General features: G+C 73.2%; 54 protein-coding genes, 1 tRNA gene and 4 pseudogenes (1 of these 59 cut by a window edge). 35 read left to right on the forward strand and 24 right to left on the reverse strand.

Annotated features, from left to right (window positions below; genetic code table 11):
• The 5 genes in view from IE217_RS29150 to IE217_RS29170 are tightly spaced (at most 6 nt apart) and all read left to right on the forward strand, a layout consistent with a single transcriptional unit that may run on beyond the window.
• Nucleotides 1–494 carry the final stretch of an SRPBCC family protein gene (locus tag IE217_RS29150; RefSeq protein ID WP_190180941.1) on the forward strand. It extends 694 nt beyond the left edge of the window, so only the last 494 of its 1188 coding nucleotides appear in the window; its start codon lies off the left edge, out of view; its stop codon occupies nucleotides 492–494.
• Complete coding sequence (locus IE217_RS29155) at nucleotides 491–850, forward strand: gas vesicle protein (RefSeq protein ID WP_190180942.1); 360 nt, start codon at nucleotides 491–493, stop codon at nucleotides 848–850. The genes IE217_RS29150 and IE217_RS29155 overlap by 4 nt, the downstream gene beginning before the upstream one ends.
• Nucleotides 847–1659, forward strand: a complete 813-nt coding sequence (locus tag IE217_RS29160) for a GvpL/GvpF family gas vesicle protein (protein ID WP_190180943.1) — start codon at nucleotides 847–849, stop codon at nucleotides 1657–1659. The genes IE217_RS29155 and IE217_RS29160 overlap by 4 nt, the downstream gene beginning before the upstream one ends.
• On the forward strand, nucleotides 1656–1859 hold the full coding sequence (locus IE217_RS29165) for a gas vesicle protein (RefSeq protein ID WP_190180944.1): 204 nt from the start codon (nucleotides 1656–1658) through the stop codon (nucleotides 1857–1859). Before IE217_RS29160 ends, IE217_RS29165 begins: the two co-directional genes overlap by 4 nt.
• A 6-nt stretch (nucleotides 1860–1865) precedes the next feature.
• Complete coding sequence (locus IE217_RS29170; protein ID WP_189706113.1) at nucleotides 1866–2147, forward strand: gas vesicle protein K; 282 nt, start codon at nucleotides 1866–1868, stop codon at nucleotides 2145–2147.
• Nucleotides 2148–2189: 42 nt separating this feature from the next.
• Here IE217_RS29170 and IE217_RS29175 read toward each other — a convergent pair whose 3' ends face one another.
• From IE217_RS29175 to IE217_RS29185, 3 genes are all read right to left on the reverse strand, one after another.
• Nucleotides 2190–2360, reverse strand: a complete 171-nt coding sequence (locus tag IE217_RS29175) for a hydrophobic protein (RefSeq protein WP_190180945.1) — start codon at nucleotides 2358–2360, stop codon at nucleotides 2190–2192.
• Nucleotides 2361–2401: 41 nt separating this feature from the next.
• A complete protein-coding gene (locus IE217_RS29180) occupies nucleotides 2402–3223 on the reverse strand; it encodes a class I SAM-dependent methyltransferase (RefSeq protein WP_190180946.1) in 822 nt (273 codons plus the stop codon).
• 179 nt (nucleotides 3224–3402) lie between these two features.
• Nucleotides 3403–4896 (reverse strand): bifunctional phosphatase PAP2/diacylglycerol kinase family protein, encoded by a 1494-nt coding sequence (locus IE217_RS29185; protein WP_190180947.1) that lies wholly within the window; start codon nucleotides 4894–4896, stop codon nucleotides 3403–3405.
• Nucleotides 4897–5007: 111 nt separating this feature from the next.
• Here IE217_RS29185 and IE217_RS29190 point away from each other — a divergent pair, with 111 nt between their 5' ends.
• Both IE217_RS29190 and IE217_RS29195 read left to right on the forward strand, forming a co-directional pair.
• On the forward strand, nucleotides 5008–5697 hold the full coding sequence (locus IE217_RS29190; protein WP_190180948.1) for a histidine phosphatase family protein: 690 nt from the start codon (nucleotides 5008–5010) through the stop codon (nucleotides 5695–5697).
• An 80-nt stretch (nucleotides 5698–5777) separates the two neighbouring features.
• Complete coding sequence (locus IE217_RS29195; RefSeq protein ID WP_190180949.1) at nucleotides 5778–7397, forward strand: ABC-F family ATP-binding cassette domain-containing protein; 1620 nt, start codon at nucleotides 5778–5780, stop codon at nucleotides 7395–7397.
• An 11-nt stretch (nucleotides 7398–7408) separates the two neighbouring features.
• Here the strand turns inward: IE217_RS29195 and IE217_RS29200 are convergent, their stop codons facing one another.
• Entirely contained in the window at nucleotides 7409–8578 is a 1170-nt protein-coding gene (locus IE217_RS29200) for a baeRF2 domain-containing protein (RefSeq protein WP_190180950.1), read from the reverse strand.
• 58 nt (nucleotides 8579–8636) lie between these two features.
• Between IE217_RS29200 and IE217_RS29205 the strand changes: the two genes are divergently transcribed.
• The gene (locus IE217_RS29205; RefSeq protein ID WP_190180951.1) at nucleotides 8637–8915 is read left to right on the forward strand and encodes a DUF6158 family protein; all 279 of its coding nucleotides are present in this window, start codon (nucleotides 8637–8639) and stop codon (nucleotides 8913–8915) included.
• A 205-nt stretch (nucleotides 8916–9120) separates the two neighbouring features.
• On the opposite strand, the gene IE217_RS29210 is transcribed toward IE217_RS29205, so the two are convergent.
• Complete coding sequence (locus IE217_RS29210) at nucleotides 9121–9663, reverse strand: type 1 glutamine amidotransferase domain-containing protein (RefSeq protein ID WP_190180952.1); 543 nt, start codon at nucleotides 9661–9663, stop codon at nucleotides 9121–9123.
• Between the two features lie 18 nt (nucleotides 9664–9681).
• Nucleotides 9682–10092 carry a DUF2795 domain-containing protein gene (locus tag IE217_RS29215; protein WP_190180953.1) on the reverse strand — a complete coding sequence of 137 codons (411 nt, stop codon included), beginning with the start codon at nucleotides 10090–10092 and terminating at the stop codon, nucleotides 9682–9684.
• Nucleotides 10093–10405: 313 nt separating this feature from the next.
• Here IE217_RS29215 and IE217_RS29220 point away from each other — a divergent pair, with 313 nt between their 5' ends.
• The 4 genes from IE217_RS29220 (at nucleotide 10406) to IE217_RS29235 (ending at nucleotide 14530) form a co-directional block, all read left to right on the forward strand.
• Complete coding sequence (locus IE217_RS29220; RefSeq protein WP_190180954.1) at nucleotides 10406–11200, forward strand: RNA polymerase sigma factor SigF; 795 nt, start codon at nucleotides 10406–10408, stop codon at nucleotides 11198–11200.
• A gap of 166 nt (nucleotides 11201–11366) precedes the next feature.
• Complete coding sequence (locus tag IE217_RS29225) at nucleotides 11367–12017, forward strand: hypothetical protein (protein WP_190180955.1); 651 nt, start codon at nucleotides 11367–11369, stop codon at nucleotides 12015–12017.
• Nucleotides 12018–12152: 135 nt separating this feature from the next.
• Nucleotides 12153–13436, forward strand: coding sequence for an aminotransferase class I/II-fold pyridoxal phosphate-dependent enzyme (locus IE217_RS29230; RefSeq protein WP_190180956.1), 1284 nt, complete (start codon nucleotides 12153–12155; stop codon nucleotides 13434–13436).
• Nucleotides 13433–14530 carry an MBL fold metallo-hydrolase gene (locus tag IE217_RS29235; RefSeq protein WP_190180957.1) on the forward strand — a complete coding sequence of 366 codons (1098 nt, stop codon included), beginning with the start codon at nucleotides 13433–13435 and terminating at the stop codon, nucleotides 14528–14530. The genes IE217_RS29230 and IE217_RS29235 overlap by 4 nt, the downstream gene beginning before the upstream one ends.
• 13 nt (nucleotides 14531–14543) lie before the next feature.
• Here IE217_RS29235 and IE217_RS29240 read toward each other — a convergent pair whose 3' ends face one another.
• Together IE217_RS29240 and IE217_RS29245 are read right to left on the reverse strand one after the other, a co-directional pair.
• Nucleotides 14544–15188 (reverse strand): DedA family protein, encoded by a 645-nt coding sequence (locus IE217_RS29240; RefSeq protein ID WP_190180958.1) that lies wholly within the window; start codon nucleotides 15186–15188, stop codon nucleotides 14544–14546.
• Nucleotides 15185–15958 (reverse strand): MBL fold metallo-hydrolase, encoded by a 774-nt coding sequence (locus IE217_RS29245; RefSeq protein ID WP_190180959.1) that lies wholly within the window; start codon nucleotides 15956–15958, stop codon nucleotides 15185–15187. The genes IE217_RS29240 and IE217_RS29245 overlap by 4 nt, the downstream gene beginning before the upstream one ends.
• Before the next feature lie 85 nt (nucleotides 15959–16043).
• Here IE217_RS29245 and IE217_RS29250 point away from each other — a divergent pair, with 85 nt between their 5' ends.
• Nucleotides 16044–16484 (forward strand): hypothetical protein, encoded by a 441-nt coding sequence (locus IE217_RS29250; RefSeq protein WP_190180960.1) that lies wholly within the window; start codon nucleotides 16044–16046, stop codon nucleotides 16482–16484.
• 187 nt (nucleotides 16485–16671) lie between these two features.
• Nucleotides 16672–18762 carry a phage holin family protein gene (locus IE217_RS29255; protein WP_229865685.1) on the forward strand — a complete coding sequence of 697 codons (2091 nt, stop codon included), beginning with the start codon at nucleotides 16672–16674 and terminating at the stop codon, nucleotides 18760–18762.
• An 8-nt stretch (nucleotides 18763–18770) separates the two neighbouring features.
• On the opposite strand, the gene IE217_RS29260 is transcribed toward IE217_RS29255, so the two are convergent.
• Both IE217_RS29260 and IE217_RS29265 read right to left on the reverse strand, forming a co-directional pair.
• Nucleotides 18771–21251, reverse strand: coding sequence for a VWA domain-containing protein (locus IE217_RS29260; protein WP_190180962.1), 2481 nt, complete (start codon nucleotides 21249–21251; stop codon nucleotides 18771–18773).
• Nucleotides 21252–21537: 286 nt separating this feature from the next.
• Entirely contained in the window at nucleotides 21538–22317 is a 780-nt protein-coding gene (locus IE217_RS29265; protein ID WP_229865680.1) for a hypothetical protein, read from the reverse strand.
• Nucleotides 22318–22479: 162 nt separating this feature from the next.
• Between IE217_RS29265 and IE217_RS29270 the strand changes: the two genes are divergently transcribed.
• Nucleotides 22480–22905, forward strand: a complete 426-nt coding sequence (locus IE217_RS29270; RefSeq protein ID WP_190180963.1) for an OsmC family protein — start codon at nucleotides 22480–22482, stop codon at nucleotides 22903–22905.
• Nucleotides 22906–23107: 202 nt separating this feature from the next.
• Nucleotides 23108–25006 (forward strand): molecular chaperone DnaK, encoded by a 1899-nt coding sequence (dnaK, locus tag IE217_RS29275; protein ID WP_190180964.1) that lies wholly within the window; start codon nucleotides 23108–23110, stop codon nucleotides 25004–25006.
• Nucleotides 25007–25075: 69 nt separating this feature from the next.
• Here the strand turns inward: dnaK and IE217_RS29280 are convergent, their stop codons facing one another.
• The 3 genes from IE217_RS29280 to IE217_RS29290 all read right to left on the reverse strand — a co-directional run bounded on the left by IE217_RS29280 (nucleotide 25076) and on the right by IE217_RS29290 (nucleotide 27764).
• Nucleotides 25076–25891 carry an SAM-dependent methyltransferase gene (locus IE217_RS29280; protein ID WP_190180965.1) on the reverse strand — a complete coding sequence of 272 codons (816 nt, stop codon included), beginning with the start codon at nucleotides 25889–25891 and terminating at the stop codon, nucleotides 25076–25078.
• Between the two features lie 89 nt (nucleotides 25892–25980).
• Nucleotides 25981–26844 carry a Sco1979 family transcriptional regulator gene (locus tag IE217_RS29285; protein ID WP_190180966.1) on the reverse strand — a complete coding sequence of 288 codons (864 nt, stop codon included), beginning with the start codon at nucleotides 26842–26844 and terminating at the stop codon, nucleotides 25981–25983.
• A 65-nt stretch (nucleotides 26845–26909) separates the two neighbouring features.
• The gene (locus tag IE217_RS29290) at nucleotides 26910–27764 is read right to left on the reverse strand and encodes a helix-turn-helix domain-containing protein (RefSeq protein ID WP_229865681.1); all 855 of its coding nucleotides are present in this window, start codon (nucleotides 27762–27764) and stop codon (nucleotides 26910–26912) included.
• A 177-nt stretch (nucleotides 27765–27941) separates the two neighbouring features.
• Here IE217_RS29290 and IE217_RS29295 point away from each other — a divergent pair, with 177 nt between their 5' ends.
• From IE217_RS29295 to IE217_RS29310, 4 genes are all read left to right on the forward strand, one after another.
• The gene (locus tag IE217_RS29295; RefSeq protein WP_190180967.1) at nucleotides 27942–28247 is read left to right on the forward strand and encodes a 4a-hydroxytetrahydrobiopterin dehydratase; all 306 of its coding nucleotides are present in this window, start codon (nucleotides 27942–27944) and stop codon (nucleotides 28245–28247) included.
• Between the two features lie 33 nt (nucleotides 28248–28280).
• A complete protein-coding gene (locus IE217_RS29300) occupies nucleotides 28281–29030 on the forward strand; it encodes a class I SAM-dependent methyltransferase (RefSeq protein WP_190180968.1) in 750 nt (249 codons plus the stop codon).
• A gap of 425 nt (nucleotides 29031–29455) precedes the next feature.
• Nucleotides 29456–30931 carry a cellulose binding domain-containing protein gene (locus IE217_RS29305; protein WP_190180969.1) on the forward strand — a complete coding sequence of 492 codons (1476 nt, stop codon included), beginning with the start codon at nucleotides 29456–29458 and terminating at the stop codon, nucleotides 30929–30931.
• Between the two features lie 46 nt (nucleotides 30932–30977).
• Nucleotides 30978–32705 (forward strand): glycoside hydrolase family 6 protein, encoded by a 1728-nt coding sequence (locus IE217_RS29310; protein ID WP_190180970.1) that lies wholly within the window; start codon nucleotides 30978–30980, stop codon nucleotides 32703–32705.
• Between the two features lie 25 nt (nucleotides 32706–32730).
• Here the strand turns inward: IE217_RS29310 and IE217_RS29315 are convergent, their stop codons facing one another.
• On the reverse strand, nucleotides 32731–33504 hold the full coding sequence (locus IE217_RS29315; RefSeq protein ID WP_190180971.1) for a phytanoyl-CoA dioxygenase family protein: 774 nt from the start codon (nucleotides 33502–33504) through the stop codon (nucleotides 32731–32733).
• A gap of 124 nt (nucleotides 33505–33628) precedes the next feature.
• Between IE217_RS29315 and IE217_RS29320 the strand changes: the two genes are divergently transcribed.
• On the forward strand, nucleotides 33629–34573 hold the full coding sequence (locus IE217_RS29320; protein WP_190180972.1) for a class I SAM-dependent methyltransferase: 945 nt from the start codon (nucleotides 33629–33631) through the stop codon (nucleotides 34571–34573).
• Nucleotides 34574–34680: 107 nt separating this feature from the next.
• On the forward strand, nucleotides 34681–35382 hold the full coding sequence (locus tag IE217_RS29325) for an SDR family oxidoreductase (RefSeq protein WP_190180973.1): 702 nt from the start codon (nucleotides 34681–34683) through the stop codon (nucleotides 35380–35382).
• 93 nt (nucleotides 35383–35475) lie between these two features.
• On the opposite strand, the gene IE217_RS29330 is transcribed toward IE217_RS29325, so the two are convergent.
• Complete coding sequence (locus IE217_RS29330) at nucleotides 35476–36312, reverse strand: aldo/keto reductase (RefSeq protein WP_308432783.1); 837 nt, start codon at nucleotides 36310–36312, stop codon at nucleotides 35476–35478.
• Nucleotides 36313–36395: 83 nt separating this feature from the next.
• Complete coding sequence (locus tag IE217_RS29335; RefSeq protein ID WP_190180974.1) at nucleotides 36396–38222, reverse strand: AMP-dependent synthetase/ligase; 1827 nt, start codon at nucleotides 38220–38222, stop codon at nucleotides 36396–36398.
• A 372-nt stretch (nucleotides 38223–38594) separates the two neighbouring features.
• Here IE217_RS29335 and IE217_RS29340 point away from each other — a divergent pair, with 372 nt between their 5' ends.
• The gene (locus IE217_RS29340) at nucleotides 38595–38951 is read left to right on the forward strand and encodes an Lrp/AsnC ligand binding domain-containing protein (protein WP_373298156.1); all 357 of its coding nucleotides are present in this window, start codon (nucleotides 38595–38597) and stop codon (nucleotides 38949–38951) included.
• Here the strand turns inward: IE217_RS29340 and IE217_RS29345 are convergent.
• A complete protein-coding gene (locus IE217_RS29345; protein ID WP_190180975.1) occupies nucleotides 38897–39808 on the reverse strand; it encodes a LysR substrate-binding domain-containing protein in 912 nt (303 codons plus the stop codon). The two genes, IE217_RS29340 and IE217_RS29345, sit on opposite strands and share 55 nt — an antisense overlap.
• 160 nt (nucleotides 39809–39968) lie before the next feature.
• On the opposite strand from IE217_RS29345, the gene IE217_RS29350 reads away from it, so the two are divergent.
• On the forward strand, nucleotides 39969–40988 hold the full coding sequence (locus IE217_RS29350) for a bile acid:sodium symporter family protein (protein WP_190180997.1): 1020 nt from the start codon (nucleotides 39969–39971) through the stop codon (nucleotides 40986–40988).
• On the opposite strand, the gene IE217_RS29355 is transcribed toward IE217_RS29350, so the two are convergent.
• Nucleotides 40924–42150, reverse strand: a complete 1227-nt coding sequence (locus tag IE217_RS29355; protein ID WP_190180976.1) for a DUF5005 domain-containing protein — start codon at nucleotides 42148–42150, stop codon at nucleotides 40924–40926. The two genes, IE217_RS29350 and IE217_RS29355, sit on opposite strands and share 65 nt — an antisense overlap.
• A 118-nt stretch (nucleotides 42151–42268) precedes the next feature.
• On the opposite strand from IE217_RS29355, the gene IE217_RS29360 reads away from it, so the two are divergent.
• Nucleotides 42269–42796: an isochorismatase family protein gene (locus tag IE217_RS29360; protein ID WP_190180977.1), complete on the forward strand. Its 528-nt coding sequence runs from the start codon at nucleotides 42269–42271 to the stop codon at nucleotides 42794–42796.
• A gap of 6 nt (nucleotides 42797–42802) precedes the next feature.
• On the opposite strand, the gene fdhD is transcribed toward IE217_RS29360, so the two are convergent.
• Nucleotides 42803–43696, reverse strand: a complete 894-nt coding sequence (fdhD, locus tag IE217_RS29365; protein WP_190180978.1) for a formate dehydrogenase accessory sulfurtransferase FdhD — start codon at nucleotides 43694–43696, stop codon at nucleotides 42803–42805.
• A gap of 7 nt (nucleotides 43697–43703) precedes the next feature.
• Nucleotides 43704–43923, reverse strand: a pseudogene (locus IE217_RS29370) (2Fe-2S iron-sulfur cluster-binding protein); the annotation flags it as partial.
• Nucleotides 43924–44081: 158 nt separating this feature from the next.
• Here IE217_RS29370 and IE217_RS29375 point away from each other — a divergent pair.
• From IE217_RS29375 to IE217_RS29390, 4 genes are all read left to right on the forward strand, one after another.
• Nucleotides 44082–45029 carry a beta-ketoacyl-ACP synthase III gene (locus IE217_RS29375; protein WP_190180998.1) on the forward strand — a complete coding sequence of 316 codons (948 nt, stop codon included), beginning with the start codon at nucleotides 44082–44084 and terminating at the stop codon, nucleotides 45027–45029.
• 148 nt (nucleotides 45030–45177) lie between these two features.
• Nucleotides 45178–45864 (forward strand): GntR family transcriptional regulator, encoded by a 687-nt coding sequence (locus tag IE217_RS29380; RefSeq protein WP_190180979.1) that lies wholly within the window; start codon nucleotides 45178–45180, stop codon nucleotides 45862–45864.
• 163 nt (nucleotides 45865–46027) lie between these two features.
• Nucleotides 46028–47587, forward strand: coding sequence for an aldehyde dehydrogenase family protein (locus IE217_RS29385; protein ID WP_190180980.1), 1560 nt, complete (start codon nucleotides 46028–46030; stop codon nucleotides 47585–47587).
• A 161-nt stretch (nucleotides 47588–47748) separates the two neighbouring features.
• Nucleotides 47749–47833 (forward strand) — tRNA-Leu (locus IE217_RS29390).
• 4 nt (nucleotides 47834–47837) lie between these two features.
• On the opposite strand, the gene IE217_RS29395 is transcribed toward IE217_RS29390, so the two are convergent.
• A complete protein-coding gene (locus IE217_RS29395; RefSeq protein WP_373298158.1) occupies nucleotides 47838–48539 on the reverse strand; it encodes a recombinase zinc ribbon domain-containing protein in 702 nt (233 codons plus the stop codon).
• 39 nt (nucleotides 48540–48578) lie between these two features.
• On the opposite strand from IE217_RS29395, the pseudogene IE217_RS34960 reads away from it, so the two are divergent.
• The 4 genes and pseudogenes from IE217_RS34960 to IE217_RS29410 all read left to right on the forward strand — a co-directional run.
• A pseudogene (locus IE217_RS34960) lies at nucleotides 48579–48739 on the forward strand (NF041680 family putative transposase); the annotation flags it as partial.
• Between the two features lie 447 nt (nucleotides 48740–49186).
• A complete protein-coding gene (locus tag IE217_RS34965; protein WP_229865682.1) occupies nucleotides 49187–49669 on the forward strand; it encodes a hypothetical protein in 483 nt (160 codons plus the stop codon).
• 42 nt (nucleotides 49670–49711) lie between these two features.
• The gene (locus IE217_RS29405; RefSeq protein ID WP_190180982.1) at nucleotides 49712–50053 is read left to right on the forward strand and encodes a hypothetical protein; all 342 of its coding nucleotides are present in this window, start codon (nucleotides 49712–49714) and stop codon (nucleotides 50051–50053) included.
• 64 nt (nucleotides 50054–50117) lie between these two features.
• Nucleotides 50118–50421 (forward strand): annotated as a pseudogene (locus tag IE217_RS29410) (transposase); the annotation flags it as partial.
• 138 nt (nucleotides 50422–50559) lie between these two features.
• Here IE217_RS29410 and IE217_RS29415 read toward each other — a convergent pair.
• From IE217_RS29415 to IE217_RS29425, 3 genes and pseudogenes are all read right to left on the reverse strand, one after another.
• A complete protein-coding gene (locus tag IE217_RS29415; RefSeq protein ID WP_190180983.1) occupies nucleotides 50560–51879 on the reverse strand; it encodes an aldehyde dehydrogenase family protein in 1320 nt (439 codons plus the stop codon).
• Between the two features lie 108 nt (nucleotides 51880–51987).
• Complete coding sequence (locus IE217_RS29420; protein WP_190180984.1) at nucleotides 51988–52692, reverse strand: type 1 glutamine amidotransferase domain-containing protein; 705 nt, start codon at nucleotides 52690–52692, stop codon at nucleotides 51988–51990.
• Between the two features lie 107 nt (nucleotides 52693–52799).
• Nucleotides 52800–53051, reverse strand: a pseudogene (locus IE217_RS29425) (MFS transporter); the annotation flags it as partial.
• Between the two features lie 148 nt (nucleotides 53052–53199).
• Between IE217_RS29425 and IE217_RS29430 the strand changes: the two are divergent.
• Both IE217_RS29430 and IE217_RS29435 read left to right on the forward strand, forming a co-directional pair.
• Entirely contained in the window at nucleotides 53200–53670 is a 471-nt protein-coding gene (locus IE217_RS29430) for a MarR family winged helix-turn-helix transcriptional regulator (protein ID WP_229865683.1), read from the forward strand.
• A gap of 334 nt (nucleotides 53671–54004) precedes the next feature.
• Nucleotides 54005–54634, forward strand: coding sequence for a DUF4232 domain-containing protein (locus IE217_RS29435; protein ID WP_190180985.1), 630 nt, complete (start codon nucleotides 54005–54007; stop codon nucleotides 54632–54634).
• Nucleotides 54635–54962 lie beyond the last annotated feature (328 nt).

Raw genomic sequence — 54962 nt, forward strand, 5'->3', positions numbered from 1 at the left:
TGCTGGTCATGGAGTACTACCCGAGCGGCTTCTTCGAGAAGACGGGCAACATCTGGCGCGCCCAGGGCCGCCGGGCCCGGCTCGACCTGAAGAACTACGCCCGCTTCATCACCCTCAAGGGGGAGGCGGAGGACGGCTGGCGCGGCGAGATCCGCGACGGCGAGGTCGTCCGCAGCCACGAGGACGCCCTCGCGGAGGAGGAAGAGGAGGGCTCCGAGGAGGGCGCCACCGCCGAGGACGAGAACGAGGACGAGAACGAGGAGGAGCCGGAGGAGGAAGAGGCCGCCTACGAGGACGAGGACCGGGGCGAGGAAGAGGAGCCGTACGAGGAGGACGAGGAGGAGGGCCCCTACGCCGAGGAGGAGAACGGCGAGGAGGGCAACGGCGAGTACGAGGACGAGCCCGAGGCGGAGGCCGCCGACGAGGGTGAGCCCGAGGCGGAGGCCGAGGACGTCGACGAGGACGAGTACGCCGAAGGCGGGAGCCGTCGATGACGACTCCGAGGCGGCTGCCCGATCCGTACGGCGGCCCGAGCAGCGGTGCCAACCTCGCGGACATCCTCGAGCGCGTCCTCGACAAGGGTGTGGTGATCGCGGGTGACATCCGCATCAACCTGCTGGACATCGAACTGCTCACCGTCAAACTCCGGCTCGTCGTCGCCTCGGTGGACAAGGCCAAGGAGATGGGCATCGACTGGTGGGAGAGCGACCCCGCGCTCTCCTCCCGCGCCCGGCGCGACGAACTCGCCCGGGAGAACGCGGAGTTGCGCGAGAGGCTGGCGCGACTCGAGGAACTGGAGGAGGGCGGTGGCCGGAGTGCCGGCCGCCGGCTTCCCAGGGAGGCACCATGACAGGACTGCGGTACGTGTACGCCGTCTGCCGTCCCCTCGAGGCGCCGCTCCAGGCGCAGTTGACCGGGGTGGCCGGGGCTCCGGCCAAACCGCTGGCCCACCACGGCCTGATCGCCGTGGTCAGCGAGGTACCCGAGCAGGACTTCGCCGAGGAACCCCTGCGCGCCCATCTGGAGGACCTGGACTGGCTCGCCGCCACCGCCCGCGCCCACCAGGGCGTGATCGACGCGCTCACCGTCGTCACCACCCCGCTGCCGTTGCGGCTCGCCACCGTCTTCCGGGACGACAGCGGGGTGCGCAGCATGATCGAGGCCCGCGAGGACCACATCCGCCGGACCCTCGACCGCCTGGAGGGGCGCGTGGAGTGGGGCGTCAAGGTCTACCTGGAGAACGCCGGGGCCGAACGAGCGGCGCAGGCCGCCGAGCCGGCGTCCAGGCCCGCCTCGGGCCGCGACTACCTGCGCCGGCGGCGGCAGGAGACCAGGGCGCACGAGGACCAGTGGCAGCGGGCGGAGGCCTTCGCCACCGCGCTGCACGGCAAGTTGTCGGCGTTCGCCGAGGACGCCCGGCTGCACGCGCCGCAGAACGCGGCGCTCACCGGCGAGGCCGGGCGCAACGTGCTCAACGCGGCCTACCTCGTGCCCCGCGCGCACTCCGAGGAGTTCGTGGAGCTGGTGGACCGCACGAAGGACGACTCCCCGGGCATGCGCGTGGAACTCACCGGCCCCTGGGCGGCGTACTCCTTCGCCGGCGACACCCCGCCGGACGAGGCGCCGGACGAGGCACCGGGTGGGGAGGGGCCGGCATGACGGTCGTCGAACGCCGTGAGATCGCGCTGGTCGACCTGCTGGACCGGCTGCTGGCCGGCGGGGTCGTCATCACCGGGGACGTCACCTTGCGCATCGCGGACGTCGACCTCGTCCGCATCGACCTCAACGCCCTGATCAGCTCGGTGAACGCCAATGTGCCGTCCCCCTTCGAGGCACTGGAACCCCAAGAGGAGCAGTGAGCCGCCGTGACCGCGCGCAAGCGTCTGGAACTCGAACCCGACACCGTCGAACGCGACCTGGTGAAACTGGTCCTGACGGTGGTGGAACTGCTGCGTCAGCTGATGGAACGGCAGGCGCTGCGCCGCTTCGACGTCGGTGACCTGACCGAGGAGCAGGAGGAGCGCATCGGCCTGACGCTGATGCTGCTCGAGGACCGCATGGCCGAACTGCGCGACCGCTACGGACTGCGGCCCGAGGACCTGAATCTGGACCTCGGGCCGCTGGGACCGCTGCTTCCCCGGGAGTGAGCGGCCCGGGTCTCCCGGGCGCCGTCCCCGCCTACCGGACGACTACCACCTGTACCAACGGCCCCTGCCGCCGGCGGTGGTCGTACCGCGGACCAGGAAGCCCAGCAGCCACACGACGAGCACCGCCAGCGCAATCCACCAGAGCACCTTCACCGCGAATCCGACCCCGAAGAGAATCAGCGCCAGAAGCAGTACGAGCAGGATGGGAACCATAATGAACCTCCTGCTGGTCCGGGTTTCCCGCAAAGCCGCGATCAGGCCCCCTTGCGGCACAGGATTTCCCCGTGCAGGACGGCGAACCAGCCGTCCTCGCGCCGCCCCCACTCCCGCCAGGCGTCCGACACCGCCCGCAGCCGGTCCGCGGTGGCGTGACCGCCCTCGGTGGCGCGGTCGGCGTACGCGGACGCCAGGGTCCGGTCGGCCCACAGCCCGCTCCACCACGCGCGCTCGTCCTCAGTGACGTAGGTCCAGGTGGAGGAGGTGGCCGTGACGTCCGCGCAGCCGGCCGCCAGCGCCCAGGAGCGCAGCCTGCGGCCCGCGTCGGGCTCGCCGCCGTTGGCGCGGGCCACCCGCCGGTACAGGTCCAGCCAGTCGTCCAGGCCCGGCACCTCGGGGTACCAGGTCATCGCCGCGTAGTCCGCGTCCCGGACGGCGACGTACCCGCCCGGCTTCGTCACCCGCAGCATCTCGCGCAGCGCCCGCACCGGGTCGCCCACGTGCTGGAGCACCTGGTGGGCGTGGACCACGCAGAACGTGTCGTCCGGGTAGTCCAGGGCGTGCACGTCCGCGACCGCGAAGTCCACGTTGCTCAGCCCCCGTCGAGTCGCCGTCGCGCGGGCCTGCTCCAGCACGCCGGGCGCCCGGTCGACGCCGGTGACGTGCCCGGCGGGCACCAGCTGGGCCAGGTCGGCGGTGATGGTGCCCGGACCGCAGCCGATGTCCAGGATCCGCATGTGGGGCTTGAGCGAACCGAGCAGGTACGCCGCGGAGTTGGCGGCGGTGCGCCAGGTGTGCGAACGCAGTACGGACTCGTGGTGGCCGTGCGTGTAGACGGCCGTCTCCCGCGGCTCGGGCATGGCTGGACCCCTTCCGTCGAACCGGTGCGTCCAGGGGTCCCGTGACACCCCGGCCGGTGTCCGTCACGGTACGCCCGCGTGCCGCATGATGAGATACGCGTTTCGTATACTGGACTGACGGACGGTCGGGGACGCCGAAAGGGCGGCCCACGGGAGAACACGTCGGCCGCCCCCCGGGTTCACTGGGGCGGCAGCGGCCGGTACACCGTCAGCGCCTGCGGCAGCTTCTCCAGCCACACGTCGCCCTCCACCTCCATCACCTCGCCGTCGTAGGCGAGCAGGGTGCCGGGGGCGACGCCGGCCAGATGCAGCCGGCCCACCTGGACGGCGGCGTGCGCGGGGGAACGGGTCAGCGGCCCCGCCAGAGCGGCTGACAGCAGCCTGAGAGCGGGCCGCCGGCCACCGTGCACCACGCGCACGTCGAGCCGGCCGTCCGCCAGGTCCTGCCTGCGGCCGGGCGCCAGGCCCATGCGGTGGTACATGCCGTTGCCCGCGAACAGCAGCCACAGCGGGTGCCGCCGCCCCGCGAACTCCGCCTCCAGCGGGTGGCGGTCGGCGCGCAGCACCCGTACGGCCGCCAGCACCCCGGCCGGCCACCCGCCGATCCGCTCCGACCAGCGCTCCCGCTCGCGCACCAGCTCCGGGTAGACGCCGAGGCTGAAGGTGTTGAGGAAGACGCCCCGCTTCCGCCCGGCGACGAAGCGGCCCACGTCCACCCGCACGCCCTCGCCCTGCTCGACGGCCCGGCTCAGATCGCGGGCGTCCTCCACGCCGAGGTCGTAGGCGAAGTGGTTGAGGGTGCCGCCGGGCAGCACCGCCAGCGGCAGGCCGCGGCGCAGCGCCACCCCGGCGGCCGTGTTCACCGTGCCGTCGCCGCCGCACACGCCGAGCACCCTCGCATGGCCGGCCGCCCGCTCCAACTCGGCCTCCACGTCCTCAGGTTCGCACTCCACGACCTCGGCCTTCGGCAGCGCGTCGCGCAGCGCGCGGGCGCGGTCGGCGCTGCCGGAGGCGCTGTTGGCGACCAGCACCAGTCCCTCGCCGCCCGGCAGCGCCGGCAGGTCGGCGCGCGGCCGGGCCGGCGGCGCGGCCTGGGCCCGGGTCGGCACCAGGGCCCGTACGGCGAACGCGGCGCCCACGCCGAGGGCCGCGCCCGCCAGCACGTCGCTCGGGAAGTGCACGCCGGTGTAGACGCGGGACAGCGCGACCGAGGCGGCGACCGGGGCCACCGCCGCGCCCCAGGCCGGGGACTCCAGGGCGACCCCGGTCGCGAAGGCGGCCGCGGAGGCCGCGTGGCCGGACGGGAAGGACGTGGTGATGGGCTGCCGCTTGAGCCGGCGCATCACCGGCACCGGGTCCAGGACCGGCCGCGGGCGCCGCACCGAGCGCTTGCCGAGCGTGTTGATCGTCAGGGAGGCCAGGCTCAGCGATGCCAGGCCCCGGACCGCGGCACGGCGGGCGCGCGGGGTGCGGCTGGCCGTGATGGCCGCGGCCGCCGCGAACCACAGCACCCCGTGGTTCGCGCTCCGGCTCAGCCGGGGCAGCACGGGCCCGGCGCCCGGCCAGTTCCGCTCGGCCGCGAACTCGAAGAGCCGGCAGTCCAGGGCGAGCATCCGCTTCAGGGCGCTGTGGGCGCCGGTCTTCGGCACGGTGAGGTCGACGTCTGGGGTCATACAGGCACCGCTACCCTGATGTGGCCGTTTCTTGTGCGCCCGGTCGCGCGCGGGCGGCGCCACTCCTCCGTCCGGCTCCACGAACCGGCTCCTACGCCCGGGAAAGCCCGCATGCGCCTGCTCCTCGTACGCCATGGTCAGACCCCGTCCAACCTGGACGGCCTGCTGGACACCGCGCCGCCGGGCGCGGGGCTCACCGCACTCGGTGAGCGGCAGGCGGCCGCACTGCCCGAGGCGCTCGCCGGCGAGGACGTCGAGGCCGTCTACGCCTCGTCCCTGCTGCGCACCCGGCTCACCGCCGCGCCGCTGGCCGCCGCCCGCGGCCTGGACGTGCTCGTCCGCGACGGCCTGCGCGAGGTGGCCGCGGGCGAGCTGGAGATGGAGCCCGGCGACTCGCCGCGCGGGCAGCGGTACATGCGCACGGTGCTGGCCTGGGCCGCCGGGGACACCGCCCTGCGCATGCCGGGCGGCGAGAGCGGGGCGGAGACGCTGGCACGCCTGGACGCGGTCGTCGCCGAGGCGGCGGACAGCGGGGCCCGGACCGTCGTCATGGTCGGCCACGGCGCGGCCGTCCGGCTGTGGACCGCCGCCCGCGCCCACAACCTCGACGCGGACTTCGCCGCCGTCCACTCCCTGCGCAACACCGGCGTGGTGATCCTGGAGGGCTCGCCCGCGGACGGCTGGAAGGCCCTGTCCTGGGCGGGCGCGCTGGTGCCGCCCGCCGGGGAGAGCGGCCCGACCGGGCGCCCCGTACCCGGGGAACGGCCCCCGCGGCGAGGGCCCGCCCGGCACGAGCGGTAGGCCCCTCCCGGCCCGCCAGCGCGCGCCGGCCGGGATAAGCGTTTGCCGTGCCGTTGGGGCCGCCCGCAGAATGCGTGCTCATGGGACATCTGGAGGCCGCGCACCTGGAGTACTACCTGCCCGACGGGAGGGCGCTGCTCGGCGACGTCTCCTTCCGGGTGGGGGAGGGCGCCGCGGTGGCCCTCGTCGGCCCGAACGGCGCGGGCAAGACCACCCTGCTGCGCCTGATCTCCGGTGAGCTCAAGCCGCACGGCGGCACCGTGACCGTCAGCGGCGGCCTGGGCGTGATGCGCCAGTTCGTCGGCTCCGTACGGGACGAGACCACCGTGCGCGACCTGCTGGTGTCGGTCGCCCCGCCGCGCATCCAGGAGGCCGCGCGCGCCGTCGACGCGGCCGAGCACGCCATCATGACGGTCGACGACGAGGCCGCCCAGCTCGCGTACGCGCAGGCGCTGGCCGACTGGGCGGAGGCCCGCGGCTACGAGGCCGAGACCCTGTGGGACATGTGCACCACCGCGGCCCTCGGCGTGCCCTACGACAAGGCGCAGTGGCGGCAGGTGCGCACCCTGTCCGGCGGCGAGCAGAAGCGGCTGGTACTGGAGGCGCTGCTGCGCGGCACCGACGAGGTCCTGCTGCTCGACGAGCCGGACAACTACCTCGACGTGCCCGGCAAGCGCTGGCTGGAGGAGCGGCTGCGGGAGACCCGCAAGACGGTCCTGTTCGTCTCCCACGACCGCGAACTCCTCGCCCGCGCCGCCGAGAAGATCGTCTCCGTGGAACCCGGGCCCGGCGGCGCCGACGCCTGGGTGCACGGCGGCGGCTTCGCCACCTACCACGAGGCCAGGCGCGAACGCTTCGCCCGCTTCGAGGAGTTGCGCCGGCGCTGGGACGAGAAGCACGCCCAGCTGAAGAAGCTGGTGCTGAGTCTGCGTCAGGCGGCCACCATCAGCCACGAGTTGGCCTCCCGCTACCAGGCGGCGCAGACCAGGCTGCGCAAGTTCGAGGAGGCGGGGCCGCCCCCGGAGCCTCCGCGCGAGCAGGACATCCGCATGCGCCTGAAGGGCGGCCGCACCGGCGTCCGCGCGGTCACCTGCGCGAACCTGGAACTGACCGGCCTGATGAAACCCTTCGACCTGGAGGTGTTCTACGGCGAGCGGGTCGCCGTCCTCGGCTCCAACGGCTCGGGCAAGTCGCACTTCCTGCGGCTGCTGGCCGGCGAGGACGTGGCCCACACCGGGCAGTGGAAGCTCGGCGCCCGCGTGGTCCCCGGCCACTTCGCGCAGACCCACGCCCACCCCGAGCTCCAGGGCCGCACCCTGCTGGACATCCTGTGGAAGGAGCACGCGCAGGACCGCGGCGCGGCGATGTCACGGCTGCGCCGCTACGAGCTGACCGGCCAGGCCGAGCAGGCCTTCGACCGCCTCTCCGGCGGCCAGCAGGCCCGCTTCCAGATCCTCCTGCTGGAACTGGCCGGCGCCACGGCCCTCCTCCTGGACGAGCCGACCGACAACCTCGACCTGGAGTCCGCCGAGGCGCTCCAGGAGGGCCTGGAGGCCTTCGAGGGCACCGTCCTCGCCGTCACCCACGACCGCTGGTTCGCGCGCTCCTTCGACCGCTACCTGGTCTTCGGCGCGGACGGCCGGATCCGGGAGACCCCGGAACCGGTCTGGGACGAACGCCGCGTCGAACGCGCACGGTGAGGGCCGGGCGGTCACTTCCAGCGCAGGAGCGCGCCCAGCCCGCCCGCCGGTGAGCCCTCCGCCGCCTCCGCGGCGCCGCCGGCCCCACCCGGCCGACCGGGCTCACCCGGCTCGCCGGGATCGGTCATCGGGGCCAGGGACAGGACGGCGGCGTCGGTGGTGACCGCCGAGCGGATCAGGGCGTCGTCCGCGCGGGCCGGCCAGGAGTGCTGCTCGCCGAGGATCTTCAGCTCCGTACGGCGCACCGCCACCTGGTCGGGGTCCTCGCCGATCCACACCTCGCGGTGGCTGTCCGGCCCGTCCGGGGTGATCAGCAACTCCGCGAGCCGGTGCTCTCGGGCCGCCTCGACCAGCGCGGGCACGCCCTCCACGGCACCCGCCCGGCCCTCGTCGTCGGGGGCGCGGGCGGCCCGGAACCTGTCCAGCTCCGCCTCCACGCGCTGCCGCACGTGCTCGTCGCGGATCCGCTCCACCTCCTCGTCCAGCAGCCTGCTGCCGCTGCCGTGGGAGGCCTCGGCGACCCGGTCCCGCAGCCGCTTGGGCAGCCGGTCGCGCACCTCGTGCCGCTCCCGGTCGTCACCGACCATGATCAGCAGATCGGCCCCGCTCTCCTCCTGGCACACGCTGAGCGCGTCGGCGATCTCGGCCGCGTTGTGCTCCCAGGTGTTCTCCACCTTCAGCTGGAAGTGCCGCTCCGACCAGTCGACGCTGCCGGTGCGGTGCACCGGCCACTGCCGGCCCACCACCGAACCGGCCTGCTCCCGGCCCAGCGCGCTGCGCAGCTCGAAGTCCGCGCCCTTGCGGTCCACGTACGCCACGATCGCCACCGGATCCTCGCCGGCCAGCTCCAGCAACGGCCCGACGCGCGGGAGCGGCGCCCACTCGGCCCAGCTGCCGCCCCGCGGCGGACGCGCCAGCGGCGGGTCCAGGACGACCGTGCCGGCCCGGGCGAACAGGGCCCGCCCGTGCGGGTCGGGGGAGTGGCGCAGATCCTCGACGGCTGTCTCCACGGCCCGGCAGGTGGCCTCGTCCGCGCCCTGCCGGGACAGCTCGCGGCCCATCGCCTGAGCCGTGAGGTGCAGCTCGTGCGCGGTGTCCTCCGTGCGCCGGGAGGTGTCGACGTACACGGAGGCCCAGGGGCCCGGGTGTTCGTACAGTGGATTCAGAAAAGCGAGATCCATGGCGTCCCTCCCGGGTGCCGTTCGGTGGTAGTGCACGCCGGGCGGGTACCCGGGCCGCATGAACGAACACGACGAGCGGGGCAACACCATGACCGGAGTCGAACCGGGCCGGCTGGACGACCAGCAGCTGATGAAGGAGCTGGAGACGATCCACCGCACGCGTCACGACACGCTGCTGTACGGCTCGAACGACGCGCTGCGGGCCCACAACGAGCGCATGGCCCAGCTCGAGGGCGAGTACCTGCGCCGCAACCCGCGGCGCACGGTCTCCGCGAGCCGCACCCGCGAGGGGGCCCGGGAACGCGGATGCGGGGAGTCGGCGACTCCCCGCACCTGAACCGGCTCCCGGCCGCAACCGGATCCCGGCCGCCCGAGGCGGCTCGGGCCGCCGGGCCGGACGTGTCCGCCGGCGCGCTTCCTGCGGCGCGCCGGCGGGCTCCGGCCGTCCGGACCGTACCGCCTCGGAGGCGTCCGGGCCGTACAGCCTCGGGCGCGTCCGGACGGGACCGCCCCGGGCGGCCCGCGACCGGCTACGCGACCGGCTAGGCGGTCTGCTGCGCGAACACGTCCAGGAACGCCTCGCAGAACGCCTTCAGGTCGTCCGGCTTGCGGCTGGTGACCAGCTTGTTCGGGCCGTGGTCGCAGATCTTCACCTGTTCGTCCACCCAGGTGCCGCCCGCGTTGCGGATGTCTGTCCGCAGGCTCGGCCACGAGGTCAGCACCCGGTCGCGTACGACACCGGCCTCGACCAGGGTCCACGGCGCGTGGCAGATGGCGGCCACCGGGCGGCCCTGCTCGAAGAAGTCCTTGACGAACGCCACGGCCTTCTCGTCCATCCGAAGGAAGTCCGGGTTGGCCACGCCGCCCGGCAGGACGAGCGCGTCGAAGGAGTCGGCGGAGGTGTCCCCGACGACCGCGTCGACGGGGAAGGTGTCCGCCTTGTCCAGGTGGTTGAACGCCTGGACCTTCCCCGGCTTCGTCGAGACCAGTACGGTCTCGTGCCCGGCGTCCTTGGCCGCCTTCCAGGGCTCGGTGAGCTCTACCTGCTCGACGCCCTCGGGTGCGGTCAGAAATGCGATGCGCATGATGGTTCCCACGTCCTCTCAGCCGGCCTGGGTGCGGTCCTCCCGCGCGGGCCGCTCGGTCTGCGTCAGCTCTTTCGCCAGTTCCTGCACGTTGGCGTACTGCGCCTTGCGTGGCAGCCGCTCCAGCGCCTCGACCAGCGCGTCGGGCGCGTTCTTGCGGCGCAGCACCCGGATCAGCTCGGCCGGGCCCGCCGGGAAGGCGCTGCGTCCCAGGATCCTGGCCAGTTCCAGGCGCACGGTCTCCAGGGACGCCCGGGACCCGCCCGGCGCCACCGGTCCGCCCCAGATCTCCGGGTCGTCCTCGGCGGTCGGCTCCGGGTCGTGCCACTCCTCGCTCCGCGTGGGGTGGCCGGACCTGAGCAGGCCCTGAAGTTCGTGCTTCATCTCGTCGTCACGGTGGACACTCAGCCGGTCACTGCCTCGCTGCATGTCTCCCTCCACATCGTCGGGGGTGGCCCCCGCGTACCCGTGCAGCCCCACCCGACACGGCCTTTCCGGACCGCACCGGGGCATGCCACCGGCGCCGGGCCGCCCCGCCCGGGCAGCCCCGTCCTTTCTTGACGCGGGCGGGTGTTTGCCCGCGGGGGCCCTGGGCAGGCGCACACTCAGTGCTTCGGACCGGAGGCACGTCCGTGGGAGCGGCGCCGTCGCGCCGCCGTCCTTCGCGGCCGTCCGGATCGCGCCCGCGCCCCCACGGTGACCGTCGTCCACCGCAGAGCACTTCCAAGAGTTGCGAGGCACCATGCGAACCCGAGCGAGCGCAAGGCACCACCCGCACGACGACGCCCCCGACACCGCCGACGCCTTCCGGCGCCTCGGCACCCTCACGGACGGACCCCGGCGCGACGCGCTGCGCGACGAGATCGTCGAGGCCTGGCTGCCCATGGCCGAGCGGCTCGCCGGCCGCTTCCGCAGCCGCGGCGAGAGCTACGAGGACCTGCGCCAGGTCGCGGCCCTCGGCCTGGTCAAGGCGGTCGACCGCTACGACCCCGAGCGCGGCAACGCCTTCGAGAGCTACGCCGTCCCGACCATCACCGGCGAGATCAAGCGGCACTTCCGCGACCACATGTGGACCCTGCACGTGCCGCGCCGGGTGCAGGACCTGCGCAACCGGGTGCGCTTCGCGCGGCAGGACCTCACCCAGACCACGCCGGGCCGGCAGCCCACCGTCACCGAGATCGCCGAGCACGCCGGCATGAGCGAGGAGGACGTCCGCGTCGGCCTGGAGGCGCTGGAGAGCTTCACCGCGCTCTCCCTCGACGCGGAACTGCCCGGCAGCGAGGACGGTTACTCGCTCAGCGACTCCCTCGGCTCGCCCGACCCCGCGCTGGACACCGTCGTGGACCGCGAGGCCGTCAGGCCCCGGCTGGCCGCGCTGCCCGAGCGCGAGCGGGCCATCCTCTACATGCGCTTCTTCGGCGACATGACGCAGAGCCGGATCGCCGAGCAGCTGGGCATCTCGCAGATGCACGTCTCGAGGCTGATCAGCCGGTGCTGCGCCCGCCTGCGCGAGCAGGTCATGCGGGACGGGGCCTGAGCCGCCCACCCGCACGGGCGGGCGTCCGTGGACGTCACCCGATAGGCCGTTGGTGTCCCGCTAATGGGGCTCGGCCGCGCGCGGCGAGGGGCGCGAGCGGATGTGATGGCTGCGGAAGGCACGGACGTCGTGCCTTCGGCCGCCGTCGGTCCGAGGAGCCCCGCTCATGCGCCGTACCACTCCCAGTGCCCTGTCCGCCGTCCTCCTGGCCGGCCTCATAGCGGGTTCCGCCGCTCCGGCCGCCGCCGCACTCGAGGGATTCGGGCCGCGGGCGACCGCCGCCGCAGCGCCCGCTGCCCTACAGGACGACCCTTCCGACGACCCCTCCGACGACCCGGTCCTGCTGGACGCGCTCGCCCACGACCCCGCGCGCCACCTGTCCGTCCCGGACCTCGCCGGCGACTCGTCGCCGAACAGCGCGGTGACGCCGAACAGCGCGGCCACGCCGTACAACGCCGTCCCGCCGTACGGCGCCGCGTCCTCGGCCGGCCCCACGCGCACGCCCACCAACGCGCCGGCGTACGACCCCTCCCGTGATTCCTCCCGCGACCCCTCCCACGCCCCGTCCCTGGGCACCGCGCCCCTCGACCCCGGCCGCGACCAGGCCTCGCGGGGCCCCTCGCGCACCCCGGCCCGCGACCACGCCACGGCGGAGCCGTCCCGCGCGGGATCGTCGTTCCCGTCCGCCGTGCAGGCGGGCGACGGCGGTTCCTTCAGCGTGTCGCTGCCCGCGCTGATCGGCGGCGGCGCGCTGATCGCCGCCGCCCTGGGCGCGGCCGTGCACCGCACGTGGCGCCGCCGGACGACCGACGGCTGACCTCGGTCGGCCATGGGGCGGCGCCGCTCTGGGTACCCGTACCCCGTACGACCCGAAGGCGCCCCCGCGCACCACCCGTCCCGCGCGGAACGCCCCGGCACGACACGGCACCCCAGCCCCTGCCCGGAGGCACACATGCGGCGAACGGACCCGGCGGACCCGACGGACTCGGACGGCCGGGCGACCGAGGGGCACGGGCCGGTCCGGTACGGGCCGTCGGTGCTGCCCGGGGACGGGCTGCCGGTGCTGCCGGAGCTGGCCGCCGTGCTGGCCGCGGCCGCAGGGCGCGGGAGGCACCGGGCCATCGGCGGGGGTACGGATCTCCTCGACGCGGCCTGCGGCTACTGGATGCGGCGCGGGCTTCCCGCCTGGCCCGACCACGTGGCCGCCGCGCCCGGGGCGCCCACCCTGCTGCTCGCGCTGACCGCCGCGCTCGGCGGCGACGTCCTGGTGCCCCGGCCCTGCGCCGCCTGGTGGGCGCCGTACGCGCGTCTGCTCGGCAGACCCGCCTTCCCCGTGGCGACCCCGGCCGAGTGCGGTGGCGTACCCGATCCGTACGCGCTGCTGGAGACCGTCCGCAGGGTCCGCGCCGAGGGCGGCGACCCGCGCCTGCTGGTGCTCGCCGTCGCCGACGACCCCACCGCGACCGTCGCGCCGCCCGAGGTGCTGCACGAGACCGTCGAGGCCGCCGCCGGCGAGGGACTGCACCTGGTCAGCGACGAGACCTGGCGCGACACCGTGCACGAGCCGCACGAGACGGTGCTGCTCAGCCCGGCCGAGATGCTGCCCGAACGGGTCACCGTGGTCAGCGACCTGGCCGGCGCCTTCCTGCCGGCCGGCTGGCCCGCCGCGGTCGCCCGCTTCCCCGCCGGATCCACCGGCCGGGCCCTGCACGCGCGCGTGCTCGACGTCCTCACCGCGCTGGACGCCCGCGTCGCCGAGCCCATCGCCGTCGCCGCCGCCTACGCCCTCGACGAACCCGAACCGGTCACCGAGCGACTGACCGCCTCCGTGCGCCTGCACGCGCGCCTGGCGCACGCCGCGCACACCGCCGTCGTTGCCGCCGGCGCCCTCGCCCTGCCACCGCAGGCGGGCCGCCACCTCTACGCCGACCTCGGCCCGCTGCGCTCCGCGCTCGCCGCCCGGGGCGTGGGCGACGCCCAGGAGCTGGAGGACTTCCTCGGCGCCCGCCTCGGCGTGCCCGCGCCCGGCGGCCACCGCTTCGGCGACGACCTCGGCGCCCTGCGCGTACGGCTGTCCACCGCCGAACTCCTCGGTGACACGCAGGAGGAGCGCGCGGAATGCCTCGTGTCCCCCGAGCCGTTGGAACTGCCACACGTGCAACGCGCGTTGATCTCCTTGAGGTCGGTCTTCGACGATCTCCGCGACGACGCTCAGCGATGGGAGCCTCCTCGATGACGCAGCAGTCCGAGTCGACAACGTCCATGACCACGGCCACCACCGCCACGACCACGACGACAACCACCGCCGTCCAGGCGCCAGACGCCCCTGCCGTCTCCGCCGCCCTCGCGTCCCCGCCCTCCCCGCCGCTCGCCGAGCCCCGGCCGCTCGGGGAGCGGCGGATGTGGCCGCGCGCCTTCCACGACCGGCTCACCGCGCCGCTGCCCGGCCTGAAGGCCCTGGCCAGATTCGCCCGCGAGGGCGCCGTACGACCGGGCAGAGAAGGCCTCGCCGACATCCCGCTGCTGCCCTGCGAACCCGGCCCGCCGCCCCGCGTGGACGCCCGCACCCTCGCCGTCACCTGGGCGGGACACGCCAGTTGGGTCGTGAGCATCGGCGGGCTCACCGTGCTGACCGACCCGGTGTGGTCCCGCCGCATCATCGGCACCCCCGCCCGCATCACCCCGGTCGGCGTCCCCTGGGACAGCCTGCCGCGCGTCGACGCGGTCGTCATCAGCCACAACCACTACGACCACCTGGACGCCCCCACGCTGCGCCGACTCCCGCGCGACACCCCGGTGTTCGTGCCGGCGGGGCTCGGCCGCTGGTTCAGGCGCCGCCGGTTCACCCGCGTCACGGAGCTGGACTGGTGGGAGGCTGCCGAACTGTCCGGCGTCCGCTTCGACTTCGTACCGGCCCACCACTGGTCCAAGCGCACCCTCACCGACACCTGCCGCAGCCTGTGGGGCGGCTGGGTGCTCACCGACCCCGACGGGCAGCGCCTCTACTTCGCCGGCGACACCGGCTACGGCCACTGGTTCTCCCGCATAGGCGCCCGCTACCCCGGCATCGACCTCGCCCTGCTCCCCATCGGCGCCTACGACCCGCGCTGGTGGCTCAGGGACGTCCACTGCGACCCCGAGGAAGCCGTCCGGGCCGCCCAGGACCTCGGCGCCCGCCGCATGGCCCCCATGCACTGGGGCACCTTCGTCCTCTCCGCCGAACCGGTCCTGGAACCCCTCACCCGCGTCAGAGCCGCCTGGGAGAAGGCGTCCCTGCCCCGCGAGGACCTCTGGGACCTCCCGGTCGGAGCGTCACGCGTCCTGGACTGACCCACGGCCCCCGTCAGTTCGGGCGCTCGGCCGGCGACTCGGCCCGGCGGGCGCGGCGCCACAGGCCCGGGGCCGCGCCCACCGCCACCGTCAGCAGGATCGCCGCGAGCACGCCCTCCCAGGGCTCGGGGAAGAGCGAGCCGCCGAGGATGCCGATCAGCTGGTACGTCAGCGCCCAGGCCAGGCAGGCCGGGAGGTTGCCGCGGGAGAAGCGCCGCAGCGGCCACTCGGCCAGCAGGCAGGCCAGCATCACCGGTATCCGCCCGGCCGGCACCAGCCGGGACAGCACCAGCACCGCCACCCCGTGCTCGGCGAGCTTGCCCTGGGCCTGCTCCAGCCGGTCCCGCGGCGCACGCGAGCGGATCGCCTCCAGCCAGCGCGAGCCGTTCCTCGACCTCAGTCCGCGCCGCCCCAGCCAGTACAGCGCCGCGTCCCCGAGGAACGCGGCCAGCGACGCGGTCACGAACACCAGCGCCAGCGAGAACGGCGCCGTCTGATGCACCGCCACCACGGCCGCGGAACTGACCAGCGCCCCGGTCGGCACCACCGGCACCAGCGCGCCGATCAGCACCAGCAGGAAAAGCGACGGATACCCCAGCGCCTGCTGGGTCGCCTCCGTCGGCACCACCGAGGTCACGGCGGCGGCGAGCCGTATCACCGGGCGACCTCCAGGCGCACGCTCTCGCCGTGCGCGAGCCGGTGCACCGCCACCCGGGGCACGCGGCGCGCGGCCAGGCGCACGAACTCCTCACCCGGCGCGTGGAATTCATGGGGGCGTACGGCGTCCATGCCGATCGGCCAGTACGTGCCGTAGTGCACCGGCACCGCGCTGCGGGGCGCGAGCTCGGCCAGCGCCTGCGCCGCCCGCCCCGCGTCCAGGTGCCCCTCGCCGAGGTACGGCCCCCAGCCGCCCACCGGCAGCAGCGCCACGTCCACCGGCCCGACCTCCTCGGCCATCGTCTCGAACAGACCGGTGTCCCCGGCGAAGTACGTCCGCGCCTGCCCCTCGACCACGTAACCGAGCGCGGGGGCCCGGTGCGGTCCGACCGGCAGCCGCCGCCCGTCGTGCCGGGCGGGCACCGCCCGCACCGTCACCCCGCCGGCCTCCACCCGGTCACCGGCCGCGACCTCGGTGATCCGCAGCCGCCCGAGCCGGCGCAGCGCCGGTACCGCCCGGGGTGCGCCCCGGGGTACCAGCAGGCGCGTGCCCGGGGCGAGCGCCGCCAGGGACGGCACGTGCAGATGGTCGGCGTGCAGATGGGAGACCAGCACCACGTCCGCGCGCCGGGCCGCCGCCGGGGGCAGCGCGCCGCGCCGGCGGCGCAGATGCGCGAGCCGGCGGGCGAACAAAGGGTCGGTGAGCACGCGTACGTCCGAGTCCTCGACCGTGCAGGTGGCGTGCCCCCACCAGGTGATCTCCACCGGCACTCCTTTGCCTCCTTCGCGCGACTCCCCCCGAGCCTACGTGCAGGAGTAGGGTCGGCGGCGAAAAGCGGGAGGTGAGGGGGACCCCATGGGAGAAGTGCGGGACACCGCCTCCGGCGCGGCCGCAGCGCGGGGCGTCCGGGTCACGGCGATCGCCAGCCTGACGCCCCTGGAGGAACTCAACGACGACCCCTTCCTCGTCGACTCCCGCAGCCAGCACGCGATGTGCGCCCGCTGGGCCGCCGAGCACGGCTACGTCGTCGCCCGCGAACTGCTCGTCGGCGGCCTGCGCGCCGACCACTCGGCCCTGTGGGACGGGGTGCGGGCCGGCGTCGACCTGTTCGTCGCGCCCAGCCGCCGGGTGCTGGAGCGCGCGCTGGCCTCCGTGGAGGAGTTCACCGCCGAGTGCGCCCGGCGAGGGGTGCGGGTGGAGACCGTGGGCCAGGCCGAGCCGTCGTACGACGCCCAGATGAAGGCGCACGTCCACCGCCGCCTGTCGATGCCGACCGCGGGCTACGACGGCCGGTAGCGCCTCCCGCGCGATGCCGCTCCCGGCGTCCGCGCGGCGCCGCTCACGGTGCCCCGAGGGGCTTCGGGCGCGGTGTGACAAGCTGGAGCCGGCCCGGTGGGGCGAGCGGGCGGGACGTGAGGGGTGTGCGGGAGTGCGGGACGGGTGGTGGCGGCGGGCCGCCAGTCAGGTCGGCCGGAGCATCGCCGTGTGGGCGGTGTCCACGGTCACCATGCTGGTGCTCGCCGGGATCCTCCCGGACTTCCAGCTCCAGTCGCCCGACGGCGACAGCGCGACGACCATCGCCGTGACCGCGGCCCTCGGCGCCGGAGCGTTCGGGGTGCTGTCGGCGGTCGTCTGGCCGCTCCTCGTACGGCTGCTGCTGCTCGTGCCCGCGCTCGTGCTCGGCCTGCTGGTGTTCTTCCTCAACGGCTCGCTGCTCCTGCTCGCCCTGCGCGTCAACCCCTCGGGGCAGCCCGAGGCCGCCCCCGAGACCGCCGTCATCGTGGCCGCCGTCATGTCCGCGGTCGCCTCCGCCACCGGCGCCGCGCTCGCCGTCCGCGACGATGAGGCCTACCGGCGCCGGCTGCACCGGCTCGCGGTCCGCCGCCGCAGACGGCAGCCGCCGTGCTCCTCCGCGCCCGGCACCGTCGTCGTACAACTCGACGGCGTCGGCCACGACGTGCTGCGCGACGCGGTGGACAGGGGCCTGATGCCCACCGCGGCCCGCTGGCTCGGCGCCGCGCCCGGACAGGACCCCACCCACCGGCTCACCCCCTGGCGCACCGACTGGTCCAGCCAGACCGGCGCCAGCCAGCTCGGCATCCTGCACGGCTCCAACCACGACGTCCCCGCCTTCCGCTGGTACGAGAAGGACACGGGCGAGGTCATGGTCTGCAACCGCCCGGCCGGCGCCGTGGAGCTCCAGCGCCGAGCCGTCGAACGCACCGGCGACGGCGGGCTGCTCACCGCCGACGGAGCCAGCCGCGGCAACCTGTTCAGCGGCGGCGCCGGCGAACTCGCCCTGGTCCTGTCCGTCTCCGCGCGCCGGGGCCGCGAGAACCGCTCCCGCGCGGGCTACTTCGCCTACTTCTGCGACCCCGCCAACGCCGTCCGCACCGCGCTGTCCTTCGTCGCCGACGCCGGCCGCGAGATCGGCCAGTCCCTGCGCGCCCGCGCCCGCGGGCAGCGCCCGCGCGTCTCGCGCGGCGGCCTGTACCCCCTCGTGCGCGCCTTCGCCACCGTCGTCGAGCGGGACGTCGTCGTCGCCGCGGTCATCGGCGACCTGCTCGCCGGCCGCACCGCCGTCTACGCCGACCTGGTCGCCTACGACGAGGTGGCCCACCACTCCGGCCCGCGCAGCCGGGACGCGGAGCAGGTGCTGCGGCGCCTGGACCGGGCGCTGGCGCTGATCGAGCGGGTCGCCGAGCACGCCCCGCGGCCGTACCGGATCGTCGTCCTGTCCGACCACGGGCAGAGCCCCGGGGAGACCTTCCGCGCCCGCTACGGCCTGACCCTCGCCGACCTGGTGCGCGCGGGCTGCGGACTGCCGGTGCCGCGCCGGGCCGTGGGGGTCCCCCCAGGCGTTGAGCCCTGGGGGAGCACCCGCAGCGGCGCGGAGGCGCGGGCCGCCGTACGGGCCGCGCTGCGCCGCCCGGCCGAGGAGCGCGGCGAGCGCCACCGGCCCGCACGCGGCTTTGAACCGGTGGTGCTGGCCTCCGGCAACCTGGGCCTGATCTCCTTCCCGGACGTCCCGCACCGCATGAGCCGCGAGGAGATCGACGCCCGCCACCCGGCCCTGCTGCCCACCCTCGCCAACCATCCGGGCGTCGGCTTCCTGCTGGTGCGCAGCGAGGAGCACGGCGGGGTGGTGCTCGGCGCGCGCGGCGCGGAGACACCCCTGGACCGGCTCGACGCCGAACCCGGACCGCTGGCCGCGTTCGGCCCCGGCGCGGCCGCCGCCGTCCGCCGCACCCACTCCTTCCCGCACACCGCCGACATCATGGTCAACTCCTTCCACGACCCGGCCGACGGCGAGGTGCTCGCCTTCGAGGAGCAGATCGGCTCCCACGGCGGCCTCGGCGGCGACCAGGGCCGGCCCTTCCTGCTGTCGCCGCTCGCCCTCTCCCCGCCCGTGGACGGGGGCGGGGAGGTCGTCGGCGCCGAGCAGGTCCACCGCGTCCTGCGCCGCTGGCTGGAGGAGGCCGCGGGCCCGCAGGTCCCCCTCGCCGCGCGGCAGGCTCCGCCGGAGGGACCGGCGGAGCCGGTGGGGGACCAGCCCGGGGAGCGGGCCGCCTGACCGGAGGGTCAGTACTGCGGCCAGAACCCCGAGCGGACCCTGCCGAAGTCGCTCATCGCCATGATCGCGGGCGCCGTCGCGCCCCCGGCCTGCGGCATGTCGCTGAACGACACCCGGGTGTCCAGCGTGCCCGTGAGGGTGATCAGCTTCTGCAGGGTGACCTGGTCGTCGCGGAACTCCTTGGCCGGCAGCCGGCTGTGCGCGGCGCGCAGCACCTGGATGTGGTGCGTCAGCCGTTTCGTCGCCGCGTCCCGGTCGCGGTCGTAGAGGTCGTCCAGCGCCTGGAAGGTGACCTCGCTGGTCCACAGGCCCACCGCGTGCACGGTCACCGTCTCCTCGGGCAATGTCCAGCCGGCGCCCAGGTCCAGCTCGTGCCGGTGCGGCTCACGCGTGAGGGTGTCGACGTACTGCACGGTGGCGCCGCCGATCCCCGGCGCCTCGCGGCCCGGGGGCACCGAGAGCTCCAGCACGATCCAGTACGTCTCCTCGAAGGCGAGGTCGGGCGCGAAGATGCGGATACCCTTGTCCTCGGTGATGAGGTCGGGCAGGGCCTCGGCGCCGTAGTCCTGCCGGGCCCGCTCGGCCGCCCGGCCCGCCTCGCGCAGTACCGCGGCCCTGGCCCGGGGGTCGGTGACCAGGTCGTGGCCGTACAGGTGCCGGATCTGCATGTCCGGGGCGATGTCCAGCTTGAGCTGGATGCCGATGGCGGCCAGGTGGTCGCGCCGGCCGAGGTCGGCGAGCAGGTCCGCACCCACCTGCTCGGGCCTGGTCACGAACGTGGAGTGCCCGCCGGCGAGACCGGCCAGCGCGGCCAGTTCCGGCATCCGCGCGTCGGAGCCGAAGCCGAAGCAGGACACGGTGAGGTCGCCGCGGAGCTTGGCCGCGATGTTGGTGCGGATCCTGATCCAGTCCCGTTCGCCGGACGTCGGGTCGCCGTCGGAGAACAGGTACAGGCAGTTGACGGTGCGGCCGTCCACGGCGTTGCGGGCGATCTCGTCGATGCCGTACTGCACACCGAGGTGGATGTCGGTGCCGCCGCCCGCTCTGAGCCGGCCCACCACCTCGGCGAACCGCTCGGCCGGCAGGTCCTGTTTGGCGGTGGCCGCCAGGACCGTGCGGACGTGGTGGTCGAAGGTGATGATGCCCAGGCAGTCCGCGGGGCGCAGCCGGTCGTACAGGCCCTGGAGGGCGGCCTTGACGCAGTCGAGCTTCTCGCCGTGCATCGAGCCGCTGGTGTCCACGACGAACACGAAGTTGACGGGGAGCGGTTCGCCGGGCGCGTCCTCGGGGTGCGCCTCGCCCGCCTTGAGGGTGATCTCCAGGAAGTGGGTGGTCGCCTCGTCGGCCCTGAAGTCCCCCTCGGCGGCGGCCAGTCCGTGGCTGACGCCGATCGCCCGGCCGGGCGGGGGGCCCGGCACCTGGTCGGTGCGTGCGGCGACGAAGTCGTCGAAGCGGATCTGCTCCTGACCGATGATCACGCCCTGCTCGATGAGGTCGCGCACCCCGAGCGGGGAGCGGGTGCCGAAGGCGCTGTTGCGGCGGATGAACAGGCCGTCGTGGGGGAGGGGTTCGCCGGTACGCCGGGAGAAGGGAGGCCGGTGCCCGCCCGCGCCGCCGTGGCCGGCGCGGCCCTTTTGGAGCAGTACGCCGGCACCGTCGACGGAGAGGAAGTCGGGGAGTTCGAGGTCGTCGAGGTCGTCGAAGTCGTGGCGCATCGCCTGGCGCGTCCTGAGACGCTCGACCTCCATCAAGCGCGCCACCTGCATGTCGTCGATGTCGCCCCGGGCCGCGGGTGGCGGGCCGGCCGGGTCGGCGGAGGCGGGGACGGGCCGCTCGTCGTCGCCGTCGTCCAGTCCCAGAAACCGGCCCCGGCGCACCTCGGGGGAGGCGGACAGGCGTTCGAGGCGCTCCGCATCGCCCCCCCGGCGCAGCTCCCACGGGCGCGGCCGCCGCTCGAACACCGACCGGATCTCCCGGCCGGCCCGCAGCCACTCCCACAGCAGCGCGTCCGCGCTGTCCGGAGCGGGGGGCGTGACGTCCGGGTGGACCACGGCCGTCAGCGGCCGGGGGCCGCGCACGACGGACCGCAGAACCTCCGCCCAGTCCGCGGCGTTCCGCCCGAGCACGAACCCGGGCGTCAGGCCGTGACTCTGCGCGAACCCCCGGCACCGTGCCGCGCGCTGCGCCTCCGCCCGCGGGTCCGCGTCCGCCTCGCCGTCCTCCTGCGGCAGGTCCACCACCAGCAGGGCCTCGCCCTCGACGGGCGTCGCGGGTGAGGCGTACAGCCGTAAGGCGACTCCATGGCGCAGCAGCTCCCACAGCGCACCGCCGGGCAGGGGCTCCGTCCGCGCCCGCTGCCGCCCCGGGTGCACCACGACCACGGCGTCCGGATGCCGCGCGAGCAGCGCCCGAGCGGCGTCGGCCGAGTACGCCACGGGTTCCACGACCCGCAGCCCACCGCCCTCCGCGGCGAGCCACGCCTCCCGCACGAACCCACCGGCCCCAGCGCCGAAACCGGCTCCCCAGGCACGATCCGCCCCGGCCCCCGGCCCGCCCGGAAGGGCTGCCCCGCCCGGCGGCGAGCCCGCGCCCGCACCGGGCGAGCCGGCTCCGGGTCCGCCCACCGCCGGCGGGGCCGGAGCCGCCTCCTCCGCCGGCACGTCCGGCACGGTGGCCGGCCCCGGACCGCTGGGCACTGGGCCCGGGCCGGGCGTGTCCGCGCCACCGGGCGGCCCCGCGTCGGGGGCGGGTGCGATGAAGACGATGGCCTCGCGGTCAGTCCGCATGGGCGTTCTCCGGGGTAGGGGTGGGCAGCGGGCACAGGGACTCGAGGCGGGTGCGGGTGCGCAGCCCCTCACCGAACATGCCCTCGGCCCGCAACTGGCGCAGCCACGCGTCGAGTTCGCCGCTCAGTCCGGTGCTGTCCTCGGACAGCCGTGCGGCCTGGTCGCGCTGGACCCGCCCGTTGGCGAGCAGCAGCAGCTCGATCTTGAGCGCGATGACGTACGGGTCGCGGGCGTCGAGCTTGAGCGCCTCCTCGACGTAGCCGGAGGCCACGTCGAGGTTGGGCCGGGCCAGCGCTATGCGGGCCTTCCAGTACCAGAAGGCCGTCGAGTCCCGCGCCAGGCGGGCCCCCTCCAGCGCGCGTTCGGCCTGCTCCGGCTCCCCGCTCTCGACGTGCCGGCGCACCGCCGCGAGCGAGCGCTCGCCGTCCGCGCGGCCCCCGCTCCCGGCGCGGGCCGCCGGCCCGGTGAGCGCGCGTACCGCGATGAACGCCACGGCGAGCAGGAAGAAGAGGATCATGCCCACGAGCACGAGGAACTGCTGGACGCCCCTGCTCTCGGCGAGCGTGGCGAAGATCCCGAGGATCGCGACGGCAAAGGCGAGCACGACAACGGCCCCGAACAGGACGGTCGCCTGTGCCGACGTGAGGGTCCGGAACATCCGCCGGCGGATGATGTCGCGCACGAGGTCCCGGTAGAGCAGGTACAGGACGCCGAGAGCGACCCCACCAAATCCCGCGATTCCCCCGAGGACTTGGAAGAGTTCGACCATGGAACGGAGCGTAGGGCCTCACCCGGCCGCCCGGCAGGCGATTTCCGGAGACCGCCCGGCAGGTCGCGGCCCGTTCGATGGGTGCGGGCGGCCCGGATGTGGTCGGATGGTGACTACGGAACCCCGGCAACGGGACCCTAGGCGAAAGGTATGGAACAAACCGTGGCAACCACGCGCACCGCTCACACCGTCTGGGAAGGCAACCTGCTCGAGGGCAACGGCGTCGTCACCTTCGACTCCTCCGGCATCGGCCAGCAGCCGGTGTCGTGGCCGTCGCGCGCCGAGCAGGCGAACGGGAAGACCAGCCCCGAGGAACTGATCGCCGCCGCCCACTCCAGCTGCTTCTCGATGGCGCTGTCGCACGGCCTGGCCGGTGCCGGCACGCCGCCCACCAAGCTCGAGACGAAGGCCGACGTCACCTTCCAGCCGGGCGAGGGCATCACCGGCATCCACCTCACCGTCGAGGGCACGGTCCCCGGCATCGACAACGACGCGTTCGTCGCCGCCGCCGAGGACGCCAAGAAGAACTGCCCGGTCAGCCAGGCCCTGACCGGCACGACGATCACCCTGGACGCGAAGCTCGCCTGACGGAACCCGCCCTTCCACCGGTGCCGCGCCCGCGACAAGGCGCGGCACCGGCGTTTTTTAAGCCACCCCAGCCCCCGCCCCGCCCACATCCACAGACGTAGGTAGGCGGCATTGACATCGGCCCACTCAAGTTTTGTGCTGGAAGCCTGGAAGACGGGAAGACTGGAAGTGTGGCAGGTGCCCTCGCGGAAGGGGACGGAAAATGGCACGTGCGGTCGGGATCGATCTTGGAACGACGAACTCGGTGGTGGCCGTGCTGGAGGGCGGTGAGCCGACCGTCGTCGCCAACGCGGAGGGCGCGCGGACCACACCGTCGGTCGTGGCGTTCGCCAAGAGCGGCGAGGTGCTGGTCGGCGAGGTCGCCAAGCGGCAGGCCGTGACGAACGTGGAGCGCACCGCCCGCTCCGTCAAGCGCCACATGGGCGACGCGCACTGGCGCTTCCCCGAGCAGGGCTCCGTGGACGGCACCCGCTACCGGGCCCAGGAGCTGTCCGCGCGCGTGCTGCAGAAGCTCAAGCGGGACGCGGAGGCCTACCTCGGCGAGGACGTCACCGACGCGGTGATCACCGTGCCCGCCTACTTCGACGACGCCCAGCGCCAGGCCACCAAGGAGGCCGGGGAGATCGCCGGCCTGAAGGTGCTGAGGATCATCAACGAGCCCACGGCCGCCGCCCTCGCCTACGGCCTCGACCGGGGCGAGGAGCAGACCGTGCTGGTCTTCGACCTCGGCGGCGGCACCTTCGACGTGTCCCTGCTGGAGATCGGCGACGGAGTCATCGAGGTAAAGGCCACCAACGGCGACACCCACCTCGGCGGCGACGACTGGGACCAGCGGATCGTCGAGCACCTCGTCAAGCGGTTCAAGGGTCAGTACGGCGTGGACCTCGGCCAGGACAAGATGGCGCTGCAACGGCTGCGCGAGGGCGCCGAGAAGGCGAAGATCGAGCTGTCCTCCTCCTCCGAGACGACCATCAACCTGCCCTACATCACCGCCTCCGCCGAGGGCCCGCTGCACCTGGAGGAGAAGCTGACGCGGGCCCAGTTCCAGGAGCTGACCGCCGACCTGCTCGACCGCTGCAAGACGCCGTTCCACCAGGCGGTCAGGGACGCGGGCGTCAAGCTGTCCGCCATCGACCACGTCATCCTGGTCGGCGGCTCCACCCGGATGCCCGCCGTCACCGACCTGGTGCGCGAGCTGACCGGCAAGGACCCGCACAAGGGCGTCAACCCCGACGAGGTGGTGGCCGTGGGCGCCGCGCTCCAGGCGGGCGTGATCCGCGGCGACGTCAAGGACGTGCTCCTCCTCGACGTCACCCCGCTGTCCCTCGGCATCGAGACCAAGGGCGGCATCATGACCAAGCTGATCGAGCGCAACACCACGATCCCCACCCGGCGTTCGGAGATCTTCACCACCGCCGCCGACAACCAGCCCTCGGTCGGCATCCAGGTCTACCAGGGCGAACGCGAGATCGCCGCGTACAACAAGAAGCTCGGCGTCTTCGACCTCACCGGGCTGCCGCCCGCCCCGCGCGGGGTGCCGCAGATCGAGGTCGCCTTCGACATCGACGCCAACGGCATCATGCACGTCTCCGCCAAGGACCTCGCCACCGGCCGCGAGCAGAAGATGACCGTGACCGGCGGCTCGGCGCTGCCCAAGGACGACATCGACCGCATGATGCGGGAGGCCGAGCAGTACGCGGAGGAGGACCGCAAGCGCCGCGAGGCCGCCGAGACCCGCAACCAGGCCGAACAACTCGTCTACCAGACCGAGCGGTTCCTCCAGGACAACACCGACCGCATCCCCGCCGAGACCAGGACGGAGGTCGAGGAGGCCACCGCCGAGGTCAAGACCCTGCTGGAGCAGAACGCCGACACCGCCGCGCTGCGCACCGGGGTGGAGAAGCTGGCCTCCGTCAGCCAGAAGATGGGCCAGGCCATGTACGCCCAGGCCCAGCAGGCCCAGGAGGGGGGCGCCGGGCAGGGCGGCGCCCCGCACGAGCACGAGCAGGGGCACGGGCACGAACGCGACGACGAGGGCGTGGTGGACGCGGAGATCGTCGACGACGAACGCGACACCAAGGGCGGGGCCGGCGCCGCCTGACCCGCGCGACCCGCGTCGCACCCGCGACCGGCCCGGGTCGCGCTCCGCGGGAGCGGACCCGGGCCGCCCTCACGGCTTGACGGCCACCCCCGCGTACACGGGCACGATGCCCTCCTCCTGGGCGGCCACGTCGACCGGCTCGGGCCGCCACCCGGTCACCGGGATGATCCCGGGCCCCAGCAGCCGCAGCCCCTGGAACAACCGCGCGAACTCGGCCAGCGAGCGCGGGAAGAAGGGCGTGCCGTTCCGCCGGAACAGCGCGGCGGCCTTCTCCACCGCCTCCGGGTTCAGGTCCGGCGTCACCTGGGACAGGACCAGGTGGCTGCCGGGGGCGAGCGCGTCGACGTACCGCCGCAGCACCCCGTGCACGTCGTCGCCGTCGGCCTCGTCGCCGAGGTAGTGCGTCAGCGCGACCAGCGACAGGCAGACGGGCCGGGAGAAGTCCAGCGACTCGGCGGCCCTGCACAGGATGGTGTCCGGCTCGCGGACGTCGGCGTGCACGTACTGCGTGCTGCCCTCGGCGGAGCCGCGCAGCAGCGCCTCGGCGTGCCGCAGCACGATCGGGTCGTTGTCGGCGTACACCACCCTCGACTCCGGGGCCACCTGCTGGGCCACCTGGTGCAGGTTCGGCTCGGTGGGGATGCCGGTGCCGATGTCGAGGAACTGCCGCACCCCCGCCTGCGCGGCCGTCCGCACCGCCCGGTGCATGAACCGGCGGTTGGCGCGGGCCCCGCGCACGGCGGTGTCGTCCACGGCGAGGATCCGGCGGGCCAGCTCCTCGTCCACCGGGTAGTTGTCCTTGCCGCCCAGCCACCAGTCGTACACCCGGGCCGGGTGCGGTCGGCTGGTGTCGATACGGGCGCGCGCGGCGTCGGATCCGGTCATCGCGGTGATTGCTCCTCGGCTTGGTCGGGGCGTCGGTGGCAGGGGGACGAACTGTTCGGTGAACTGCTCTTGGTGACGCGTGCGGGCGCTCAGTAGTTCTCGCGGCACTCCCGGAGCAGCTTGCGGGTGCGTTCGGCGGACGCGGCGCGCGCCGTCATGTGGTCGAGGACCTCCAGGTGGGTGGAGACCTCCTCGCGGGAGTCCAGGTACAGGGCGCCGGTCAGGTACTCGGTGTAGACGAGGTCGGGCAGTTCCGGTTCGGCGAAGCGGAACAGCGAGAACGGCGCGTACGTCCCCGGGTGGGGGCCGTCGCTGAACTCCGCCACCTGCACCGTCACCCGGTCCCGCTCGGTGTACTCGAGGAGCTTGTCCAGCTGCTCGCGCATCACCTGCCCGTGGACGCTCACCGGCCGCCGCAGAACGGTCTCCTCGATGATGACCCACAGGTGCGGGGCGTCGGCCCGCTCCAGCAGCTTCTGCCGGGCCATGCGCAGCGACACGTGCCGCTCGATCGCCTCGGGACCGACCTGACCGACCGTCCCGGCCTCCATCACCGCACGGGCGTAGCCCTCGGTCTGCAGCAGCCCCGGCACGAAGTGCGGCTCGTAGGAGCGGATCAGCCGGGCCGCGCCCTCCAGGCTGACGTACAGGCTGAACCAGTCCGGCAGCACGTCGTGGAACCGCTGCCACCAGCCCGGCTGGTTGGCCTCCTCGGCCAGCGCCACGAACGCGGCGGCCTCCTCGTCGGGCACCCCGTAGGTGGTCAGCAGCACCTGCACGTACGGGATCTTCAGCGCGACCTCGGCCATCTCCATGCGGCGCACGGTCGCGGGGGCCACCCGCAGCACCTGCGCCGCCTCCTCGCGCCTGAGGCCGGCCTCCTCGCGCAGCTCCTGGAGCCTGCGGCCCAGCACCACCTGGCCCACGGTCGGCGCGGGCCGCCGTTCACTCATGCCACGCCTCCCCAGCCGCGCGCACGCCGTCGGTCAGCAGTGTGTCATGCGCCGCCGTGGCCCCATCAGGACATCGTCGAATGAAGGTACTTGACGGTCGCCGGGTCGGCCGGCAGGAACGTCTCGATCGCCAGTTCGGCCACCGTCACGTCCATCGGGGTGTTGAAGGTGGAGATGGAGGAGACGAACGACAGCACCCGGCCCTCGTGCTCGATCCGCATGGGCAGCGCGAAGTACGGCACCGGCTCGACCGGTTCCGCCGGCTCCCCGCCGGTGTCCGGCACCGGGTACGCGGTCACCTCCTCGTACAGCTTCCTGAGCTCCGGCGAGCGGTGCAGCGCGATCTGCCGTTCCATCTGGGCCAGCAGGTGCCCGCGCCACTCGGGCAGGTTGCGGATGCGCGGCGCCAGGCCCTCGGGGTGCAGGGTCAGCCGCATCGCGTTCAGCGGCGGCGCGAGCAGCGACTCGGGGACGCCCTCCAGCAGCATGGTGATGCCCCGGTTGGCGGTCACCACGTCGTACGTCGCGTCGACCACCAGCGCCGGATAGGGCTCGTAGCCCTGGATCAGCCGCTCCAGGCCCTCGCGCAGGGCGCCCAGGGCCGGGTCGTCCAGCGGGGTCTCGGGGTAGTGGGGGGCGTAACCGGCCGCCAGCAGCAGCGCGTTGCGCTCCCGCACGGGCACGTCCAGGTGCTCGGCCAGGCGGAGCACCATCTCCTCGCTGGGCCGGGAGCGGCCCGTCTCGACGAAGCTAATGTGCCGGGCCGAGGACCCGGCGCGCAGCGCCAGCTCCAACTGGCTGACCCTGCGCCGCTCCCGCCAGGCCCGCAGCAGCGGGCCGGCGCCCTGGCCCGCGGAGCCGGCAGGGGCCGCGAGGGGGACAGCGGGGGGCACGGTGTCGAGGGTCGCGGTCTTGGCCATGAGCACGACCGTAGTCGAACACGGGCGCGGACGGGGCGCCACCGGGACGCCACCAGGCCGCCCGGAGCCCGCCGAACCGTTCCCCCACAGGCCCGTGACCAGGTGCGCCACGGCCTTCCTGTGGCACGCTGAACGAAAGACGCGCCCTCGGGCGGTACCCAGGAAGGGAGCGACCCCATGCCCGTCGAACCGCTGTCGCAGAAGGAGATCGAGGACCGGCTGGCCGGACTGCACGGCTGGAGCGTCGACGGAGACCGTCTCACCCGCTCCTTCCGGCTCGGCTCGCACTTCGCGGCGGCCGCCATGGTCGTGCACATCGCCCGCGTCCAGGACGAGCTGGACCACCACTCCGACCTCACCCTCGGCTACAACACCGTCTCCCTCGCGGTGAACACCCACAGCGCCGGCAGCGTAGTGACCGAAAAGGACTTCGAGCTCGCCCGCCGCGTGCAGGAGCTGGCCCCGGCCCACGGGGCCGGCTGAACGACACGGCCGGGCCCGGGCGGGGGGAGCGGCGTGCTGGACTACGACGAGGAAGCCGAACGCTACGACGCCTCGCGCGGCGGCGAGCCCAGGGCGGAGGCCGCCGCCCGGGCGGTCCTCGGCCTGCTGCCGCCGGGCACCCGGGACCTGCTGGACGTCGGCTGCGGAACCGGCATCGTCACCCGCCGGCTCGCCGCCCTGCGCCCCGCCCTGCGGGTGACCGGCGTGGACCTGTCGGCCGGGATGGCACGGCGGGCCGCCGCCCGGCTGCCCGGCGCCGTCGTCCGCGCCGACAGCCGCCGCCTGCCCTTCCCCGACGCGCGCTTCGACGCCGTCAGCAGCGTCTGGCTGCTGCACCTCGCGCCGAGCGCCGGGGACGCCCGCGCCACCGTCGCCGAGTGCGCCCGCGTGCTGCGCCCCGGCGGGGTGTACGTCACCACCGTCGACAAGGGCGCCTCCCACAACGTCGGCAGCGACATCGACGCCGTCCTGGCCTCCCGCCCGCGCAGCCCGGTCCCGGACGCCGAGGACGCCGTGGCCGCGTACGCCGCCGAGGCCGGGCTCGTCCCGGCCGGCCGGGACCGCTTCCGCGGCCGGGGTCAGGGCCGCAGCCCCCGCCGCACCATCGCCGACCTGCGGCGCGGCTGGTTCGTGACGCTGCCGCCCGGCGACCCGCTCGCCGAGGACTTCGCCGCCCGGCTGGCCGCCCTGCCCGACCAGGACCGCCCCCGCCCGGACCCGGTGTTCACCCTGCGGGCGTTCCGCACACCGGCGGGCGCCTGAAGCGACGGCGCGCACGCGACCGGGCGCACGCGACCGGGCGGATCCCGCTCCCGCCTGGATCCGCCCGGTGCGGCACGCGGAGCCGTGGCGGGGACCTGTTCGACCGGCTCCGCGTACGAGCCCATGGCGAGGGGTCCATGGTGCTGGTTCCTCCTTGCGGCTCGGAGACGTGGGGGAGGAGCGACAAGCCGTGAACCAGTGGGAGCGCTCCCATAGTGGGGACGGGCAACCACCCGGTCAAGTCCTCGACGCAGCGAAAACCTTCGACGCCCTTGCCACCTGGGCAAGTTGATGGAAAGTCAGCGAAAGTCGGTGACTCCCCTGTCCTTCCCGGTCACCAAGCGCTACCTTCACTCGCACCAGTGGGAGCGATTCCATCAGTCGGCGCGTCCGCCACGGCGCGCCAGAGCTGCAAGGAGTCGCTCATGCGACACCCCCCGCGTTCATTGCTCTCGGCCGTCACCGGCGCGCTCGCGCTCCTCGCAAGCGCCGTCGTGCCGGTGGTCACCGCCCACGGAGCCACCCCCGCCTGCACGGTGGACTACTCCGTCACCGGCCAGTGGGACTCCGGCTTCCAGGGCGCCGTGCACATCACCAACAACCAAGCAGCGCTGAGCAGTTGGACCCTCACCTTCGACCTGCCCGGCGGTCAGGAGGTCACCCAGGGCTGGAACGCCAAGTGGTCCCAGTCCGGCACGACGGTGACCGCGGCGAACGAGAGCTGGAACGGCTCGCTCGGCACCGGCGCGAGCGCCGACGCCGGCTTCCTCGCCTCCTGGTCCGGCGGCAACACGGCACCGGCTTCCTTCAAGCTCAACGGCACCGTCTGCGACACCGGCACGGAGCCCACCCCGCCCCCGACCGACCCGCCGCCCACCGGCGGCGGCGCCGCGCCCGCCCTGCACGTGGCGGGCAACAGACTCGTCGACGCGGACGGCCGGACCCGCCGGCTGCTCGGCGTGAACCGCTCCGGCGCCGAGTTCATGTGCGTCCAGGGCCACGGCATCTTCGACGGCCCCGTCGACGACGCCGCGATCGCGGCCATCGCCGGCTGGAAGGCCAATGCCGTCCGCATCCCCGTCAACGAGGAGTGCTGGCTGGGTCTTTCCGGCATCAAGCCCGAGTACGCGGGCGCCCACTACATCGGCGCGATCAGAAACCTGGTGGCCCGCGTCGAGGCGCACGGCATGACACCGGTGATCGACCTGCACTGGACCTACGGCCAGTACACCGGCAACTCGTCGGGCTGCTCCGACGTGCACGCCACCTGCCAGAAGCCGATGCCCGACGCCCAGTACGCGCCGTCGTTCTGGTCCTCGGCCGCCGGCGTCTTCAAGGACGACCAGGCCGTCGTCCTCGACCTGTTCAACGAGCCCTACCCGGACCGCGCGACCGGCGACGCGGCCGGCGCCTGGAAGTGCTGGCGCGACGGCGGCGCCTGCCCCGGCATCGGCTACCGGGTCGCCGGGATGCAGGAGCTGGTCGACGCCGTACGGCAGACCGGCGCGAGGAATGTGCTCCTGGCCGGGGGACTGGCGTACTCCAACGACCTGAGCCAGTGGCTCGCCCACCGGCCGGCCGACCCGGCGGGCAATGTCGCCGCCGCCTACCACGTCTACAACTTCAACTCCTGCGCGAACGAGGGCTGCTGGAACTCCACGCTCGCCCCGGTGGCGGCCCAGGTGCCGCTGGTGGCCGGGGAGATGGGCGAGAACACCTGCGCCCACTCCTTCACCGACCAGGTCATGAAGTGGTTCGACGAACGGGGCCTGTCCTACCTCGGCTGGACCTGGAACACCTGGGACTGCACCTCCGGCCCCTCCCTGATCTCCGCCTACGACGGCACACCCACGTCGTACGGAACGGGGCTGCGCGATCACCTGCGCGCCCTGAACGGCTGACCCCACCCCAAGGGCAACACCGACAGGAAGAAGGAAACCCCCACTCATGAGCCGTAGCAGAACAGCGATGCTCGCCGCCCTGGCGCTGGTCGCCGGGGGCACCGGGACCGCCCTGGTGGCCGCGCCCGCGGGCGCCGCCACGACCGCCGTCCCCTGCACCGTCGACTACAGGATCCAGAACGACTGGGGCTCCGGCTTCACGGCCGCCGTCACCGTCACCAACAACGGCGCCGCCAAGTCGGCCTGGTCGGTGAAGTGGTCCTACGCCGGCGACCAGAAGGTCACGGGCGGCTGGAACACGAAGATCACCCAGAGCGGGGCCGACGTCACCGCCGCCAACGAGAGCTACAACGGCACACTGGCCACCGGCGGTTCGGCGAGCTTCGGCTTCCAGGGCGCCTACAGCGGCACCAACGCGGTCCCCGCCACCTTCACCCTCGACGGCGTCACCTGCAACACCGACGACGGGGGCACCGGGGGTGGCGGCGGCACGGGCGGCGGCGGAGGCGGCGGCACCGGCAGCCGCGTCGACAACCCCTACGCCGGCGCCAAGGTCTACGTGAACCCCGAGTGGTCCGCGAAGGCCGCCGCCGAACCCGGCGGCACCCGCGTCTCCGGCCAGCCCACCGGCGTCTGGCTCGACCGCATCGCCGCCATCGACGGCGTGAACGGCGGCATGGGCCTGCGCGACCACCTCGACGCGGCCCTCGCCCAGAAGGGCAGCGGCGAGGAGGTCGTCCAGCTGGTCGTCTACGACCTGCCGGGACGCGACTGCGCGGCCCTGGCCTCCAACGGCGAACTCGGCCCGACCGAGATCGACAAGTACAGGACGCAGTTCATCGACCCGATCGCGGCGATCCTGTCCGACCCCCGGTACGCCTCGCTGCGCATCGTCACCACCATCGAGATCGACTCGCTGCCCAACCTGGTCACCAACACCGGCAGCCGCGCCACCGCCACCGCCACCTGCGACACGATGAAGGCCAACGGCAACTACGTGAAGGGCGTCGGTTACGCGCTGGCCAAGCTCGGCGCAATCCCCAACGTCTACAACTACGTGGACGCCGGGCACCACGGCTGGCTCGGCTGGGACGACAACCTCGGCCCCTCCGCCGACCTGTTCAAGCAGGCCGCCACGAGCGAGGGCGCCACGGTCGACGACGTGGCCGGCTTCATCACCAACACCGCCAACTACAGCGCCCTGAAGGAGAACAACTTCACCGTAGACGACACCGTCGACGGCACCTCGGTGCGCCAGTCGAAGTGGGTCGACTGGAACCGCTACGTGGACGAGCTGTCGTACGCCCAGGCCCTCCGCGCCAAGCTGGTCTCGGTCGGCTTCAACTCGGGCATCGGCATGCTGATCGACACCTCCCGCAACGGCTGGGGCGGCTCCGCCCGGCCCGCCGGACCGGGCGCGAGGACCAGCGTGGACACCTACGTCGACGGCGGCCGATACGACCGGCGCATCCACATCGGCAACTGGTGCAACCAGTCCGGCGCCGGCCTCGGCGAGCGGCCGCAGACGAGCCCCGCGGCCGGGATCGACGCCTACGTCTGGATGAAGCCGCCGGGGGAGTCCGACGGCTCCAGCAGCGCGATCGCCAACGACGAGGGCAAGGGCTTCGACCGCATGTGCGACCCGACGTACACGGGCAACGCCCGCAACGGCAACAGCATGTCCGGCGCGCTGCCGGGGGCCCCGCTGTCCGGGCACTGGTTCTCCGCCCAGTTCCAGCAGCTGATGCGCAACGCCTACCCGCCGCTGTCGTAGTGGGGTGACGGGTGGCCCGCCGGGGTCAGCGCGGCCCGGCCGTCAGGCCCCGGCGGATCGCCGCTTCCACCGCCGAGTAGTCGCCGTCCGCCCGCTCCAGCTCGCAGGGCGCCGCCGGGTGCAGCGGCGGCTGCGCCATGAAGCGGGGCCGCGAGCCCCGGTGCGGCTGGGCGGCGTGCACCAGGAAGGGGTGGCACAGGTACACGTCGCCCGGCCGGCCGGTGGCGTGGGCGAGCGGTCGGTGCGCCGTGGCCTCGACGAGGCGCGGCGCGATCTCCAGCCCGCTGACGCCCGCCTCCCCGTACGGTTCGAGCAGCGCCGGCACGTCCAGGTGGGAGCCCACCCGGATCCGGGTCGGCGCGTCCTCCTCGGTGACCTCGGAGAACAGGAACAGCATCAGCAGGGCGCGGTCGCGCGAGCGCAGGTTGGTGAAGTACCACTGCTCGCCCTCCGGCAGATAGCTGCCCTCGATGTGCCAGCCCGTGTCGCCCGGGTCCCGCTCGTGCGGGAAGCGCAGCGGGAAGGTGCCGAGCGAGTACCGCGGCTCCCAGCGGCCCGCGCCGACCAGCAGGTCGAACGCCTCGTGCAGCGCCGGGGTGTTGGCGGCGGCCGCGAAGGGGCCCTGGGCCATGCCGCCCACCCGGACCACGGGTTCCTTCCAGGTGCCGGGGTCCTCCGGGTCGTACCCCGTCTCCCGCCACAGCAGGCGTGCGCAGTCCTCGGCGACGCGCGGTGGGAAGGCGCCCTCCATCCTGACGAACCCGTCCTCGAGGAAGCGTTCCACCAGCGTGTCGTCCATGGGCCCATGGTGGGGCGCGGACCGGGAATCACGCACCCGGTTTTTTGCCGTCCCGGCAACGCGACTGGCCGCCGCACGGTGTGCCGTCGCACGCTGGCCGTACCGAGAGGAGAGGCTGACCACCATGGCGCATCAGCACGAGGAGCACCCCGGGCACCAGGGGCCCGGGAACCAGCACGGACACGAGGACCACGGACACCAGGACCACGGCCACCACCACGGTCACACCGACATCGACTGGGCCGTGATGGCACCGCTGCTGGAGTCGCAGGCGGAGTTGTTCGCCCCGCTCTACGAGCGGGCCATGGCCTGGCTGGCGAAGGAGGTGACCGAGCCCGGCCTGATCGTCGACACGGGCAGCGGTCCCGGGGTCGTCGCCTGCCTGTTCGCCGAGACCTTCCCCGGCGCCCGGGTCGTCGCGGTGGACGGCTCCGAGCCGCTGCTGGAGCGGGCCCGCGCCCGAGCCGCGCGCCTCGGCATCACCGACCGCTTCACCACCGTCACCGGTGAACTTCCCGGTGTCCTCGTCGAGTTGGACTACCCGGCCGATCTGCTGTGGGCGAGCAACGCGCTGCACCACCTCGGCGACCAGCGGGCCGCCCTGGCCGCGTTCGCCGAGCGGCTCGCGCCCGGCGGCACCCTCGCCCTGCTGGAGGGCGGGCTGCCGGCCCGCTTCCTGCCCAGGGACATCGGCTTCGGCCGCCCCGGTCTCCAGGCGCGGATCGACGCGGTGGAGGCCGACTGGTTCACGCGGATGCGCGAGGACCTCCCGGGTTCGGTCGCCGTCACCGAGGACTGGCCGGCGCTGATGGCCGCCGCCGGGCTGAAGCCGGCCCGCACCCGCAGCTTCCTCCTCGACCTGCCCGCGCCGGTCTCCGACCGGGCCCGCGCCTACGTCGTGGCCTCCCTGACCCGGACGCGCGAGTCGCTGGAAAGCGGTCTGGACGCCGACGACCTGGCCGCCCTGGACCGGCTCCTCGACCCGGACGACGAGGCGAGCGTGCACCACCGGGCCGACCTGTTCGTGCTCAAGGCGCACACCGTCCACACCGCCGTCCGCACCGGCTGAGCGCGCTCCCGGGCCGCCCTGCCGTTCCGGCGCCGCCTGCCGCCGCTTGACTTGGAGCGCTCTCCAACTGATGAACTCCCCCGTGTCATCGACAACAGGGGGCAGACATGACCGACTCTCCGGTCGCACTCATCACCGGCGGCGGCAGCGGCATCGGCGCGGCCGTCGCCCGCCGGCTGCTGGACAAGGGGCACCGGGTCGCCATCAGCGGCCGGGGCGAGGAGCGGCTGCGCGCCTTCGCCGCCGAACTCGGCGAGCCGGACGGCCTGCTGACGCTCGCCGGCGACGCGGCCGACTACGACCGTATCCGCTCGGCCGTCGACCGCACGGTCAAGGAGTTCGGCCGGCTGGACACGGTCGTCGCCAACGCCGGGTTCGCCACCCACGACACGGTGGCCGAGGGCGACCCGTCCGGCTGGACCGACATGGTGCTGACCAACGTGCTCGCGCCCGCGCTGCTCATCCGCGCCTCGATCGACGCGCTGAAGCAGTCGCGGGGGCGGATCGTGCTGGTCGGCAGCGTGGCCGGGTTCGTGAACACGCCCGGCAACCTCTACGGGGCCACCAAGTGGGCGGTCACCGGCCTCGCCGAGAACACCCGCCGCCAGGTCACCGACTGGGGCGTGGGGGTGACCCTCGTCGCGCCCGGCCGGGTGGAGACCCCGTTCTGGGACGGCATGGGCAGCCTGCCGAGCGGCCCGCTGCTGACCTCCGACCGGATCGCCGACTCGGTGGTCTGGGCGATCGGACAGCCAGAGGGCGTCGACGTGAACACCATCGTCGTACGCCCCCTGGGCCAGCCCAACTGAGCCGTCCGGCGCGGTGATCGGCGGTCCGGCGGCACTGCCGCGCCACCGGACCGGCCCGCCCTCCCGGGGGGCCGGTCGCCGGAGACGGTGCCGTCAGACGACCTCGAAGGCCGCCGGGTCGGGGCCCAGGCGGCGGTCCTCGTTGAGGGCGCTGATCGCCGCGAGGTCCTCGTCGTCCAGGCTGAAGTCGAACACCTCGATGTTCTCCTTGATCCGGGACGGCGTCACCGACTTCGGGATCACGATGTTGCCGAGCTGGACGTGCCAGCGCAGCACGACCTGGGCCGGGGTGCGGCCGTGCTTCTGTGCGATCGCCACGATCGCCGGCACCTCCAGCAGGCCCTTGCCCTGGCCGAGCGGCGACCACGCCTCGGTGGCGATGCCCCGCTCCGCGTGGAACTCGCGGGCCGCGCGCTGCTGGAGGTGCGGGTGCAGCTCGATCTGGTTGACCGCCGGGATCACCGAGGACTCCTCGATGAGGCGCTCGAGGTGCTCCGGAAGGAAGTTGGAGACGCCGATGGCCCGGGCCCGGCCGTCCGCGAGCAGCTTCTCGAACGCCTTGTAGCTGTCGGCGTAGGCGCCCTTCGACGGCATGGGCCAGTGGATCAGGTACAGATCGACGTAGTCCAGGCCGAGCTTGGCCAGCGACGCGTCGAAGGCGCGCAGGGTGGCGTCGTACCCGTGGTCGCCGTTCCAGAGCTTGGTGGTGACGAACACGTCCTCGCGGGGCAGACCGGAGGCCGCGACGGCCCGCCCGGTGCCCTCCTCGTTGCCGTAGATCGCCGCTGTGTCGATGCTGCGGTACCCGGCCTGAAGCGCGGTGGCGACGGCGCGCTCCGCCTCGTCGTCCGGCACCTGCCAGACGCCGAAGCCCAGCTGGGGCATCTCGACGCCGTTGTTCAGGATGATCGGGGGGACCTTGCTGCTCACGAGCTCTTGATCCTTCGGTTGTCGTCAGGTGGTACGCCCATGGTCAACGATCACGGGGCCCGGCGCATTCCTGACCGGCGGAATCAGGCCTGGTACAGGGCCTCGACCTCGTTGGCGTAGGCGTTCTCGATGGCCTTGCGCTTCAGCTTCAGCGACGGGGTGAGCAGGCCGTGCTCCTCGGTGAAGGGCTGGGCGAGGATGCGGAAGGTGCGGATGGACTCGGCCTGCGAGACGAGGGTGTTGGCGGCGACCACCGCGCGCCGCACCTCGGTCTCCAGGTCGGCGTCGCGCACCAGCTGGGCCGGGGTCAGCCGCGGCTTGCCGCGCATCTGGAGCCAGTGCTCCACGGCCTCCTGGTCCAGGGTGACCAGGGCGGCCACGTAGGGGCGGTCGTTGCCGACGACGATGCACTGGGAGACCAGCGGGTGGTCGCGCACCCGCTCCTCCAGCAGGCCGGGCGCCACGCTCTTGCCGCCGGAGGTCACGAGGATCTCCTTCTTTCGGCCGGTGATCGTGAGGTAGCCGTCCTCGTCGAGGGAGCCGAGGTCGCCGGTGGCCAGCCAGCCGTCGTGCAGGGTCTGGTCGGTGGCCTTCTGGTTGTTGAGGTAGCCCTGGAAGACGTTGCCGCCGCGCAGCCAGACCTCGCCGTCGTCGGCGATGTGCACGGTGACGCCCGGTACCGGCTGGCCGACCGTGCCGTAGCGGGTCCGCTCGGGCGGGTTGGCGGTGGCGGCCGCCGTGGACTCGGTCAGGCCGTAGCCCTCGTAGATCTGCACCCCGGCGCCCGCGAAGAACAGGCCGAGCCGGCGGTCCATCGCCGAGCCGCCGGACATGGCGTTGCGGATCTTGCCGCCCATCGCGGCGCGCACCTTGGCGTAGACGAGCTTGTCGAAGAGCTGGTGCTGCACGCGCAGGGCGGCCGAGGGGCCGGGGCCGATGCCCCACGCCTTGGCCTCGACGGCGTCCGCGTACTTCACCGCGATCTCGACGGCCTTCTCGAAGGGGCCGTCCTTGCCCTCCTTCTCCGCCTTGCGGCGGGCCGCGTTGAACACCTTCTCGAAGATGTACGGCACGGCGAGGATGAACGTCGGCTTGAACGCCTGGAGGTCGGGCAGCAGGGCGGCGGCGTTCAGCTGCGGCTGGTGGCCGAAGCGGACCCGGCCGCGGATCGCGGCCACCTCCACCATCCGCCCGAAGACGTGCGCGAGCGGCAGGAACAGCAGGGTGGCCGCCTCGTCGCCGCGCTTGGTGTGGAACACCGGCTCCCAGCGCTCGATGACGGTGTCCGCCTCGTACATGAAGTTGCCGTGCGACAGGACGCAGCCCTTGGGGCGGCCGGTGGTGCCGGAGGTGTAGATGATCGTCGCCACCGAGTCGGGGGTGACGGCCTCGCGGTGGCGGTGCACCACGTCGTCGTCGATGTGCGCGCCGGCGTCGTACAGCTCGCGTACGCAGCCGGAGTCCAGCTGCCACAGGCGGCGCAGCCGCGGCAGCCGGTCGATGACGGTGGCGATCGTCATGGCGTGGTCCTCGTGCTCCACGACCGCCGCGGACACCTCGGCGTCGTACAGCATCCAGAAGCACTGCTCGGCCGAGGAGGTGGGGTAGACCGGCACCACGTGGGCGCCGATCGTCCACAGCGCGAAGTCGAACAGCGTCCACTCGTAGCGCGTACGGGACATGATCGCGACCCGGTCGCCGAAGCGGATGCCCTGCGCGAGCAGGCCCTTGGCCAGGGCGAGCACCTCGTCGCGGAACTCGGCGGAGGTCACGTCCCGCCATTCGCCGGCCTCGTCCTTGCGGCCGAGCGCGATGTGCAGCGGGTCGTCATGGGCATGCTGGAAGACGACGTCGGCCAGTCCGCCCACCGGCGGTGGCAACGTCAACGGAGGGCTCGTGTACTCGCGCAAACCCCGCTCCCGGTCCTTGTGACGCTCCGCACAGCGCCGTGAAAGCTACCCCACCGGGCCGCGGGGCGGGAGGGGGGCCGAAGGCGAGCAGTGCTCACATAAGCACTGGTCAACGGCAAAAAATACGCTCACAAGGGGTAGGGCCGGACAGAAACCTTACGGTTCCGTAAGTTTCGGTGCGAGATTCTCCACCGAATCTGTACGACCCGAGCACGGCCCTCCGCCCCCCCGGCCCGGCCCCCGTCACGGTCGGCCGCCGACGTCAGCCGCGGCGCGCCACGGTCACTTCCGTCAGCGTCCCGGCCCCGGAATCCGTCACTGCCCCACCCGTCCCGCGCGGAGTCCGCCGTCAAACGCCGGCTGTCCTCCCTGGTGGCGTCCGGGGCGATCTACATCGACGTCGAGTACGCGCCCGAGATCTTCGGCCACCGCGTCAGCGCCGCTCTGTGGATCACCGCCGCCCCGGCCACGCTGCACCGCGTCGGCCAGGCCCTCGCCCGCCACCCCCAGATCGCCCACGCGACCGCCACGGCCGGCCCGTCGAACATCATGGTCACCGCGGTGAGCCGCAGCACCGCGGACCTGTACGGCTACCTCAGCGGACCGCTCGGGGCGCTGGAGGGCGTGCAGCACGTCGAGGCGACGCCCTACCTGCGCCGCGTCAAGCAGCTCACCTACGCCCGCGCCCGCCGCGCCGGGCCGCCCTCGGCGCGGGCCGCCAGGTCCTGACGGTTCAGGCGCTCCCCGCCCGCCAGGACGGCCGCCGCCAGCGCGTCCGCCGCGTGCTGCGCCGAGGGCCGGTGCCGGCCGTGCACCAGCACGAAGTCGACCCGTCCCAGCTCCGGCAGACCCGCCCGCTCCGGCACCCGCACGAGCCCCGGCGGGATCAGCCCCTGCGAGTGCGCCATCACGCCGAGGCCCGCCCGGGCGGCGGCGATCAGGCCGTTGAGGCTGCCGCTGGTGCAGACCACGCGCCAGGGCCGCCCCTGCCGCTCCAGCGCCTCGAAGGCGAGCGCCCTGGTGATGCCCGGCGGCGGATAGACGATCAGCGGCACCGGACGGTCCGGCTCCAGGCGCAGCCGCTCGGCGCCGATCCACACCAGCCGGTCGCTCCGCACCGGCTCCCCGCCCGGATCCTGCGGGCGCCGCTTGGCCAGCACCAGGTCCAGCTTCCCCGCGGCCAGCTGCTCGTGCAGCGTGCCCGACAGCTCCACCGTCAGCTCCAGGTCGACCTCGGGATGCTCGTAGCGGAAGCCCTCCAGGATCTCCGGCAGCCGGGTCAGCACGAAGTCCTCCGACGCGCCGAACCGCAGCCGGCCGCGCACCCGCGTGCCGGTGAAGAACGCGCTCGCCTGCTCGTGCACCTCCAGGATGCGGCGCGCGAAGCCCAGCATCGCCTCGCCGTCCTCGGTCAGCTCCACCGAGTGCGTGTCCCGCGAGAACAGCAGCCGCCCGGTGGCGTCCTCCAGACGGCGCACGTGCTGGCTGACGGTGGACTGGCGCACGCCGAGCAGCCGCGCCGCCCGCGTGAAGCTGAGCGTCCTCGCGACGGCCAGGAAGGTGCGCAACTGCGCCGGGTCGTACACACTCCTCACCCTAGCCGTCCATCGCGGAACGTGATGACAGTCAGCGCGGTATGACGGATTCCCGGTCAACGGGTGCCGGAGGACCATGGACAGGGGACCCGTGACCGCGACGACCACGAGCGAGTGGAGCACCGTGAAACGCCTGCGCCGGCCGAGCCGGATGCCGATCGACCCGTACGTCCTGCTGCTGCTCGCGACGGTGGGCCTCGCCGCGGCCCTGCCCGCCCGCGGCACGGCGGCCCACGTCGTCTCCGGTGCCTCGACGGCCGCGATCGCCTTCCTGTTCTTCCTCTACGGCGCCCGGCTCTCCACCCGCGAGGCGCTGGACGGCCTCAGGCACTGGCGGCTCCACGGCACCGTCCTGGCCTGCACCTTCCTCGTCTTCCCGCTGCTGGGGCTGGCCGCCCGGGGTCTGGTCCCGGTCCTGCTCACCCAGCCCCTCTACCAGGGCCTGCTCTTCCTCACCCTGGTCCCCTCCACCATCCAGTCCTCCATCGCCTTCACCTCCATAGCCCGGGGGAACGTGCCCGCCGCGATCTGCGCCGGCTCCTTCTCCTCCCTCGTCGGCATCGTCCTCACCCCGCTGCTCGCGGCCGCGCTGCTCGGCGGCAGCGGCGGCGGCTTCTCCGCGCACTCGCTGGTCACGATCGTGCTCCAGCTGCTCGTGCCGTTCCTCGCCGGGCAGGTGCTGCGCCCCTTCATCGGCCGCTTCGTCGCCCGCCACAAGAAGGTCCTCGGACTGGTCGACCGGGGCTCCATCCTCCTCGTCGTCTACACCGCCTTCAGCGAGGGCATGGTGCGCGGCATCTGGCACCAGGTCAGCGCCGTACGGCTCGGCGGACTGCTCGTGGTGGAGGCCGCGCTGCTCGCCGTGATGCTGGCGCTGACCTGGTACGGCGCGCGGGCACTGCGCTTCGGCCGCGAGGACCGCATCGCCATCCAGTTCGCCGGCTCCAAGAAGTCCCTGGCCTCCGGACTGCCGATGGCGAGCGTCCTGTTCGGCGCGCACGCCTCGCTGGCCGTGCTGCCGCTGATGCTCTTCCACCAGATGCAGCTCATGGTGTGCGCGGTGATCGCCAAGCGCCGCGCCCACGACCTCGACCCCGCCCCGGACGTCACCCCGGCGGCCCCGGCCGCACCGTCACGAAACGCGGCCGGTACAGCGACACCTCCCCGCTGACAGCCGCCGGCACGTTCGCGGCGTCCAGCCGGTTGACGTCGTAACTCAGCACCAGCCGCCCCCCGCCCCCGAGGGCGGGATGCACCTGCGGGTTGTACGCGGCCACCGCCCCGCCCGGCAGCGGCACCGCGAAGTCCCCGCCCGGCCCGTGCCAGGGCCCCGTCGGGGAGCACGCCCAGTACGAGGTCACGGTGGTCAGCCCCCTGGCCCCGCCGGCCATGGTGAACAGCAGGTAGGTCCCGCCGTCGCGCACCACGGAGAAGGCGCTCCCCACCCCTCTGGCCCGCCCGTCCCCGAGCACCGGCCGCAGCGAGCGGGCGCCGGCCACCCAGGCCGAGCCGTCCCAGTACCGCCAGGCCCCCGGATCGGCGAGCCGCCCCCGCTCCACCCGGGCCGCGTAGGCGTACGACACCGGCCGGCCGACGGCCCGCCGGTCGTCCCCGCCGAAGACGTACGTCCACTCGCCCGCCGCGACCAGCGCCGTCCCGAACAGCACCCGCCGCGCCGGGTCGGGGACGAGCCGCTGGTCCAGCACCGGCACCACGGACTCCAGCCGCAGCCCGGGCAGCGACAGCGTGGCCACCTCGGTCGCCGACGGCACCCCGTAGATCCACGGCGGCGCACCGGCCGTACGCACCCACAGCAGCACCCGTACGACGCTCTCGGCCGAGCCGGGGGAGCGGGGCTCCACCCGGGCGGCGACCGGCCAGCGCCACTGCCCTGGCCCCGGATCCGGGAAGAGCGGCGCGGCGAGCGTGCGGACCAGCCTCCCATCGGCGTCCATGACGACCGCCGAGTTGCGCACCAGCGGAGCCGAGGCGTCCCGCCAGGCGGCGGACTCGCCCGAGGGCCCCGGCGGCGCGTGCACCTGCCCCAGATAGGTGTCGGAGAACAGCCACAGCACCCGCCCGTCCGGCAGCCGCACCGAGTGGGTCCCGTCGCCCCCGGTCCAGTCGTCGGTGCGGGAGGAGTCGTCACCGTAACGGGCGAAGGCGCCGGTGAGCGCCGCGTCGGCCGACCAGTGGCCGCCGGTCAGCGCCCGGCACCCCCCGCCTGGCCGCCCCCCGGGCAGCGAGCCGGGCAGCACGGCCGCGAGAACCAGGACCAGCAGCAGCCCGCACCCGGCCCCCGTCCGCTGCCGCGCTCGCACGTCCCCGGGCACGCCCAGGCACGCTAGCGCCCGCCCGGCACCGGGTCCATGGGCGTGCGCGGCGACCCGTTCACGGCCTGTTCGATCCGGATTTCCGGCACGCACGGGTGATGGCGGCTAACGTTCCGTCATGACCGCACCCGACGCACTCGATCCCCGGCGCAGCGCCCTCGTCCTGGTCGACCTGATGGACCGCATCGTCGCCCTGCCCCTGGAGCCCCGCAAGGGCACCGACGTCCTGGCCGTGGCGGAGGACCTCGCCACCCGGTTCCGGGCGGCCGGGGCCCCCGTCGTACTGATCCGGGTCGAACGGCCCGGCGTCGCCGAGCAGCCGCCGGGCAGCTCCCTGGCCGCCGGTCTGCGCCACGAGGGCGACCTGGAGATCGTCAAGCGCACGATCGGCGGCTTCCAGGGCACCGGCCTGGACGAGCGCCTGCGGGAGCGGGGCGTGACCACGCTGGTCTTCGGCGGCATCGCCACCAACCTGGGCGTGGAGTCCACCGCCCGCGCGGCCGCCGACCTGGGCTACGACCTGATCTTCGCCGAGGACGCGATGGCCGCCTTCACCGCCCCCGAGCACGAGGCATCGGTACGGCTGGACTTCCCCCGCCTGGGCACGGTCACCCGGTCGGCAGCCCTGCGCTTCACGGCCACCTAGGCCCCCCTAGGCCGTGCCCTGGGCCGCCGGGGTCCGCAGGGCGAGGCGGTGCTCGCCGGCGTACACGTTCATGGAGTTCCCCCGCAGGAACCCCACCAGGGTCAGGCCGGTCTCCGCCGCCAGGTCCACGGCCAGGGACGAGGGGGCCGACACCGCCGCCAGTACGGGGATGCCCGCCATCACGGCCTTCTGGGCGAGCTCGAAGGAGGCGCGGCCCGAGACCAGCAGGACGGCTCGGGACAGCGGCAGCTCGCCGTTCTGCAGGGCGCGGCCGACCAGTTTGTCGACCGCGTTGTGCCGGCCCACGTCCTCCCGTATGTCGAGCAGTTCGCCGTCCTCGGAGAACAGGGCGGCCGCGTGCAGGCCGCCGGTGCGGTCGAAGACCCGCTGGGCCGCGCGCAGCCGGTCGGGCAGGCCGGCCAGCAGGTCCGCCTCGACGCGCACCGGGGGCGTGTCGGAGATGGGCCAGCGGGCCGTGGTACGGACCGCGTCCAGGCTCGCCTTGCCGCACAGACCGCAGGACGACGTCGTGTAGACGTTCCGCTCCAGGGTGATGTCGGCGACGGCCACGCCCGGCGCGGTCCGCACGTCCACCACGTTGTACGTGTTGGAGCCCGCACCGAGCTCCCGGCCTCCCTCGAGAAGGGAGGGGCCCCCACCGGTCGCCCCGGCGCAGTACACGATGTTCTGGAGGTCGGACGCGGCGGCCAGGACGCCCTCGCTGACGAGGAACCCGGCGGCGAGCGCGAAGTCGTCGCCGGGGGTGCGCATGGTGATGGCGAGCGGCTTGCCGTTGAGCCGGATCTCCAGCGGCTCCTCGGCCACCAGGGTGTCCGGCCGGGAGGAGACGGCCCCGTCCCTGATGCGGATCACCTTGCGTCGTTCCGTGACTCGTCCCATGTCCTCATCAGCCCCGGTTCTGTACGTGCTGGCGGCCGAAACGGCCCTTGATGCAGAGGTTGCCGCGGGGTCACCGGGTTGTCGTGCGGGGAGGTGACCTCGACGATCTCATTGTCCTGCACGTGCTGGGTGAGATCGCGGCCCACTGCGCGGTGGGCGCAGACCGTGGTGGTGCGGGTCTGCGCCGTCTCGTCCCAGGTACCCGCCGCGCGGGTGTGGAACTCGGACGTGAGCGTGTCGGACTCGGACGTGAGCCAAGGCGTGGGACCTGACGGAAGCCCACAAGGCGGGTGCCCGATTCCTGTGGCCTCGCCTGCCGTGCTACCGGTGAGTCACTGATCAGACTGTGAACCCCGCTACCCACGGCAACGAGGGGGACCACCCGATGAACGGCTCGCGCATCGCCGCCGTAGGCCACTACCAGCCCGCCAAGGTGCTCACCAACGAGGACCTGGCGGGGATGGTGGACACCAGCGACGAGTGGATCCTGAGCCGGGTGGGGATCCGGTCCCGGCACATCGCCGGCGCCGACGAGCCCGTCGACGAACTCGCCGCGCACGCCGCCGCCAAGGCGCTCGCGGCGGCCGGCCTCGCGCCCGGCGACATCGACCTGGTCCTGGTCGCCACCTCCACCGCCGTCGACCGCTCCCCGAACACCGCCGCCCGCGTCGCGGCCCGGCTCGGCATCCCGCGCCCGGCCGCCATGGACGTCAACGTGGTCTGCGCCGGCTTCACCCACGCTCTGGCCACCGCCGACCACACCGTGCGCGCGGGCGCCGCGAGCCGCGCCCTGGTCGTCGGCGCCGACAAGATGTCCGACGTGACCGACTGGAGCGACCGCAGCACCTGCGTGCTGGTCGGCGACGGCGCCGGGGCGGCCGTGCTCGAGGCCTGCCCCGCCGGCGAGGAGCCGGGGGTCGGACCGGTGCTGTGGGGCTCGGTGCCCGAGATGGGCCACGCGGTACGCATCGAGGGCACACCCCCGCGGTTCGCGCAGGAGGGGCAGAGCGTCTACCGCTGGGCCACCACCCAGCTCCCGCCGCTGGCCCGGCAGACCTGCGAACGGGCGGGCATCCGGCCCGAGGACCTGGCCGCGGTCGTGCTGCACCAGGCCAACCTGCGCATCATCGAGCCGCTAGCCGAGAAGCTGGGCGCCGTCAACGCGGTGGTCGCCCGCGACGTCTGCGAGTCCGGCAACACCTCGGCGGCGAGCATCCCGCTGGCCCTGTCCAAGCTCGTCGAGCGCGGCGACGTCGGCACCGGCGACCCCGTGCTGCTGTTCGGCTTCGGCGGCAACCTCTCCTACGCCGGGCAGGTCGTGCGCTGCCCCTGAACGCCGCGGCACCGCCCGGTGCGACGCGCCCGCCGTCCTTGGATCACCGCTCCGGTGCGCCGTGGAGACGAAGGACAATCGATGCCGGGCCACGGGCCGATCGGCTCCCCGGCCGCTGTGCACGGCCCTGCCGAGGAGGGGACCCGCGATGTTGCCGACAGGACTGCCGCTGGGTGCGGCGCCGAGGCTCGACCGGCCCGGCCCGCTGCGCGAGAGGGTCTACGAGGCCCTGCTCGAACTCATCACCACCCGGGCCCTGCAGCCCGGCCGGCACCTGGTCGAGAGCGAGCTCGCAGGACACCTCGGCGTCTCCCGGCAGCCGGTGCGCGAGGCGCTGCAGCGGCTGAACACCGAGGGCTGGGTCGATCTGCGCCCCGCCCAGGGCGCGTTCGTGCACGAGCCCACGCAGGAGGAGGCCGGCCAGCTCCTCACCGTGCGCACGCTGCTGGAGGCCGAGGCCGCCCGCCTTGCCGCCGCCCACGCCGACGAGGCCGGCGTCGAGGCGCTCCGCTCACTGTGCGCGCGGGGTGAGCAGGCCGTCGCCGAGGACGACGCGGACGCCGCCCTGGGGCTGAGCGCCCACTTCCACGCCAAGATCATGGAGCTGGCCGGCAACGCCGTCCTCGCCGGACTCGCCGCCCAGGTCGACCGCCGGGTGCGCTGGTACTACAGCCCGGTGGCCCGGCAGCGCGTCGGCCAGTCCTGGGTGGAGCACCGGGAGCTCACCGACGCCATCGCCGGTCACGACCAGCAACGCGCCACCCGCCTCATGCGCGAACACACGGAACACACCGAGCACATTCGCGCCTCCCGCCACGAGCGGGCGCAGTCCTGACAGCCTTGCCCGAACCGGGAAGTAACTTCACTCACAGTCCACGCTGGATCACTGTGCGCCGCTGTGCCGGCTCACTAGCGTCTTTCGACGAGGTCCTCGCACCCTGCTGCGAGCGACAGCCGCGAACCCCCGCCCCCGACCGTGCACCGGAAGCGGAGCAGCGATGGCACAACCACCCACCGAGCAGCCCACCCTCACCCTGAAAGCGGGCACCTCCTACGCCGACGCCTGGCGGCGCTGCCTGGCCCTGGCCCCCGAGGCGTTCCGCGACGACCGCGTACTGAACCTCTGGAACGCCGCCTGGCGGACCGACGGCCGCGCCCTGCCCGCCACCAGCCCCATCGACGCCACCCCCATAGCGGGAGCGCCCCGCCTGGACCGCGCCACCGCCGAGCGCGCCGTACGGGCCTCACTCGACCAGCACCGGGCCTGGCGCCACGTCCCCCTGCCGGAGCGCCGGGCCAGGATCGCCGCCACCCTCGACGCCCTCACCGAACACCGCACGCTCCTGGCGCTGCTGCTGGTCTGGGAGATCGGCAAGCCCTGGCGGCTCGCCCTGGCGGACGTCGACCGCGCCATCGACGGCGTGCGCTGGTACGTCGACGGCATCGACTCCATGATCGCGGACCGTTCCCCGCTGGACGGCCCGGTCTCGAACATCGCCAGCTGGAACTACCCCATGAGCGTCCTCGTCCACGCCATGCTGGTGCAGGCCCTGGCGGGCAACGCGGTCATCGCGAAGACCCCCACCGACGGCGGCATGGCCTGCCTGACCCTGGCCTGCGCGCTGGCCGCCCGGGAGGGCGTCCCCGTCACGCTCGTCAGCGGCAGCGGCGGCGAACTGTCCTCGGCGCTGGTGCGGGCGCCCGAGATCGGCTGCGTCTCCTTCGTCGGTGGCCGCGACACCGGCGCCGCGGTGGCCACGGCGGTCGCCGACCTCGGCAAACGCCACATTCTGGAGCAGGAGGGCCTGAACACCTGGGGCATCTGGAACTACAGCGACTGGGACGCCCTCACCGCCGTCATCCCCAAACTCTTCGACTACGGCAAGCAGCGCTGCACGGCCTACCCGCGCTTCGTCGTCCAGCGCGACCTGTTCGACCGGTTCCTGGCGGCGTACCTGCCGGCCGTGCGCGGCCTGCGCGTGGGCCACCCGCTCGCCGTGGAGCGGCCGGACGACCCCCACCCCGAGCTGGACTTCGGCCCGCTGATCAACGCGGCCAAGGCCAAGGAACTGCGCGACCAGGTGACCGAGGCCGTCGACCGGGGCGCGATCCCCCTGCACCGCGGCAGCGCGGCCTGCGCCCGCTTCCTGCCCGGCCAGGACACCTCGGCCTACGTCCAGCCGGTCACCCTCCTCAACCCGCCCCCGTCCTCCCCGCTGCACCACGCCGAGCCCTTCGGCCCGGTCGACACGATCGTCCTCGTCGACACGGAGGCGGAACTGCTCGCCGCCATGAACGCCTCCAACGGCGCCCTGGTGGCCACCCTGTCCACCGACGACCGCGCGACCTTCGACCGCCTGGCCCCCCACGTCCGCGCCTTCAAGACCGGCCACGGTCGCCCCCGCTCCCGCGGCGACCGCGACGAACTCTTCGGCGGCTTCGGCGCCTCCTGGCGCGGCGCCTTCGTCGGCGGCGAACTCCTGGTCCGCGCCGTCACCCAGGGCCCGGCGGGCGAGCGCCTGCCGGGCAACTTCCCCGACTACCACCTCATGGCGTGACGCTCGGTCGAGGAGGCGTACGCGAGGCGTACAGGCCCGCGCGAACGCCTCCCCGGCCACCCCTCAGCCCACGGAAAACGCAGGTGAAAGGCACCGCGAAACCTTGGTATGGTTGTCCATGTCGCCCCCCGGGGAACACCCCGCAGGGCGATAGACACCTGGTCCGGGTGGCGGAATGGCAGACGCGCTAGCTTGAGGTGCTAGTGCCCTTTATCGGGCGTGGGGGTTCAAGTCCCCCCTCGGACACTCCTTACTCCTTATAACGATACGCAAGCGAGGGCCTCGACCTGACGGTCGCGGTCCTTGTTGCGTTGTTGTATGTGATCGTGATGCCCAGGGCTTCGTAGAGGGGCTCCTTCTTTTCGGCGTCGGCGGCTTGGATACGTTGTGCGATGTCTCCGAGTCTCTCAGTGATCTCCTGGATCTGGTCGGCAGTGAGGGGTGGTTCCTTCTTTCGGGTGGCGTTGGGCAGTGCGGCGAGCTTCTTCTGTGCCGCTTCCTTGTCGCGTTGTGCGTCGTTGATCCATTGGGTGATGACGGCTGGGTCGGCTCCGGAGTCGAGGGCGGCCTGATAGCGGGCAAGACGCCGCTCGCATTCCTTGAGAGCTTGGCGGGCTCGGGCCTGCTCGGGGGTTTGGGGCTGCGCGGTGCTTGCCGCGATGCTGGCCTGGCTGAGTGCGGTGATCGTGGCGGCGAGCCGCTTGGGGGCGAAGGTGCGGGCGATCCATGCATCCAGTGCCCGGCAGACGATGTCTTCGCGCAGGTTGATGGTGCGGGGATGGTCGAGGCCGGGGTAGAGGGCTGCTTCCTGTTCCTTGTACTCGCATCGGTAGTAGACGCGGTCACGGATCGAAGAGGGCTGCATCTTGCGTCCGCACAGAGTGCACTTCACCCGTCCTCTCAGGACCATGCCCCGTAGCCCCGTGGCACCAACGCTACTCCGCAGGATCATGGCCCAACCCTGCTTCGCCAAACTCAGCCGGGGACAGATCGACCACCTCTCGCCTGTCCCGCCCGTGTTCCCCAACCACGCGGCGTCGGTCCCGGACGACCGCCCGGGACCAAGAACCGCCCTCCCGCTACAGCGTGGGCAAAATCGTCAAACGTCCCGAGACTCTCAAAGCCATCGGCAGACCTGGCCGATCTTGGTAGATAAAGCCCGGTCGGCGTTCGCTGGATTCGATGCCTTTGCGTGCGATCTGTACTCCGATCCGTTTGCCACGTAACCATTTCCGCAGGTCGGCGCCGGTCGTAGGTGGCGGTGCGCCAGTCGGCTCCCCTGCCGACTGTGGCCAGCACCGCACGCGCCCGCCTTGCAGGTCGATGGCATTCGGATCGCGCAGGGGGCACAGGTGCGCGAGGCATGGGGAGCACACCACGGCCACCGAAGCCGCGTCACCGAAACCCTGGCCCGGCTCAAGCTCCTGCCGCTCTGGGCCGACTCCCGCTGGCTGGTCTGACGGCGGGTGGGCCGGTCGTGTAGCGGAATGTATTCAGTTGACGACCTGCGGTCAGCGATGAAACGGTGAAGCGGCGTCACAAATGAGGCGCTTGGTACACCAACTCCTCGCTGACCACGGGGAGAACAGAGGGGAACCCATGCTTCACAACACTGCGGCCAAGGCAGCGCTGGCTGCTACTGCCGCCATATCGGCTCTGCTGATCCCGGCGGCCGGTTCCGCGTTCGCCGCGTCCCCCGCATCCGGGGCCACCGTCACACCACGGGCCGACAGCTATGACGCCACGTGCAGGAGTCACAGCCGCACCTACGTCCTGAAGAAGTACTACCGCCGGGTGCCCGTTGGCCCCCCCACCTTCTACACCCTGCGCTGTGGCACACCCACCTGGGGCTGGAAGCACATCAAGGCGGGCCACGGCTGGAACAGCACGATGGACCGGAAGATCAGCGCCGCCATCGGGACCGGGGACCCCAACGGCCGCGGCGGTTACTCCACCTACCTCAATCAGTGTCCGCGAGTGGAGAAGTTCCGCACCATCATCGGTACCCCGGCCGGGAGCAACGACCTCCTGACGGCCTACAACGTTGATCGGCCAGCCGTCGCCGGCGCTGCTCGCTGCTGAACACGGTGTCGGGGTGCGGGCCGAGGTGAAAGGGTGGTTACCGTGGAGGAACCGACACCAGCCGAGCAGGCTCTCAGCCGCTCGTACGCCACCGCTGACGGACTCCGGTTCGAAGTCATCAGAATGACGATCGAGCACCATCCGGACCGCAGCGTGACGTTGAGGTACTGGCTGACCGTAAGACGCCAGAACCATCCGGATGAACAGTGGATCGTCGCCCTGCCCTGGGAGGACAAGTCCTGGGCGGATGTGCTCGCCTCGCCCGCACCCCCCTCCGACCGGCTGCTGCAGCTCGTGCACCTCGTCCACGCCCATCTGGAAGAGTGGTGGGACACGAAGGGACACAACCGGCGGTCAGCAAAGATGGGACGGCGACTTACCTGACCCGTCACGCCCACGCAGCACCCCCTCCGGACGAACTGTACGAGACCAGCGTGAGGGGCTGGCGATGCTGGTGGACCGCGCCCGTACGGACGGGCTGCAGCTGACCGGCGAGGGCGGCTGCTGCAGATGCTGACCAAGCGGGTGCTGGAGTCCGCCCTGGAAGGCGAGATCACCGATCACCTCGGCTACGAGAAGCACGATCCAGCCGGGCAGTACAACGGCACAGCCGCAACGGCACCCGGGCCAAGACCGTGCTGACCGACGTCGGCCCCGTCGAGGTCCGGGTGTCCCGGGACACCGCCGGCAGCTTGGAGCCGCAGATCGCCAAGGAGCGGCAGCGCCGTCTGACCGGCGTCGACGAGATGGTGAGGGCCGCGGCACCGCCGTCTCCGGTATTGCCGTGGTGATGGCCGCAGATTCCCCTGCACCGCATGACACGGCCACCTGTGATCACCGCGTCTGAGGAACTTCCCCCGGCCGCGTACCGAACGGCCGGGGGAACGGGATCAGCCGAGGGGCTTGGAGAGGACCGCCTTGCGGTGGCTGAAGGTCGCCATGGAGTAGGGGCCGTGATAGCTGCCCATCCCGCTTTCCCCGACGCCGCCGAACGGCAGGTCGGGGATGGTGAGATGGGCCACCGGCAGGCCGAACCCGAGGCCACCGGAGGAGGTTTCGGCTGCCAGCCGTTCCCGGGTGGTGTCGGATTCGGTGAACGCGTAGAGGGCCAGGGGCTTGTCGCGGCCGTTGATGAAGGCGATGGCCTCGTCGAGCCCGGCCACCTCGACGATCGGCAGGATCGGGCCGAAGATCTCCTCCTGCATGACGGGAGCGTCCGGCGACACCTCGGCCAGGACGGTCGGAGCGATGTACTTCGTCTCGCGGTCGTGCGCGCCGCCAGTGACGAGGCGGCCGGAGCCGAGGAGGGCGACCAACCGGTCGAAGTGGCGCTCGTTGACGATACGGCCGTACCCGGGGGAGGCGGAGGCGTCCGCTCCGTACATGTTCTCCACGGCCTTGGCCAGCGCTCCCTCGAGCGTCCGCGCGGTCTCAGGGTCGGTGAGGACGTAGTCGGGCGCGACGCAGGTCTGGCCGACGTTGAGGAACTTCCCGGTCGCGAGGCGGGCGGCGACGGCGTCCGGATCGGTGTCCCGGTCCACGAACGCCGGTGACTTTCCGCCCAGTTCGAGGGTGACGGGTGTCAGGTGCCGGGCGGCGGCGGCCATCACGATGCGGCCGACCGTGCCGTTGCCGGTGTAGAAGATGTGGTCGAAGCGCTGCTCCAGCAGGGCGGTGGTCACCGGTACCCCGCCTTCGACCACGGCGACCGCGTCGGTGTCGAGGTACTGCGGCAGGAGGCGGGCCAGGGCGGCGGACGTGGCCGGGGCCAGTTCGCTGGGCTTGGCGACCACCGCGTTACCGGCGGCCAGGGCACCGGCCATCGGGGCCAGCAGCAGCTGCGCCGGGTAGTTCCAGGGCGCGATGACCAGGACGACGCCCAGCGGGTCGTACTGCGTCCAGGCGCTTGCCTCGCCCAGGAACGCGGGCACCGGGGCCGGCTCGGGGCGCAGCCAGGTGTCGAGATGCTCCAGCGTGTGGTCGATCTCGCGGATGACGAAGTCGACTTCGGTGCTGTATGCCTCGGTGGAGCTCTTGCCCAGGTCGGCGTGGAGCACGGCGGCGAAGGTTTCACCCTGCTCGGTGAGCATGGTGCGCAGCCGGCGCAGCTGCTCCGTGCGCCAGGCCACGGGCTTGGTGGTGCCGGCGCGGAAGGCGGCGCGCAGCCGGGCGACGAGTTCGGCGGGCGGTTCGGGCACTGGGTGGTTCATGGTTCTCTCACAGGGGCGCGGCGTGGCGTGGATGGGGCGGCGGCCGCCCGCGCGGCGGTCCGGGCCGGACTGGTCGCGCGGGCGGCTACGGGCCGGCTTCGGGAGTTCTCAGCCGCGGTTCAGGACGTCGATAATGTTTTGGGCGAGCTTCTCGGAAGAGGCCGGGTTCTGGCCGGTGTGGAGGTTGCGGTCAGTCACCACATGCGCGCTGAACGGGGCGGCGGCGGCGAAGTCGGCCCCCAGCTCCACCAGGCGGTCCTCCAGCAGCCACTTGGCCTTGTCGGCGAAACCGGCCGCCGCCTCCTCGGTGTTGGTGAAACCGGTCATCCGGTATCCCGTGAACGGCCAGCTGCCGTCCTCGCGCCGGGCGGCGAGCAGAGCCGCGGGGGCGTGGCACAGCACCGCGAGCGGCTTGCCGGAGTCCAGCGCCGCGGTGAGCAGGCGGCCGGAGGCGGGGTCGACGGCGAGGTCCTCCATGGGGCCGTGGCCACCGGGGTAGAGGACGGCGTCGTACGCGTCGAGGTCGACGTCCTCGAGCTTGGCGGGGTTCTCCAGGTCGGCGTGGATGGAGGCCAGGTACCCGGCGATGGCGTCGGCCCGCTCCTTGCCCCCGGTGGACTCGGCGGCAAGGCTGACGGCGTCGAGGGTCGGGGCGACGCCGCCGGGAGTGGCGATGGTGACGGCGAACCCGGCCTCGCGGAACAGCCGGTGCGGTGCGGCGAGTTCCTCCGCCCAGTAGCCGGTGGGGTGCGAGGTGCCGTCGGCGAGCGTCCAGTGATCGGAGCCGGTGACGACGAACAGGACTGCGGGCATGGTTGCTCCTTCAAGATGCGCTCGTGCTGTGCGGAGAGGGCTTTTCCTCATCCGGTGGGGGTGTGCAGGTGAGGGTGTGGCGAGGTCCGCGGTGATCGGGCAGTGCGCGTCGGCTTCTTGCCGTGCTGGTCGCCCAGCCGGCCGAGCAGAGGGGTGAAGACGGCTGCGGAGAGCAGGGTCGCGGTCGTGACCCAGCTGATCTGGGCAGTGCTGCTGCCGAGGCTGGTGCCGATCAGACCGAGGACGGGGACCACCAGCGTCTGCATCATCGACACGACCACGGCGGCGAGGCTGAGGACGAGGATGACTGGGATCTCATGTCGGTGTCGGCTGGGCGACGGGGCAGCGGTGGGGGACACGGGAGCTCTCTTCGCGGCGGGGTACAGGACCGAAGCCCGGAGCCGGTAACGGGCGGGTAGTTGCGTAATGCATCCAAGTCACGAGCAATGACGGTAATACTCAAAGGTTTAGGAAGTCAACCTTTGACTTTGACCTAGACTGGACTCCATGCCCCGTACTCCCGCCGCGCACGAGACCGCCGGCGCCCCTGACCCGCAGAGAAGCGGTCCCACATACGTCGAGCTCATGGAACGTCTGGCGCGTGCCGCTGCCGGCTACTACCGGGACCTCACCGCGTCCGCTGCGGAGCACGGTCTGACCATGGCGCAGGCCAAGATGCTCACCCTGCTGCGGCAGCCCCTGCCCATGCGCGCCCTCGCGGGACTGCTGGCCTGCGACGCCTCCAACATCACCGGTCTCGTCGACCGCCTGGAGGCCCAGGGCCTGGTCTCGCGGCACCTCGACCCGGGCGACCGCCGGGTCAAGAACGTGGTCGCCACGGAGAAGGGTGTGGAGGTCGTCCGTCTGATCCGCGCGGGCATGCGGGCCACCTCGGCAGCCTTCAACCGCCTCGACGACGACGATCGCCGCGCCCTCTACGAACTCCTGGGCCGACTGCACCCCGACGGTACTCCCTGACCCATTCGGGGCCTCCTCGAACGGCGTGACGCGTTCAGGGCCTCCTCGAACGGCGTGCGGGCGGCCACCAGCTCGGGCAGGGGACGGGCGGCCTCTCGATGGCGGGGCAGTGCGGGCGGCTCCAGCCGTCACAGGCGGCTGGCAAGGCTCGCCACCGGAAGGCGGCGACCTCTTCGGGGTTGACTGCCCTGACGCAGGTCCGGTGTTCCGGCGAGGCGCGCCGGAGGGCGACGCCGCGTCCGTAGCCGGCTCCGGCAGAGCCAACGCCGCCACCGCCGGCCCTTGCGCGGCAAGCCTGCCCAGCAGGCCCGACTCCCCGTCTTTCGCCTCCTGCATGCTGCTCACCGCATGCCAGTCGGGCGGCGGCTCGACGGGAGCGGCCCCCGCCTCCACGCCGGCCGACGGCGGTTCCTCTTCCGCGGCGTCCCCCAGCGGCGCCTCCCCGTCCGCCGTTCCCGCCGGTGCGGCCTCCCGGCCGGCCTCGCCCGCCCCGCTTCCCACATCGCACGGCACCACATCCGCCACGCCCGCCTGTGCCGCCGGGGCACTGACCCCGTCCGCGGCACACGGCCTCGAGCCGAACCCGGACCACACGTACGGCGTCCTGCTCAACCTTGCCAACAGTGGCAGCCGCACCTGCCTGATCGAGGGCTTCCCCACCGTGGCGATCGCTGGACAAGGCGACCCCACTCGCAGCCGACCGCTGAAGGTCACCCCTGAGGGCACCGCCCACCCCGTGCGCCTGGCGCCGGGCGGCCGGGCCTATCTGAAGCTCACCTTCCACGAGGTCATGGGCGAAGCCGACGGATACTGCCCCTCCGGCGCCACGCCCGCAGCACCGCCCTCCCTCGTCGTCGGTGCTGCCGGCGGCCGCTTCCAGGTCGAGATGGGCGACGGCGGCGGCAACTTCGCGGAGTGCGACGACATCGTCCGCACCACCGCCTTTCTGTCCGACCAGCCCTGACCGTCCGCCAGCGGACTGCGGCAGGCCGCGCCACACCGGTGCGGCCCCGGAACCGAGGTTTCAGACCCTGAGACCTCAACGAGCGCACCGCTATTCGCCCCGGAAGCCGGAGGACGTCGCCGCGGCCCTTGTGCCCTCGCTTCGGTCAACTGCTGGGCGGCATCGGTGACATGGAGGACAGACGTGTCCGGTGGTTTCCCCGCTCGATACGTCCCGTGATCGGCGAAGCGGGGCGCGAGCGCCGCTGCCGGCAGTGCCGGCCCGGTCGGGTCGAGGGCCGGGAAGGCAGCCGGTACGGCGACGTACGGGTTCGGTACGGCACCGGCGT

Source organism: Streptomyces naganishii JCM 4654, assembly GCF_014650575.1.
Lineage (GTDB): Bacteria > Actinomycetota > Actinomycetes > Streptomycetales > Streptomycetaceae > Streptomyces > Streptomyces naganishii.

Excerpts from the sequence above, each read along its gene's own strand:
- IE217_RS29155 (WP_190180942.1), top strand. The coding sequence starts at position 491 with ATGACGACTCCGAGGCGGCTGCCCGATCCGTACGGCGGCCCGAGCAGC.
- IE217_RS29160 (WP_190180943.1), top strand. The coding sequence starts at position 847 with ATGACAGGACTGCGGTACGTGTACGCCGTCTGCCGTCCCCTCGAGGCG.
- IE217_RS29165 (WP_190180944.1), top strand. The coding sequence starts at position 1,656 with ATGACGGTCGTCGAACGCCGTGAGATCGCGCTGGTCGACCTGCTGGAC.
- IE217_RS29175 (WP_190180945.1), bottom strand. The coding sequence starts at position 2,360 with ATGGTTCCCATCCTGCTCGTACTGCTTCTGGCGCTGATTCTCTTCGGG.
- IE217_RS29180 (WP_190180946.1), bottom strand. The coding sequence starts at position 3,223 with ATGCCCGAGCCGCGGGAGACGGCCGTCTACACGCACGGCCACCACGAG.
- IE217_RS29185 (WP_190180947.1), bottom strand. The coding sequence starts at position 4,896 with ATGACCCCAGACGTCGACCTCACCGTGCCGAAGACCGGCGCCCACAGC.
- IE217_RS29190 (WP_190180948.1), top strand. The coding sequence starts at position 5,008 with ATGCGCCTGCTCCTCGTACGCCATGGTCAGACCCCGTCCAACCTGGAC.
- IE217_RS29195 (WP_190180949.1), top strand. The coding sequence starts at position 5,778 with ATGGGACATCTGGAGGCCGCGCACCTGGAGTACTACCTGCCCGACGGG.
- IE217_RS29200 (WP_190180950.1), bottom strand. The coding sequence starts at position 8,578 with ATGGATCTCGCTTTTCTGAATCCACTGTACGAACACCCGGGCCCCTGG.
- IE217_RS29205 (WP_190180951.1), top strand. The coding sequence starts at position 8,637 with ATGAACGAACACGACGAGCGGGGCAACACCATGACCGGAGTCGAACCG.
- IE217_RS29210 (WP_190180952.1), bottom strand. The coding sequence starts at position 9,663 with ATGCGCATCGCATTTCTGACCGCACCCGAGGGCGTCGAGCAGGTAGAG.
- IE217_RS29215 (WP_190180953.1), bottom strand. The coding sequence starts at position 10,092 with ATGCAGCGAGGCAGTGACCGGCTGAGTGTCCACCGTGACGACGAGATG.
- IE217_RS29220 (WP_190180954.1), top strand. The coding sequence starts at position 10,406 with ATGCGAACCCGAGCGAGCGCAAGGCACCACCCGCACGACGACGCCCCC.
- IE217_RS29225 (WP_190180955.1), top strand. The coding sequence starts at position 11,367 with ATGCGCCGTACCACTCCCAGTGCCCTGTCCGCCGTCCTCCTGGCCGGC.
- IE217_RS29230 (WP_190180956.1), top strand. The coding sequence starts at position 12,153 with ATGCGGCGAACGGACCCGGCGGACCCGACGGACTCGGACGGCCGGGCG.
- IE217_RS29235 (WP_190180957.1), top strand. The coding sequence starts at position 13,433 with ATGACGCAGCAGTCCGAGTCGACAACGTCCATGACCACGGCCACCACC.
- IE217_RS29250 (WP_190180960.1), top strand. The coding sequence starts at position 16,044 with ATGGGAGAAGTGCGGGACACCGCCTCCGGCGCGGCCGCAGCGCGGGGC.
- IE217_RS29265 (WP_229865680.1), bottom strand. The coding sequence starts at position 22,317 with ATGGTCGAACTCTTCCAAGTCCTCGGGGGAATCGCGGGATTTGGTGGG.
- dnaK (WP_190180964.1), top strand. The coding sequence starts at position 23,108 with ATGGCACGTGCGGTCGGGATCGATCTTGGAACGACGAACTCGGTGGTG.
- IE217_RS29280 (WP_190180965.1), bottom strand. The coding sequence starts at position 25,891 with ATGACCGGATCCGACGCCGCGCGCGCCCGTATCGACACCAGCCGACCG.
- IE217_RS29285 (WP_190180966.1), bottom strand. The coding sequence starts at position 26,844 with ATGAGTGAACGGCGGCCCGCGCCGACCGTGGGCCAGGTGGTGCTGGGC.
- IE217_RS29290 (WP_229865681.1), bottom strand. The coding sequence starts at position 27,764 with ATGGCCAAGACCGCGACCCTCGACACCGTGCCCCCCGCTGTCCCCCTC.
- IE217_RS29295 (WP_190180967.1), top strand. The coding sequence starts at position 27,942 with ATGCCCGTCGAACCGCTGTCGCAGAAGGAGATCGAGGACCGGCTGGCC.
- IE217_RS29305 (WP_190180969.1), top strand. The coding sequence starts at position 29,456 with ATGCGACACCCCCCGCGTTCATTGCTCTCGGCCGTCACCGGCGCGCTC.
- IE217_RS29310 (WP_190180970.1), top strand. The coding sequence starts at position 30,978 with ATGAGCCGTAGCAGAACAGCGATGCTCGCCGCCCTGGCGCTGGTCGCC.
- IE217_RS29315 (WP_190180971.1), bottom strand. The coding sequence starts at position 33,504 with ATGGACGACACGCTGGTGGAACGCTTCCTCGAGGACGGGTTCGTCAGG.
- IE217_RS29320 (WP_190180972.1), top strand. The coding sequence starts at position 33,629 with ATGGCGCATCAGCACGAGGAGCACCCCGGGCACCAGGGGCCCGGGAAC.
- IE217_RS29325 (WP_190180973.1), top strand. The coding sequence starts at position 34,681 with ATGACCGACTCTCCGGTCGCACTCATCACCGGCGGCGGCAGCGGCATC.
- IE217_RS29350 (WP_190180997.1), top strand. The coding sequence starts at position 39,969 with ATGCCGATCGACCCGTACGTCCTGCTGCTGCTCGCGACGGTGGGCCTC.
- IE217_RS29360 (WP_190180977.1), top strand. The coding sequence starts at position 42,269 with ATGACCGCACCCGACGCACTCGATCCCCGGCGCAGCGCCCTCGTCCTG.
- fdhD (WP_190180978.1), bottom strand. The coding sequence starts at position 43,696 with ATGGGACGAGTCACGGAACGACGCAAGGTGATCCGCATCAGGGACGGG.
- IE217_RS29375 (WP_190180998.1), top strand. The coding sequence starts at position 44,082 with ATGAACGGCTCGCGCATCGCCGCCGTAGGCCACTACCAGCCCGCCAAG.
- IE217_RS29380 (WP_190180979.1), top strand. The coding sequence starts at position 45,178 with ATGTTGCCGACAGGACTGCCGCTGGGTGCGGCGCCGAGGCTCGACCGG.
- IE217_RS29385 (WP_190180980.1), top strand. The coding sequence starts at position 46,028 with ATGGCACAACCACCCACCGAGCAGCCCACCCTCACCCTGAAAGCGGGC.
- IE217_RS29395 (WP_373298158.1), bottom strand. The coding sequence starts at position 48,539 with ATGATCCTGCGGAGTAGCGTTGGTGCCACGGGGCTACGGGGCATGGTC.
- IE217_RS34965 (WP_229865682.1), top strand. The coding sequence starts at position 49,187 with ATGCTTCACAACACTGCGGCCAAGGCAGCGCTGGCTGCTACTGCCGCC.
- IE217_RS29415 (WP_190180983.1), bottom strand. The coding sequence starts at position 51,879 with ATGAACCACCCAGTGCCCGAACCGCCCGCCGAACTCGTCGCCCGGCTG.
- IE217_RS29420 (WP_190180984.1), bottom strand. The coding sequence starts at position 52,692 with ATGCCCGCAGTCCTGTTCGTCGTCACCGGCTCCGATCACTGGACGCTC.
- IE217_RS29430 (WP_229865683.1), top strand. The coding sequence starts at position 53,200 with ATGCCCCGTACTCCCGCCGCGCACGAGACCGCCGGCGCCCCTGACCCG.
- IE217_RS29435 (WP_190180985.1), top strand. The coding sequence starts at position 54,005 with ATGCTGCTCACCGCATGCCAGTCGGGCGGCGGCTCGACGGGAGCGGCC.